We start from the raw sequence: 51,778 nt of genomic DNA on the forward strand, positions 1-51,778 counted from the left end.
CGTCATCCTGAACTCGTTTCAGGACCTCCCTCCGCACGCGCCCTATCCAGAGCGATCCTGAACCAAGTTCAGGATGACCAACCTGTGATAACGAACCTGTGACGACGAACCTGTAATGGCGCCCCCCGCCAACCCACTATCCCGCCCGTGACCCGCCCCGGTGCCACGGCAAAGATTCCCAAATCCGAACCTGTCAGAATGCCCAATTGGAAGAATTGGAGGCATGTTTCCCGCGAATGGGCAGACGCATCCGCGAGGAGGGGCGGGATTGTCTTTGGCGTGGGTGTTGCCGGCCGGAAGGTGGGGCAAAATTGTGCCAAATTTCGGCGGAAAATGCGCGAGGCGTGACGGGTTTATGACCAAAATGGCGAATATATGACGGGAAATGGCGATTTTTGACGTGCCGGTCAGGGCGCATTTGATTCCGTCTCCGCAGCGCTAACAAGATGGGAGTGCTGCGTCCGAATGGCACTATGACGCCGTAGACCTTGCCGAGGGTGCTTGGTGTTATTGGGGGGACACTGTCGATTAGTGGGTGAGGGTCGAAAATAAAGTGCACTGTTATCGTAATTCCATGTGTCGGCTAGAAGGCGATCTAAATGTTTGCTTCAGATTTGCGGATTCTTACACCCACTTCACCATCGTCATTCTATTTTTATTGATTCGAATGTTAGAAAAGTTCACATTCTACCATTGGAGGGGCGAAAAATGAAATTGAGTGCATTTGAAGTCAATGAGTTCCGGAGCGTCTGGAATTCAAATCTTTGCGAAACCGAAGATATCACTTGTTTAGTCGGTAAAAACGAAGCTGGTAAAACAACTTTGTTGAAGGCTCTTTACAACCTTTCTCCAATTCTCACCAATAATGGTTCATTTGATCCGGTTAATGATTACCCCCGACGAGAGGCTAGCGAATATCAAGACGCGGTGGAGCAAGGATCAAGACGCCCGGCTGAAGTTGTGAAAGGTTACTACAAGCTCGAAGATGACGATATTGCGGTTGTGGCAAGGGTCTTTGGCAATGTAGCTCTGACATCAGATGTTCTCACGCTGACCAAATATTACGATAATTCAATGACCTATACACTCTCATTTGATGAGGGAGCCGCACGAAAGTATGTAATTGAAAGTTGTAATTTGACCGACACGGTCAAGGCCGATCTGACGGAAGCGGCTAGTTGGGATGATTTAAACAAAAAACTCGCTGGGCTGGAGCAGACGGATGAAGTGGCTGGGTTACAAGAACTTGTTGAGTCAATAATACCCCAAACTGCGGGTTATTACGCTTTCAACTCACTTCTCGATAGTCGTGTCCCCAAGTTTCTTTATTTTGACGAGTACTATCAAATGAGGGGGCACGAAAATATTCAAGCATTGATTAAACGGCGTGACAGCGGCGATCTTTTGCCTTTCGATCATCCTCTTTTGGGTTTGATTAACCTCGCACGATTAAACCTCGATGATCTGCTAAATGCTCAACGCACTATTGAACTCGTGAATAGGCTTGAGGGTGCCAGCAATATTCTAACACGGCAGATATTGAAATATTGGTCTCAAAATAAGCATTTGCAGATGAAGTTTGATATTCGTGATGCCAGGCCGGAAGACCCCGAAGGAATGCAAAGCGGTCACAATATTTGGGGGCGCGTTTATGATCAGGTGCATTGGGCAACAACTGAGTTGGGGTCGCGTTCTAAGGGGTTTGTTTGGTTCTTTTCGTTTTGGCATGGTATGAAGACGTCAAGCGTGACAACGCAAATGTGATTCTGCTTTTGGATGAACCGGGGCTTTCATTGCATGGCAGAGCGCAAGCTGATCTTCTCAGCTACATTGAGCAGGAATTGAAGCCTAATCACCAAGTTATTTACACAACCCATTCACCATTCATGGTTGACCCGGACAACTTTGATCGTGTGCGGATTGTTCAAGATGCCGGTATAGATTCTGATGATCCGTTGCCAAAAGAAAGTGACGGGACAAAGGTCCTAACAGATATATTTGATGCGTCAGACGACAGTCTTTTCCCATTACAGGGTGCCTTGGGTTATGACATCCATCAAACATTATTCGTTGGACCAAATTGCCTCATTGTTGAGGGGGCTGCGGACCTATTGTTTTTGCAAGCGATGAGTAGCATTTTAGAGAAAGAAGGTCGAACGGGGCTGGACGAGAATTGGACAATAACCCCCGTAGGAGGGAGTGGAAAAGTTTCTACTTTTGTCTCCCTGCTGGGGCAGCAAAAGGGACTAAAAATTGCGACGCTGCTCGACATTGCCAGTTCAGATCGTGAGACAGTGGAATCGCTATATAAAAGGAAGCTGTTGGAGAAAAACGGGTTTTAACTTATGCCGACTTTGTCGATGAAGATGAGGCGGATGTCGAAGATATGTTTGAAGTGTCGTTTTACATTGGATTAGTGAATGCAGAGTTTAGCGATCAGCTTAGCACCAAAATCACTAAGGCAAAGCTTAACCAAAAACTTCCTCGAATTTTGAAAGCCATTGAAGAGTTTTTGAAGGATGAACCGCTGTCTTTTGGCAAATTTGGTCACTTTAGGCCTGCCCGCTATTTCAATGAAAACTTAGGGAAATTGGAATCAAAGCTGTCCGATGATACGAAAAATCGGTTTGAAGAAGCGTTTAAGCGACTTAACTCCCTTATTTGACTTTATGATGGAAGTTGCCAACCCTCCCGTCCAACTATTGACGAAACTCCGAATCCCGTCTAAGGGCCGCGCTTCCGCTTCTTCGGGCTCCGCTCGACGCCGCAGAAAACTTACATAGGCAAAACACTTGCCGCCACATTGGGCGGTGAGAGTAACCCCTGCATCATGCAGGACCATTTCTACTATAAGGTGAAGACTTTATGCCAACGATTAACCAGCTCGTCCGTAAAGGGCGGGTGCCCCAGAAGACGAAGTCCAAGGTGCCGGCCATGGAAGCCAACCCACAGAAACGTGGCGTTTGCACCCGTGTCTACACAACGACTCCAAAGAAACCAAACTCCGCTCTGCGTAAGGTTGCCAAGGTTCGCCTGACCAACCAGCGCGAGGTCATCAGCTATATTCCCGGTGAAGGTCATAACCTTCAGGAACATAGTGTTGTCCTGATCCGCGGCGGTCGTGTTCGCGACCTTCCCGGTGTGCGTTATCACGTACTGCGCGGCGTTCTCGATACCCAGGGTGTCAAGGACCGGAAGCAGAGCCGTTCGAAATATGGTGCCAAGCGTCCTAAATAAGTTTAGTTTCGGAGTTATAAGATATGTCACGTCGTCGTCGTCCCGAAAAACGGGTTATCCTGCCCGATCCGAAATTCAAGGATCTGGTGCTTTCGAAATTCATGAACAACCTGATGATGGATGGTAAGAAATCCACCGCAGAACGGATTGTTTATGGTGCATTTGACAGCGTTGAAGCCAAGGCCAAGAAAGACCCGCTTCAACTGTTCCATGATGCGCTCAACAACATCAAGCCGGGTATCGAAGTCCGCAGCCGCCGTGTCGGTGGTGCGACTTATCAGGTTCCCGTCGAAGTGCGTCCCGAACGTGCTCAGGCTCTGGCTATCCGCTGGATGATCTCTGCCGCTCGCGGCCGCAGCGAAACCACAATGGCAGCGCGTCTGTCGGGTGAAATTCTGGACGCTTCCAACAATCGCGGCAACGCGGTGAAGAAGCGCGAAGATGCGCACAAGATGGCGGAAGCCAACCGTGCCTTTGCTCACTACCGCTGGTAGTATAAGTTTAGACCGTTCGTCCTGAGCCTGTCGAAGGGCGCTTCTCGTCAGGGAAGCATATTCTCGATCGAGGCACTTCGGCAAGCTCAGTGCGAACGGACTTTATATCAAGATTTTGATAATCACAGGGCTGGCATTGTTCAGCCCATTTCACTATAGGGCGGCCAGAATTTGGTTCCCCACATACTGGAGTAAAGACTATGGCACGCAGCCATCCGCTCGAACGATATCGCAATATCGGCATTATGGCCCATATTGACGCTGGTAAAACAACGACCACCGAACGTATTCTTTATTATACGGGCAAGTCCTACAAGATCGGCGAAGTGCATGATGGCGCGGCGACGATGGACTGGATGGAGCAAGAGCAGGAACGTGGTATTACCATCACTTCCGCTGCGACCACCTGTTTCTGGAACGCCGAAGACCGCAAGGGTCCTGAGCACCGGATCAACATCATCGACACCCCGGGCCACGTTGACTTCACCATTGAAGTCGAGCGTTCGCTGCGTGTGCTCGATGGCGCGGTTGCCTGCTTTGACGGCGTTGCCGGCGTGGAACCACAGTCTGAAACCGTATGGCGTCAGGCTGACAAATATAAAGTGCCGCGGATGTGCTTCATCAACAAGCTCGACCGCACCGGCGCCAATTTCAAATTCTGCGTCGATTCGATCGTAGAGCGTCTCGGCGCGACCCCGGCTGTTCTCTATCTTCCGATCGGCATGGAAGCCGATCTGGTTGGCCTGGTCGACCTCGTCAACCAGCGTTCGATCACCTGGAAGAACGAAGATCTGGGCGCTGAATATACTTATGGCGAAATTCCTGCGGACATGGTCGACGAAGCGGCTGACTATCGCGAGAAGCTCATCGAACTTGCTGTCGAGCAGGACGATGATGTCATGGAACAATATCTCGAAGGCAACGAGCCTGATGTCGCGACCCTGAAGGCGCTGATCCGCAAGGGCACGCTGAACCAGAGCTTCGTGCCTGTGCTGTGCGGCTCCGCGTTCAAGAACAAGGGCGTCCAGCCTCTGCTCGACGCGGTTGTCGACTATATGCCAAGCCCGCTCGACGTTCCTGCCATTAAGGGCGTGAAGCTTGACGGCGAGACCGAAGATACACGGCCATCGTCCGATGACGAGCCGTTCTCGGCGCTGGCGTTCAAGGTCATGAACGATCCGTTCGTGGGCACGCTGACCTTCTGCCGCATCTATTCCGGCAAGCTGGAAAAGGGCACCTTGCTGAACTCGGTCAAGGACAAGAAGGAAAAAGTCGGCCGTATCCTCGAAATGCACTCCAATGACCGCAAGGACATTGAAGAGGCGTTCGCCGGCGACATCGTCGCTCTGGCAGGCATGAAAACGACCACGACCGGTGACACGCTGTGTGACTCCGCGCATCCGATCATTCTGGAACGCATGGAATTCCCGGAACCGGTTATCGAGCTTTCGGTGGAACCAAAGACCAAGGCCGACCAGGAAAAGATGGGCGTTGCCCTGAACCGCCTGGCCGCTGAAGATCCAAGCTTCCGCGTGACGACCGATCACGAATCGGGCCAGACGATCATCAAGGGCATGGGCGAGCTTCACCTCGACATTCTCGTCGATCGCATGCGTCGCGAATTCAAGGTCGAAGCCAATGTCGGTGCGCCGCAGGTGGCCTATCGCGAATCGCTCGGCAAGGCTGTCGACATCGACTATACGCATAAGAAACAGTCCGGCGGTTCCGGCCAGTTCGCGCGTATCAAGTTCGAAGTCACTCCGGGCGAGCGCGGATCGGGCATTACCTTTGAAGACGAAATCAAGGGCGGTAATATTCCGAAAGAATATATCCCGTCGGTTGAAAAGGGCATGCGCGAAACCGCAGAAACCGGTTCGCTGATCGGCTTCCCGATCATCGACTTCAACATCCGTGTCTATGACGGCGCCTATCATGACGTCGACAGCTCGGCGCTGGCCTTTGAAATCGCAGCCCGTGCAGCAATGCGCGAAGCGGCGCAGAAGTCCGGCATCAAGCTGCTTGAACCGATCATGAAGGTTGAAGTTATCACACCGGAAGAATATCTTGGTGACGTGATCGGCGATCTCAACTCCCGCCGTGGCCAGATCCAGGGTACGGACACTCGCGGTATCGCCCAGGCTGTGGACGCATGGTGCCGCTGGCCAACATGTTCGGCTATGTGAACGAATTGCGTTCTTTCTCGCAGGGACGTGCGCAATATTCGATGCAATTCTCTCATTACGAGGAAGTGCCGAACAATGTGGCTGAAGAGATCAAGGAGAAAATGGCTTAATCGCCACTCCTTTTCGAGGTAACGCGCTTTCCTTTTGTTCAGGTCTGGCGGGAAAATCCCCGGACCGGCAAAAGGGTGTTGACAGAATAAGAGAGTCTCGCCAAAGCGCGGCGCAGACTATCAAGACGATAGAAAATCAGAGGTAATATAAAATGGCTAAAGAGAAGTTTGAGCGCAATAAGCCGCACTGCAACATCGGCACCATCGGTCACGTTGACCATGGTAAAACGACGTTGACTGCGGCGATCACCAAGGTTCTTGCTGAATCAACTGGCGGTACCGCTGTTGACTTCGCAAACATCGACAAGGCTCCTGAAGAGCGCGAGCGCGGCATCACCATTTCGACCGCACACGTCGAATATGAAACCGAAGCACGCCACTATGCGCACGTCGATTGCCCGGGCCACGCTGACTATGTGAAGAACATGATCACCGGTGCGGCGCAGATGGATGGCGCCATTCTCGTGGTTAACGCTGCCGACGGCCCGATGCCACAGACCCGTGAGCACATCCTGCTCGCTCGTCAGGTTGGCGTTCCTGCGCTTGTTGTTTTCATGAACAAGGTTGACCAGGTCGACGACGAAGAGCTGCTCGAGCTGGTTGAAATGGAAATCCGCGAGCTTCTGTCTTCCTACGACTTCGACGGCGACAATATTCCAATCGTATCCGGTTCTGCCCTGGCTGCGCTGGAAGGCCGCGACGACGAAATCGGCAAGAACAAGATTCTTGAGCTGATGAAAGCTGTCGACGAAGCCATTCCTCAGCCAGAGCGTCCAGTCGACCAGGCATTCCTGATGCCGATCGAAGACGTGTTCTCGATTTCCGGTCGTGGTACGGTTGTTACCGGCCGTGTTGAAACCGGCGTTGTGAATGTTGGTGACGAGTGCGAAATCGTCGGTATCAAGGATACCACGAAGACCACCGTTACCGGCGTTGAAATGTTCCGCAAGCTGCTCGACTCCGGTCAGGCTGGCGACAACATCGGTGCCCTGATCCGTGGCGTTGACCGTGATTCGGTTGAGCGCGGCCAGGTTCTCTGCAAGCCAGGTTCGATCACCCCGCACACCGAATTCTCGGCTGAAGTTTACGTGCTGTCGAAAGACGAAGGTGGCCGTCATACGCCATTCTTCGCCAACTATCGTCCGCAGTTCTACTTCCGCACGACCGACGTGACCGGCGAAGTGATCCTTCCTGAAGGCACCGAAATGGTCATGCCTGGTGATAACGTCACCATCGGCGTGAAACTGATTGCTCCGATCGCTATGGATCCGGGTCTCCGCTTCGCTATTCGCGAAGGTGGACGTACCGTTGGATCAGGGGTTGTCAGCAACGTAACAAAGTAATATAGGAACGCCTCGCTGCCCGGATCGGTGATTCGGGCAGCCAGTTTTTTCGCCGCTCCGGCCTTTTTCGTTAGAAAATCGGGGCGGTTTATTTTTGGCTCTTTGACATTGGTAACAGGTACATGGAAACGCAAAATATTCGCATTCGCTTGAAGGCATTCGATCATCGGGTTCTCGATCAAGCGACCGGCGATATCGCTGACACCGCACGCCGCACTGGCGCGCTCATCCGTGGACCGATACCTTTGCCAACGCACATTGAAAAATTCACCGTTAACCGCGGACCGCACGTAGACAAAAAGTCTCGTGAGCAGTTCGAGGTGCGGACCTATAAAAGGCTGCTCGATATCGTGCAGCCCACGCCGCAGACTGTCGACGCTTTGATGAAGCTCGACCTAGCTGCTGGTGTAAATGTCGAGATCAAACTGGCCTGAGCCAATTGATTTGAGATCCCCGCCCAGGCGGAGATCGGACAAACGACAGGATACCGCCGGATTTAACCGGGCAGCGTCCTCCGTCTCGTTCCGGACTTTCCGGAACAATTACAGCCCGGACGGGGTGACGCATGACAATTTGGGCTGGCAAGCCGGACGAAATGGTTCGTTCGGCCTCTGTGAAGGAGATTGATCGTGCGTACAGGCGTGATCGCGAAGAAAATGGGGATGACCCGCTTGTTTCAGGAAGACGGACGGCATGTACCGGTTACCGTTCTTTCCCTGGAAGAATGTCAGGTTGTTGGAGCCCGCAATCAGGAACGTGATGGCTATTATGCCGTTCAGCTTGGTGCAGGTGCCCGTAAAGCGAAAAATGTTAACAAGCCGCAGCGTGAAGCTTTTGCCAAGGCAGAAGTTGAACCAAAAGCACGGGTTGCCGAATTCCGGGTCGACAGCGAAGATGCTTTGCTCCCCATCGGTGCTACCGTAACTGCTGACCATTTCATTGCCGGCCAGATGGTCGATATCCAGGGTGTTACCCAGGGTAAGGGTTTTGCCGGTGCGATGAAGCGCTGGGGTTTCGGCGGTATGCGCGCAACCCACGGTGTTTCCATCTCTCACCGTGCCCACGGTTCTACTGGTCAAAACCAGGATCCGGGCAAGGTGTTCAAGGGCAAGAAGATGGCCGGTCACATGGGCGCGCGCAATCGCACCCAGCAAAATCTGGAAATCGTCCGTACAGACGCCGCTCGCGGCCTGATCTTCGTGCGCGGCAGCGTTCCCGGTTCCAAGGGTGGCTGGCTTCTGGTTAAAGACGCCGTCAAGGTTGCTCTTCCCGAAGGCGTTCCATTCCCCGGTGCCATGCGCCGCAACGCGGATGAAACGGCGACCGAAGATGCGCCGGCAGGCATGATCGAAGCGGATGCAGCGATCGAAGCGCCAGTCGGTCCAACCGATGCAGAAGTAGCGGCAGCAGCCGACGCTCCCGCAGAAAAGCCGGCTGACGAGAAATCTGATGCTGCAGATGACGCAGGGAAGGAGGGCTAAGCCATGAAATTGAAAGTGATAACCCTCGACGCGAAAGCCAAGGGCGACATCGAATTGAACGATGACGTGTTCGGCATCGAAGCGCGTGCAGATATTCTTCACCGTGTCGTCAACTGGCAGCGCGAAAAGGCACGCGGAACGGCTCGTCCGACCCGCGAGCGTTCGGACGTTGCCCGGACCGGCAAGAAGTTCGGCAATCAGAAGGGCGGCGGTACAGCTCGTCATGGCGATCGTCGTGCTCCTATCTTCATCGGCGGTGGTAAGGCCCACGGTGCCCGCAAGCGTGATTTCAACCCGTCGCTGAACAAGAAGGTTCGTGCTCTGGGTCTGAAAATGGCGCTCAGCGACAAGCTGAAGAACGACAATTTGATCGTGCTTGAAAATATTGAACTGAAGGAAGCCAAAACACAGGCACTTCTGGCCAATATCGCAAAGCTCGGTTTCGGCAAATCGGCCCTGATCATGGACGGTGACTCTGTTAACGACGCTTTCTCGAAGGCTTCGAACAACATTCCCCGTGTCAATGTGATGCCAGCTGCCGGTGCCAATGTTTATGACATTCTGAACCATGAAACCCTGGTGCTGACGCGCGCAGCGGTAGAAAAGCTGGAGGCGCGCTTCAATGGCTAAAAAGAAGCTGTCGATATTCGTCATTATGACGTAATTGTCGGCCCGCACATCACTGAGAAATCGACCTTGCTCAGCGAACATAATGCTGTGGTATTCAAGGTTGCGAACACCGCGACCAAGCCGCAGATCAAGGCAGCCATCGAGGCGTTGTTTGATGTCAAAGTCAAAAACGTCAACACGTTGGTGCAAAAGGGCAAGACCAAGAAGTGGAAGGGTCGTCCCTACACTCGCAATGACATCAAGAAGGCTGTTGTCACGTTGGCCGAAGGCCAGACCATTGACATCACCACGGGAGTTTAAGGGCACATGGCATTAAAATCCTATAAACCGACAAGCCCCGCCCGGCGTGGTCTTATCCTGGTCGACAAAAGCGGCCTGTGGAAAGGCAAGCCCGTCAAGAAGCTTGTCGAAGGCAAGAACAAGACGGGTGGCCGGAACAACAAGGGTCATGTCACTTCGCGTGGCATCGCCGGCGGTCACAAGCAGAAATATCGTCTCGTCGATTTCAAGCGGCGCAAATGGGATATGGCTGCTACGGTTGAACGGCTCGAATATGATCCGAACCGCACCGCCTTTATCGCGCTGATCAAATATGAAGACGGCGAGCTGGCTTACATTCTTGCGCCACAGCGTCTCGACGTTGGCGACAGCGTGATTGCCGGCAAGAAGACCGACGTGAAGCCCGGCAACGCCATGTTGCTGTCGCAGATGCCGGTTGGCACGATCGTCCACAATGTCGAAATGAAGCCAGGCAAGGGCGGCCAGATCGCCCGTTCGGCCGGTGCTTATGTCCAGATCGTCGGTCGTGACCGCGGCATGGTCATTGTTCGCCTGAAAAGCGGTGAGCAGCGCTATCTTCGTTCCGATTGTATGGCGACCGTTGGCGCGGTTTCCAACCCGGACAATTCGAACCAGAATTTCGGCAAGGCAGGCCGCACCCGCTGGAAGGGACGTCGTCCTCTTACCCGCGGTGTTGCGAAGAACCCAGTCGATCACCCGCATGGTGGTGGTGAAGGCCGGACTTCCGGTGGTCGTCATCCGGTTACCCCATGGGGCAAGCCGACCAAGGGTGCTCGTACCCGTAGCAACAAATCGACTGACAAGATGATCATCCGGTCGCGTCACGCGAAGAAGAAGAGGTAAGCATGGCTCGTTCCATCAAAAAAGGTCCATTTGTTGACCTCCACCTGCTGAAAAAGCGCAGACTGCGCAGGAAAACAATGCACGTGCGCCGATCAAGACCTGGTCGCGTCGTTCTACCGTTTTGCCTGATTTCGTCGGCCTGACCTTCAGCGTTTACAACGGTCAGAAATTCATTCCGGTTTCCGTGAATGAAGACATGGTCGGTCACAAGCTTGGCGAGTTCGCACCAACGCGTAACTTCTATGGCCATGGCGCTGACAAAAAGGCAAGAAATAATGGGTAAGGCATCATCACCCCGCCGTGTTGGCGACAATGAAGCTTTGGCTGTAGGCAATTCCATCCGTGGTTCTGCCCAGAAGCTCAACTTGGTTGCGCAGCTGATCCGTGGCAAGAAAGCGGAAGACGCTCTGAACATCCTGTCCTTCTCGAAGAAGTCTATGGCCAAGGATGTCAGCAAGGTTCTCGCTTCAGCTATCGCCAATGCCGAGAATAATCACAATCTGGATGTTGACGCATTGATCGTTCACGAAGCGAGCGTCGGCAAGTCAATCACGATGAAGCGCTGGAAGGCGCGTGCGCGTGGTCGTTCAGCCAAGATTATCAAGCCATTTAGCCGCGTCCGCATCGTCGTGCGCGAGCATGAAGAGGAAGAGGCGTAACCATGGGTCAAAAGAGTAATCCTATCGGGCTTCGCCTGCAGATCAACCGGACCTGGGACAGCCGCTGGTATGCGGAAGGTTCCAACTATGGCGATCTCTTGATGGAAGACATCAAGATGCGCAAATATATCTTTGAAAACCTGCCACAGGCAGCGATTTCGAAGGTTGTGATCGAGCGTCCGGCCAAGACCTGCCGCGTTTCCATCTATGCTGCTCGCCCCGGTGTGATCATCGGCAAGAAAGGCGCGGATATCGAAAAGCTGCGTCGCAAGCTGAGCGACATGTCGTCCGGTGACGTTTCACTGAACATCGTCGAGATCCGCAAGCCGGAAGTCGATGCGAAGCTGGTAGCGCAGGGCATTGGTGATCAGCTGATCCGCCGCGTTGCTTTCCGTCGTGCCATGAAGCGTGCGGTTCAGTCCGCTCTGCGTCTCGGTGCCGAAGGCATCAAGATTGTTTGCGGTGGCCGTCTGGGCGGAGCAGAAATTGCCCGCGTTGAATGGTATCGTGAAGGCCGCGTTCCGTTGCACACGCTGCGCGCCAATATCGATTATGCCGAATATGAAGCGCTGACCGCTTACGGCATCATCGGTATCAAGGTATGGATTTTTAAAGGCGAGATATTGGGTCACGACCCGATGGCTCAGGATCGGTTGAATGTCGAAGCGCAGACTTCCGGCGTCCGTCCGCAGCACCAACGTTGATTTTTGAGGAATAGGTAGAGCATCATGCTGCAACCCAAGAAACATAAATTCCGCAAGGCTTTCAAAGGCCGGATTAAAGGCAAAGCGCCAGGTGGCTCTACCCTGAATTTCGGTAGCTATGGCCTGAAAGCCATGGAACCTGACCGGATTACCGCGCGTCAGATCGAGGCGGCTCGCCGTGCGATTACGCGTCACATCAAGCGTCAGGGCCGGCTGTGGATCCGGATTTTCCCGGATGTGCCAGTATCCAAGAAGCCTGCCGAAGTTCGTCAGGGTAAGGGTAAGGGCTCGGTAGAATATTGGGCTGCGCGGGTAAAACCGGGCCGGATTCTGTTCGAACTGGACGGTGTTCCCGGACCGATTGCAGCGATCGCTTTCGAGCGGGCAGCGATGAAGCTCCCGATCAAGACAAAGGTTGTGGCCCGCCTCGGCGATACGTCACATCTGGAAGGTTAAGCTAGATGAGCATGAAAACTGAAGATTTGCGGACCAAAACCGACGATCAGCTCGAGACCGAACTGGGCGAACTGAAGCGCGAGGCATTTAACCTGCGTTTCCAGGCTGCGACCAATCAGCTCGAAAAACCAAGCCGGACGCGGGAAGTGCGTCGCACGATCGCCCGGATCAAAACATTGCAGGCCGAGCGTGCAAGCGCCGCTCCCGCAGAAGCTAAGGCGTAAGGAACCGATATGCCAAAACGTATTCTCACCGGCACGGTCGTGTCAGACAAGGGCGACAAGACTGTTGTCGTCAATGTCGAACGCAAGGTGAAGCACCCGCTTTACGGAAAAATCATCCGGCGCTCGAAAAATATCATGCGCATGATGAGAAGAACGAAATCAGCCTCGGCGAAACCGTACGGATTGAAGAAACCCGTCCGATTTCCAAGCTGAAGACCTGGAAAGTTCTGGAGCGGGTCGGCGCAGCAGCCGGTGTTGCGACACCGACGGTCAGCGAGATTACGGCCAGCGATCCGAAGGACGAAAAGGTCAAGGCGCCAGTGAAGCCAGCGGCAGAAGAAAAAGCCGAAGCATCGCCAGCCGCCGAATAGTTTAGAATATCCCGGGTCTGCCGGGGTGACGAAGTAGGAACGTCCGGCTCGCCGGGTATATGAAGAAGGAATTGGATCCATGATCCAGATGCAATCGAACCTGGAGGTCGCTGACAATAGCGGCGCCAAACGCGTGCAGTGCATCAAGGTGCTGGGCGGCTCGAAGCGTCGCTTTGCCGGCGTCGGCGACATCATTGTCGTGTCGATCAAGGAAGCAGCGCCGCGCGGCAAGGTCAAGAAGGGCGACGTTCACCGTGCGGTGATCGTTCGTACCAAGAAGGACATTCGTCGCAAGGACGGATCGGTCATTCGGTTCGACAGCAATGCTGCGGTTTGGTGAACAACAACCAGGAGCCAATCGGCACCCGTATTTTTGGCCCCGTGGTTCGTGAACTGCGTGCGAAAAAGCATATGAAAATCATCAGCCTAGCGCCGGAGGTGCTCTAAAATGGCCAATGCAAAGATCAAAAAAGGCGATACCGTCGTGATCCTGTCCGGCAAGGACAAGGGCAAGTCGGGTGAAGTCACCAAGGTGATGCCGAAAGATGACAAGGTCATCGTTTCCGGCGTGAACATTGCTGTGCGCCACCGCAAGCCGACCCAGGCCAATCCCCAGGGTGGTCTCGAGCGGCGCGAAGCGGCGATGCACATCAGCAAAGTCGCTGTGGCGGATCCGAAAGACGGCAAGCCGACACGCGTCAGATTTGAAAAGACAGAAGACGGAAAGATGCAGCGGATCGCTGTAAAGTCCGGGGAGAAAGTCGATGGCTGATAAAAATATATCCCTCGCATGCGCAAGAAATATGACGATGAAATCGTCAAGGCGATGCAGGAAAAGTTCAACTACAGCAACGCCATGGAAGTTCCTCGGATCACCATGGTTACCATCAACATGGGTGTTGGCGAAGGTAGTCAGGACAAGAAGAAAGTTGCGACCGCTGCAGCCGAAATGGAATTGATTGCCGGCCAGAAGCCAGTGATCACCAAGGCGAAAAACTCGATCGCGACGTTCAAATTGCGTGAAGGCATGCCGATTGGTTGCAAGGTCAATCTGCGCCGGGAACGGATGTACGAATTTATCGATCGTCTGGTTACCGTTGCCATGCCTCGTATCCGGGATTTCAGGGGTCTGAATCCGAAAAGCTTTGACGGACGCGGCAATTTTGCCATGGGCCTGAAAGAGCAGATCATTTTCCCCGAGATCGCCTATGACAACATCGATGTTGTCCGCGGCATGGACGTGATTGTGACGACTACAGCAAAAACAGACGACGAGGCGCGTGCGCTTCTGGCATTGTTCGGTTTCCCGTTCCCCAAAGAGGAACAATCGGAAGAAAAAGAAGCCGCGTAAGCGCGCTTCATTATACGGAAGGACGAGAACTTAAGTCATGGCGAAACTGAGTTCCATTAACAGAAACGAAAAACGCAAGCGGATGGTGAAGAAATACGCCGGCCGTTATGCGAAACTGAAGGCGATGGCATCGGATCAGTCTCTCGACGAGACCGAGCGTTTGATGGCGCGCCTGAAAATGGCGGAAATACCGCGCAACGCGAATCCAACCCGCGTGCGCAACCGCTGTGAAACCACAGGACGTCCGCGCGGCTATTACCGCAAGTTCCGCCTGTGCCGTATCGAGCTGAGAGACATGGCCAATAAAGGTCTGATTCCCGGCGTAACGAAATCAAGCTGGTAAGGGAGAGATAATATGGCTTTTACCGATCCCTTGGGTGACATGCTCACCCGTATCCGTAACGGACAACAGGCACGCAAGGACAGCGTCGTAACGCCTGCGTCCAAATTGCGTGGTGCCGTCCTCGAAGTGTTGCAGCGCGAAGGTTATATTCGTGGCTACAGCGAAGAAGAGGTCAACAAGCACCCCGGTCTGCGGATTGAACTGAAATATTTTGAAGGTCAGCCGGCAATTCGCCACGTGGCCCGTGTTTCAAAACCTGGTCGTCGCGTCTATAGCGGTTCGGAAGATCTGCCACGGGTTCGCAACGGCTTGGGTATAACAATCGTATCGACGCCACAAGGTGTTCTCTCTGACGCGGAAGCGCGTCAGGCGAAGGTCGGCGGCGAAGTACTGGCTGAGGTATTCTAATCATGTCCCGTATTGGCAAAAATCTGTGGCTATTCCGGACGGCGTCACCGCTGTGATGGAAGATGGTCTGGTCAAGGTCAAAGGACCAAAGGGCGAGCTTTCGACCCCTATGGTTGACGACCTGACTTACGAACTGGGCGACGGTGGATTGCTGGTCAAGCCAGCAAACAAGTCGAAAACCGCTCGTGCATTCTGGGGAATGCAGCGCACGCTGGTCCAGAATCTGGTCGACGGTGTAACCTCCGGCTTCACCAAGGTTCTGGAAATCAACGGCGTTGGTTATCGTGCGGCGGCTCAGGGCAAGAACCTGAACCTGCAACTCGGTTACAGCCATGACGTGAATTTCGCGATCCCGGACGGCATCGAGATCAAGACGCCTGACCAGACGACGATCGAAATCACCGGCATGGACAAACAGCAAGTTGGCCAGGTCGCTGCCGAAATCCGGCGCTGGCGCAAGCCCGAGCCGTATAAGGGCAAGGGCATCAAATATCGCGGCGAATATATTTTCCGCAAAGAAGGGAAGAAGAAATAAGCCATGGCGAATATTTCTCAGTTCAAACGGCGCCAGCAACGCGTACGCAGCAAATTGCGGAAGCGCGGGCTCTCAAAGCCTCGTTTGTCCGTGCATCGCACGAGCCGGCACATCTATGCCCAGGTTATCGATGATGCCGAGGGCAAAACGCTGGCTTCCGCTTCGACCATCGACAAAGCGTCCAAAGTCAAAACCGGTGCGGATAGCAAAGCCGCGGCCGATGTCGGCAAGCGCGTTGCCGAAGCTGCCAAGAAGGCGGGCGTTAAAGAAGTAATTTTTGACCGTGGCGGGTTCCTGTTTCACGGACGTGTGAAGGCTCTGGCCGACGCAGCACGTGAAGGCGGATTGGAGTTTTAATATGGCTGATGAAAAAACAACACCAGAAGGCGCGGCACAGCCGGGTACAACTGGCGAAGGCAATCAGCCTGAAGCAGCTGTAGCACCCGAAGCCAAAACCGGTGGTCCGGAGCGTCAGTCGCGCGGTGGAAACCGTGGCGGTGGCAATCGTGACAACCGCGGTGGCGGTCGTGACAATCGTGGCGGCGGACGCAACAATCGCGGCGGCCGTGGCAACAATAATGACGGCGGCGAAGAGCTGATCGAGAAACTGGTTCACATCAACCGCGTTTCCAAGACTGTTAAGGGCGGTAAGCGCTTCGGTTTCGCAGCATTGGTTGTTGTCGGCGACGGCAAGGGCCGGGCCGGCTTCGGCAAGGGCAAGGCGCGCGAAGTGCCGGAAGCTATTACCAAGGCAACCGCTGCTGCAAAGAAATCGATGGTTCGTGTACCGCTTCGCGAAGGCCGCACGCTGCATCATGATGGCACTGGCCACTTCGGCGCGGGTAACGTGACCGTACGTTCGGCGCCTCCGGGTACCGGTATCATTGCCGGTGGTCCAATGCGTGCCGTTTTCGAAAGCCTCGGCGTTTCCGACGTTGTGACCAAGTCGAATGGTACAGCCAATCCCTACAACATGATCCGCGCAACTTTTGCCGCACTGGCCGATCAGTCTAGCCCGAAGGCCGTGTCCCAGCGTCGCGGCAAGAAAGTGACCGACCTGCTTGCACGTGCCGGTGGTTCGGCTGCTGAAGTGGCAGCAGATGCCGCGGCAGTTACGGAGTAATTTTGATGGCGAAAATTAAGATCAAGCAGATCGGTTCACCGATCCGTCGTCCGGAATCGCAGCGCAAGACGCTGATCGGTCTCGGCCTCAACAAGATGCACCGTGTTTCCGAACTGGAAGATACCGCTGAAGTCCGCGGCATGATCGGCAAGGTACATCATCTGGTGGAAGTTCTCGAAGGATAATATCCCGGACTTCCGTGCGAATAAAAGCGAAAGCGAGTACAAGACATGAAACTGAACGAACTTAAAGACAATGAAGGCGCGCGCAAGTCGCGCATGCGTATTGGCCGCGGCATTGGCTCGGGCAAAGGCAAGACCGGCGGACGTGGCCAAAAGGGCCAGAAATCCCGTTCCGGTGTTTCGATCAATGGATTTGAAGGCGGCCAGATGCCGCTCCACATGCGTCTTCCGAAGCGTGGTTTTAACAACCCGTTCGGTACCGACTATGCGGAAGTGAACCTGGGCATGATCCAGAAGTTCCTCGACAGCAAAAGCCTCGACGGAAAAGGTACGATCGATCACGCAACCCTGAAGGCTGCTGGTCTCGCTCGTGGCGGCAAGGACGGCGTTCGTCTGCTTGCCAAGGGTGAACTGAAGTCCAAAATCACGATCGCCGTTGCCGGTGCTTCGAAAGCCGCTGTTGCAGCGGTCGAAAAAGCGGGCGGCAAGGTCGAAATTCTTCCAGCGGGTGGCGAGCGCCGGCCCAAGGGCGAGAAAAAGGCTGTAGCTTCCAAGCCAGCGCGCGAGAAAAAAGCCGCTAACAAGGCGAAAAAGAACGATTGATCTTCGAGAGGCGCTAGTTTTAGCGCCTCTTTTTCTGGCCCCTTGTTTTTGATGCATTAACATCCGATATGGGGCGGGTTGCATAGTTGCACACGCAGCTATTCATCTCCGGAGATTGCAACAAGTCGCAATAGTTGGAGATGGGCCTCTGCCTCCGCAGGGGCGCGTTGCAAACTAATAGTGGGCAGGGAAGTCAAGCATGGCATCAAGAGCCGATCAGGTCGCAGCGAATCTCAACCTGGCAAAATTTGGCGAAGCGACCGAATTGCGGAAACGCATCTGGTTTACGCTTGGCGCGCTCGTTATTTTCCGTCTGCTCAGCTTTGTTCCGCTGCCTGGCGTGGATCCGGTTGTTCTGGCTGATCTCTACGATCAGACCCGCGGCGGCGTTCTCGACATTTTCAATACATTTTCCGGCGGTTCGCTGGAACGGATGAGCCTGATCGCGCTGGGCGTCATGCCCTATATTACCGCTTCGATCGTCGTCCAGCTTGCGGCGGCGCTGTCGCCGACTCTGGCCGCGGTCAAGAAAGAAGGCGAATCCGGTCGCAAGAAGCTCAATCAATATACCCGCTACGGCACGGTTGGCCTGACCGCCGTCCAGGGCTATTTCATTGCCGTAGGTCTGGAAAGCTTCGCTTCCCAATCCGGCCTGCAGGCTGTGGTCGAGCCCGGCTATATGTTCCGTATCGGCGCCGTTATCAGCCTGGTCGGCGGCACATTGTTCCTGATGTGGCTGGGTGAGCAGATCACCAGCCGCGGTATCGGTAACGGTATCTCGCTGATCATCATGGCCGGTATTGTCGCGCAGATGCCGACTTTTGTCGCCAACCTCATGGAAGGCAGCCGCACCGGCTCGATCAGCGCACTGACGATTGTTGGGCTGATCGCGATGGTCGCCGGACTGGTGCTGTTCATCAGCTTCATGGAACGCGCCCAGCGACGGGTGCTGATCCAATATCCGAAACGCGCCACCCAGCATGGTGTCATGCAGGCCGACCGCAGCCATTTGCCGCTCAAGGTGAATACCGCAGGCGTGATCCCGCCGATCTTCGCATCCTCGCTCTTGTTGATGCCGCTGACGGTCAGCCAGTTTGCCGGCAATGCGACCGCCGGCGAAACATGGTTTGGCGATTTTGTCATCTCCTTGAACCAGTATCTGGCCCATGGCCAGCCGCTCTACATGGCGCTCTATGCCGCCGGTATCATCTTCTTCTGCTTCTTCTACACCGCGGTTGTCTTCAACCCGGAAGAGACGGCAGAGAATCTCAAGAAGAACGGCGGATTTGTTCCGGGTATCCGTCCGGGCAAGAATACTGCTGATTATCTTGATTATGTTCTGACCCGCATCACCGTGGTCGGCGCGGCCTATCTGGCCTTTGTCTGTGTTCTGCCGGAATATGTCATGGCCCAGACCAGTCTGCCGATCTTCTTCCTCGGCGGCACAAGCCTGTTGATCGTCGTCAATGTCACCGTCGACACGGTCACACAGATTCAGAGCCATTTGCTGGCGTTGCAATATGGCGATCTGCTCAAGAAAGCCAAACTCAAGGGTGGTCGGCGTAAACGCTAGATAGCCAGCAGTTCAGACTCATCATAATTTTCAGGGGACAATCATGGACATTATTTTGTTGGGACCGCCGGGTGCCGGGAAGGGTACCCAGGCCAGTCGTCTCGAAGATGAACATGGCATGGTCCAACTGTCAACGGGTGACATGTTGCGTGCAGCGGTAAAGGCCGGCACCGAAGTCGGCAAAAAGCCAAGGCGCTGATGGATGCCGGGGCGCTGGTTCCCGATGAAGTGGTTTCCGGAATAATCGGCGACAAGCTGGACGAGCTTGGTTCGGAAAAGGGCGTTATTTTTGATGGCTATCCCCGGACCGCCGCGCAGGCTGAATCGCTGGACGAAATATTGGCCGAAAGAGGCCGTACTTTGTCCCATGTTATCGAGCTGGTTGTCAACGAAGACGCGCTGGTCGAACGTATCGTCGGGCGCTTCACCTGCGGGAAATGCGGCGAAGGCTATCACGAAATCTTCAAGAAGCCAGCGGTTGAAGGCGTCTGCGACGTTTGTGGCTCCAGCGAATTCAAGCGGCGCCCCGACGACAATGAAGAAACCGTGCGCACCCGCATGCAGGAATATCGCGCGAAGACGGCACCGATCTTGCCGATCTACGAAAAACGCGGCATCGTCCGCAAGGTTGACGGCATGGGCAGCATGGCGGAAGTCAACGAAGCAATCGAGACGGCGCTGTCGCTTTGAAGTAATCCGAGGGGGGACAGGGTCATGGCCAAGCCGGCATTTCACGCAATTTGGGGAATGGCGGCGCTTTGCAGCATGACCGCCGCGCAGGCCGAGGTGACAAACACGGCCGACAATGGCTTCACCGTCCAGCACCAGAGGGTGATAGCCGGCGACAGCGAATCTGTCTGGAAGGCGATGATCGCGCCATCCCGTTACTGGAATCCCGATCACAGCTGGTCCGGCGATGCCGCGAATTTCTATCTCGTGCCCCAGGCCGGCGGTTGCTTTTGCGAGCTGATCCGGACGACCTCGGACGACAATATCAAGAGCTCCGAGGGCAGCGTCCAGCACATGCGCGTGATCTATGCGCGCAACCACAAAATGCTGCGGCTATCGGGGGCGCTAGGCCCGCTGCAGGGTGAAGCGGTAACCGGCACGCTGACCATGTTGCTGCAGCCGCAGGCGGACAAGACCGTGGTCCGGTTCACCTATAAAGTGGGTGGCTATATGGAGTTTCCCGTCGACCAGATCGCTCCTGCGGTGGACGGCGTGATCGGTGAACAGTTGCAGCGGCTGTCGGCATTATTCGGCGAACCGGAGGACACCGGGGAAGAGGCTCCGGCGGATTCCACTGCTCCAGTCGATGAAGAGACCGAAGATACGCCCTGATTTCGGCTCAATATCAACACTTTACCTAGCCCGACTAATAGTTCTATTGTGTATTCCTCCTGTTGGCGACTCGAATGCGTCGTCCACGGGGAAACGGGTCGTACCGATATTGAATATAAGAGGGGGTAGACGATGGCCGTTTCCGATCATGTAGATTTTCCGACTTTCATGGAGGGCGTCAAGAAACGCAATCCGGGCCAACCTGAATTTTGTCAGGCGGTGCAGGAAGTCGCGATGGATATTTTCGATTTCATCGAGGACAAGGAAGCCTATCACAGCGCACAGATTTTGCGGCGGATAGCCGAACCTGACCGGGTCGTATCCTTTCGCGTCTGCTGGGAAGATGACAATCACTGCATCCGGGTTCAGCGCGGTTTCCGCGTCCAGAACAACAATGCCATTGGCCCCTATAAGGGCGGCATCCGTTTCCATCCCAGCGTCACCGAAAGCGTGCTGAAATTTCTCGCCTTCGAGCAGACGTTCAAAAATGCGCTGACCGGACTGCCGATGGGTGGCGGCAAGGGCGGTGCAAATTTCAACCCCAAGGGCAAGTCTGACGCCGAAGTCATGCGCTTCTGCCAGTCGTTCATGACCGAGCTCTATCGCCATATCGGACCGGACACGGATGTCCCTGCCGGCGACATCGGCGTGGGCGGCCGCGAAATCGGTTATATGTTCGGCCAGTACAAGCGTATCACCAATCGCTGGGAAGGCGTGCTGACCGGCAAGGGCATCGAATATGGCGGCTCGCAGATGCGGCCCGAAGCGACCGGCTATGGCGCAGTCTATTTTATGGAAAATATGCTGAAGCACCGCAATGACGCGATCGCGGGCAAGACAGCAGTGATCTCCGGTTCGGGCAATGTCGCGACCCATGCCGCCGAACAAATTACCAAACAGGGCGGCAAGGTCCTGACGCTGTCGGACAGCGGCGGCTTCATCCATGATCCCGATGGCATCGACCAGGAGAAGATCGACTGGGTCAAGCACCACAAGACCCATACGCGGGGCCGGATCAGCGACTATACCGATCATTTCACCGGCGCATCCTATCATGAAGGCAAGCGCCCCTGGAGCGTGCCCTGCGACCTGGCCTTGCCCTGCGCGACGCAAAATGAACTCAACGAAGAGGAAGCCAGGGAATTGGTCGCCAATGGCGTGGTCGCCGTATCGGAAGGCGCGAACATGCCGACCACGCTGGACGGTGTCCATGTCTTCCACGATGCGAAGATCATGTACGGACCGGGCAAGGCGGCCAATGCCGGCGGCGTCGCGGTCTCCGGCCTCGAAATGAGCCAGAATGCCGAGCGGATCAGCTGGAACCACGAGCGGCTCGGCGAGATGCTGACCGAACTGATGCAGGGGATCCACGGCAAATGCGTCGAATATGGCGATCAGGGCGACGGCTATGTCGACTATGTGAAGGGCGCCAATATCGCCGGCTTCAAGAAAGTCGCCGACGCCATGCTCGCTTACGGCGTCGTCTAGACTATAATTATCTTGCGCAAGATTGCGCCATCGGCCAGATATCCGGTCGATGGCGCAAGCAAATATCCCGAAGGTGAAACCGCTCCCGAAAAACTCAGGGAGCCGTGCGAAATCGGGTGGTGCGAGCTGATTGACATCCCCGGCCTCGGGGTCAGAAATCTCCACGCCAAGGTCGACACCGGCGCAGCGACCTCCTCGCTCCACGCCACTCATATCAAGCCGTTTGAGAAAGACGGGCAGCCCTATGTCCGTTTCACCATTCCGATGGGTGCGGGCACTGCCGACTATCATTGCGAAGCTCTGGTTTACGGCCAGCGCAGAATAAAGAGTAGCAATGGTGTCATGCAAACCCGTTATGTGATAGAAACGGTCATGAAGCTCGGACCACTGGAGTGGGTCGGGCATATGACTCTTGCCAATCGGCAATCAATGATATTCCCGGTCCTGATAGGACGCCGGGCGCTCAAGCGGGGTTTCCTCGTCAACAGCGCCAAGCGCTGGATGCTGGGCCGGCACCAGGAAAGATAATTTATGAAAATCGCCATGCTCGCCCGTAATCCGAACCTTTACTCGCACAAGAGGTTTGTTGCGGCAGCGGAAGAGCGTGGCCACACGCTCGACATATTGAACACAACCCGTTGCACGGTGAACATCGCCAGCCATCGGCCGACGATCACCTATGACGGGGCAACGCTGGAAGGCTATGAGGCCGTGATCCCGCGGATCGGCGCGTCTATCACCAACTATGGCACCGCCGTGGTTCGGCAGTTCGAGATGGCCGGGGTCTGGCCGCTGAACGAAAGCGTGGCGATCGGCCGTAGCCGGGACAAGCTGCGGTCGATGCAGATCCTGGCCAAATACGGGCTCGGCTTGCCGCTGACCGCTTATGCCAATGATCCGAAGCAGGCCGAGGAAATTATCAAGGCCGTCAACGGCCCGCCGGTGGTCATCAAATTGCTCGAAGGCACCCAGGGCATCGGTGTGGTGCTCGCCGAGACCATGTCGAGCGCCAAGTCTGTGATCGAGGCTTTCCGCGGCGCCAACGTGAACATCCTGGTGCAGGAATTCATCAAGGAAGCCGGCGGCACCGACATCCGCGCGCTGGTCGTGGGCGGCAAAGTGGTCGCCGCCATGAAGCGTACCGGTGCACCGGACGATTTCCGCTCCAACCTGCATCGCGGCGGCAGCGCCCAGATCGTGAAGATTACGCCGGAAGAACGTTCGACCGCGGTCCGTGCGGCCAAGCATATGGGGCTGAATGTCTGCGGCGTCGACATGTTGCGCTCCAACCATGGTCCGGTGATCATGGAAGTGAACAGCTCGCCCGGGCTCGAAGGCATTGAAAACGCCACCGGCAAGGATGTAGCGGGCCTGATCATCGAATTTATCGAGAAAAATGCCAAGCCCGGGAAGACCAAGACGCGCGGCAAGGGCTAGGCCTGACGCCGCCGTCGATCGGTCCGCCGGAGCCAAGGCAAGACCCGGCGCGCCAACGAACGCCAAGCTTCCGCCTGCCTAAATAACCTCATCCTCGTCGAGCAACTGGTTGCTGGTGATCTCGCCCTCGATCCGCTCCAGCCTTTCGCTTACCGTATCGAATATCCGCACTTCAGCGATATGGAGCAGCGCGTCGCCCTGGTTGACCACCGGCAGATTGCTGTGGCCGATGACGATGCCGTCGACCGGGGAGAGGATCGCCTCTTCGCCGTCGCCGAATATATCGCTGATCGAGGCGACGGTGTCGCCCTTGTGGACCTTGCTGCCGGATGGCGAGATCAGTCGGCAAATCCCGCCCCGGGTAGAGCGCAGCCAGACCGTGCGGGTTGTCTGGGCAGGGGGCGCGCCGCGCTTGCCTAGCCGCTTGGTGTCGATCATCTCCAGTTTCTTGAGTACCCGCAAGATGCCGTTAACCCCGGTAAGCACTGAAAATTCGTCGAAGCGCAGGGCTTCTCCGGCTTCCATGAGCAGCATGTCGACGCCGGCTTCCCGGGCCAGCGCGCGCAGCGAACCGGGGCGCAATTCCGCCTCGATGACAACCGGCGGCCCGAATTCGAGCGCCAGTTCCTTGAGAACGGGATTGCCTGAAGCAATCCGGATCTGCGGCAGATTATAACGATGTTGCGCGGCGCTATGGATGTCGATGCCCAGCGAACAGCGATCGATAACCTCGGTCGAGAAAATATTCGCCAGCTGCGATGCCAGCGAGCCTTTTTCGGTGCCCGGAAAAGACCGGTTGAGATCGCGGCGGTCGGGCAGGTAGCGGCTGTGGTTGATGAAACCGAACATGTTGACCACTGGCACGAAGATAACCGTTCCCGCCATGCGGGAGGGGTGGAGTTTCTTCATCACCCGGCGGATGATTTCGGTGCCGATGATCTCGTCGCCGTGGATCGCCGCGCTGACAAAGATGGTCGGTCCGGCGCGTTTGCCGTGAAATACCCGCACTTCCATATTGGCCTGCATGCCGGCAGAGAGATCGCTGATCGGAATGGCAATATTGCCAGTCTTCCCCGGTTCAATCGTCTGCCCCGCTATTTCAAACAGGTCATATTTGTTTCTGTTGGTCATTCAATCCCCCGATCTATCCGGCTCTATGGCGCGGGAGTTTTGTGAATCGCAAGGCAAATCATACCTACGCCGCGCCGCCGGAGGCAGGGCAGTCAAATTTGCTATTTCGTTAGGGCTGGCGCCAGCAATGCTCAGACCGCCAGCCAGCCGCCATCCACAGGAAGCGTGGCGCCGCTGATATAGGCCGCATCATTGCTGCTCAGCCAGAGCACCGTCCGCGCGATGTCCTCGACCTGACCGATTTTCGCCAGAGGAACGTCATTGATAATCGGCGGGGGCCAGCCTTCGCCCGCGGAACTGCGCAACATCGGTGTGTCGATGGGGCCGGGAGCCAGGCCGACAACGCGGATGCCATATTGTCCATTTTCGATGGCAGCCGATTTCGTCAGCGACACCAGCGCCGCTTTCGATGCCGCGTAAAATGCCGCGCCTGCATAGGCCACTCGAAAACCCTGAACCGAGGCGATATTGACGATTACGCCCGATTTGCGGGGGATCATATATTGCAGGGCGTGCTTCATGCCGAATATCGCGCCTTTGACATTCACGCCGAATACCCGATCCAGATTTTCGCTTGTCTGTTCTGCAATCGGGACCCACTCGCCGAGCATGGCTGCATTATTGACCAATATGTCGATCGCTCCGGTCTTGTCCGCGGCCTGACCGACAAGGTCGGCGACGGCCTGTTCATTTCGCACGTCGCAGTTTCGGGTCACCAGCGTGCCGGCCCCGTCCGGGTACAAGGCGCGGGTTTCGGCCAGGCCGTCGTCATTGACGTCCGCAGCGATGACGGACGCACCCGCCGCTGCATAGGCGAGCGCAATCGCCCCGCCCATCCCGCCGGCGCGCCGGTAACCACTACGGATTTTCCTTCATGGGCGAGATCAGTCATCTTCCTTCACTCCTCGAAAATGGCGTGCCGGCAGCATGCGTCCGGCGAGAAACCCGAACACCATGCCGGGGGCGATGGTGCCGCCAGGACCGCCGTAGGTCATGCCCATTGCTGAGGCCATGACATTGCCCGCAGCATAAAGCCCGTCGATGACCTTGCCATCAACGTCCAGCACCTGTGCATTGCGGTTGGTTTGCGGGCCGCCCTTGGTGCCGAGCGCGCCGCTCTTGACCTCGATGGCAAAAACGGCCCCTCGGTTATCGGTCCGAGAGTGGCGGCGGGACTGTTGCGGTGGCTCGGATCGCCCCACCAAATATCATGAGCCGCTTCGCCGCGCCCGAAATCTTCGTCGCAACCATCCTCGGCCATCCGGTTCCATTTTTCCACCGTCGTTTCGAGCGCGCCTTCCGGCAAGTCGAGATTTTTGGCCAGCCCGGCCAGCGTCTCTGCGCGCATCACCCATTGCGGCGGCATTTCGCCGGGCAGGCCGCCCATCATGCCAAAGCCATAGGCATCGATATAGCCCTTGTCGAAAATCAGCCAGCAGGGCAGGTTGGCATAATCGAAGGCCGACACGTCCTGCTCGTGGAAGGCGGCGCCAAAGGCGTTGTAGTTCGCGGCCTCATTGACGAACCGCTGGCCCTTTTTATTGACCATGATCGACCGGGGAAGCGAGCGTTGCCCGGCCACCAGAGTCACTCCTGTCGATACGATCTCGCGGGGGACTTCGTGAACGGGCATCCACCATGCTTCGCGCATATTGCCAAGCTTTGCGCCGACCCGCATGGCCATTTTCAGCCCGTCACCGGTATTGGTCTGGATGGAGACGGGATGGGTCATCGGACCGCGCAGGAATGCCCGTTTCAAATCTTCATCCCACTCGAAGCCGCCGGTTGCCAAAATGACGGAGTTTGCGAATTCATCCCGCCTCCTGCCGTCTTTCTCTACGCTCACCCCTGTCACCCGGCCATCCTGGCGGATCAGTTCGATGGCCCTGGTTCCGGTCTCGGGCTCGATTCCCCGATCCAGACATGCCCTGAGCAAGCGCCCCATCAGGGCCTGTCCGCTGCCGCGTTCATCACGGCTGGCCCTTCGATCCAGTTCCTCCTCGCTCAACGGTTCCGGCTGGGCCTGTCCAAGCGGTGAATCAAAAATCGAATAGCGGGGGTCGGGATAATAAGGCGAGGGGGTTATCCGATCGGCCCATTCCCCCAGTTCGTCGAAAGGGTAAAGCGGGCAGTCGACGGAGCGGCCTCCGTGGACCATGCCGCCCGGATGTTCGGCATGATAGTCGGGGAATTCCGGTATCGGCCGGAAAATTACCGGGCTGTTTTCCTCCAGATGCTTCATCATCGCCGGTCCCGCATCAAGAAAGGCCTCGGCCAGATCTTGCGGGATCATGTCATGGGACAGGGACATCAGATATTTCAGCGCATTTTCGCGACTGTCTTCGACGCCCAGTCCGTCTTCATGATGGTTGTTGGGAATCCACAGCATGCCACCAGACCAGGCCGTCGTACCGCCAATCTGGTCGTGTTTTCGAAACCCGAACCTCGGCGCCAGCATCATGGGCTGCAACGGCAGCAGTCAGGCCGGAGCCGCCCGTTCCCAATATTATCACACGGCTTGCCATAATCGATCCTCCGGTCGAATTTGCGATTCTATCCCTTGATCGGCGAGCCTCAACCCGGCAACCACTATCAATAGTGCCAAATCACCGGAATCCGAGCGCTGACAAACGATCGCAGGCAGGATTTGCATAGGGGCGAAAATCTGCTTATCGGTTGCGGACTTTGTCTCAGAATCTGTTGGCAAACCGCATTCTTCCGCGCTTGACACTGCAGCCAACACAAACTAAATAAAGCGCATTCGAAACCAATTTGAACCGGCAACACCCTTCGTGGTGCGCGCTGGTTTTGTGCGTTTCGGGTGTGTTTTTAACGACTTAGCGATGAGATAGGGTCCGGCGAATCGGAGCCTGTGGAGCATGGAGAAATATATTGGCACGTATTGCTGGGGTAAATATCCCCACTAACAAGCGCGTAATCATTGCGCTTACCTACATTCACGGTATCGGACGCACGGCTGCGGCTGAAATTGTTGAAAAACTGAAGATTGATCCGACCCGCCGGGTTCAGGATCTCACCGATCAGGAAATTTTGCACATTCGTGAAACGATCGACGCCGAACATACGGTCGAAGGCGATCTGCGTCGTGAAGTTGCAATGAACATCAAGCGTTTGATGGATCTGGCCTGCTATCGCGGCCTGCGTCACCGTAAGGGCCTTCCCGTTCGCGGACAGCGTACGCATACCAATGCGCGCACCCGTAAAGGCAAGCCCAAGGCGATTGCTGGCAAAAAGAAATAAGACTTGTCTTCTGGCAAGTATCTTCAAGATATTAGGTAGGAATTGATCACATGGCACGCGAACCGCAGCGCATAAAGAAAAGTGCGCGCAAAAACATTTCGGCAGGCGTAGCGCACGTCAACGCCACTTTCAACAATACGATGGTCACCATCACCGATGCCCAGGGCAACGCGATAAGCTGGTCCTCGGCCGGCATGATGGGTTTCAAGGGCTCTCGCAAGTCGACACCTTATGCCGCTCAGGTTGCAGCAGAAGACGCTGGCAAGAAAGCCGCAGACCATGGTGTGCGGACTCTCGAAGTCGAAGTGAAAGGTCCCGGCTCCGGTCGTGAATCCGCTCTTCGTGCACTTCAGGCTGTTGGTTTCACGATCACCTCGATCCGTGACGTCACGCCGATCCCGCACAATGGTGTTCGCCCATCGAAACGGCGCCGCGTCTAAAACCGCTTGCGTTTCTGGGACAGGCCGGTGGGCCGGTCCCGATTTTTAAAATTCAGAGCGGTAATGACGTCCACACCCGCTCTTTGAACCACTAGGGGAAGTCCATGACTGTCAATATGAAGAACTGGCAAGAACTGAAGAAGCCCAACGTCCTCGACATCAAGCCCGGTGCAGACCCGAAGCGCAAGGCGACATTCATCGCTGAACCTCTGGAACGCGGTTTCGGCCTGACCATGGGCAACGCGCTGCGCCGCGTGCTTCTGTCCTCGCTTCAGGGTGCGGCAGTTACCTCGATCAAGATCGAAAACGCCCTGCACGAGTTTTCCTCGCTGCCCGGCGTGCGTGAAGATGTGACCGACATTGTTCTCAACGTCAAGCAGATCGCGCTGAAAATGGAAAGCGAAGACGCCAAGCGTCTGCAGCTCTCCGCAACCGGCCCTGCCGAAGTCAAGGCGGGCGACATTGCCGTCTCCGGTGACATCGAGATCATGAACCCCGATCTGGTAATTTGCCATCTCGACGAAGGCGCTTCGCTGAACATGGAACTGACCGTCAATGTCGGCAAGGGCTATGTTCCTGCGGTTGCCAACCGTCCGGCCGACGCGCCGATCGGTCTGATCCCGATCGACTCGCTCTACTCGCCGGTCCGTCAGGTTTCCTACAAGGTGGACAATGCCCGCGTTGGTCAGGAACTCGACTTTGACAAGCTGAACCTCACCATCGAAACCGATGGCACGGTTACCCCGGAAGATGCGATTGCCTATGCCGCCCGCATCTTGCAGGACCAGCTGCAGCTTTTCGTCCATTTCGAAGAAGCGCTGGAACAGGTGTCCTCGCCAATCGGCATGGCCGCCCAGCAGAGCCAGGCAGAAAGCGATGCCAACCAGCTCAACCGCTATCTTCTCAAGAAGGTCGACGAACTGGAACTCAGCGTCCGCTCCGCCAACTGCCTCAAGAACGACAATATCATCTATATTGGCGACCTTGTGCAGAAGACCGAAGCCGAAATGCTGCGCACCCCGAACTTTGGCCGCAAGTCCTTGAACGAAATCAAGGAAGTGCTCTCCAGCATGGGTCTGCGTCTCGGCATGGATATCCCTGGCTGGCCGCCTGAAAATATCGAGGAAATGGCCAAGAAGCTGGAACAAGAGCTGCTCGGTTAATTTTCTGTCGTTCCGGCTCAGGCCGGAATGACAACAGGGGCCTGTTGGTGATGCCCCGTTAAAATCACCTGCTGCGGGGTACCTCATACGGCCCCTTAACGAACGAAGGAAATATCTATGCGTCATAGAATGAAGGGCCGCCGGATGCAGCGGACCGGTGCTCACCGTCAGGCTCTGCTGAAGAACCTCGCGGCTGCACTGATCAAGCACGAGCAGATCATGACGACTCTGCCGAAAGCCAAAGAATTGCGTCCCTATGTTGAAAAGCTGATCACGCTCGGCAAACGGGGTGGCCTGTCCAACCGTCGTCTCGCGCACGCGCGCCTGATGGACGAAACGCAGGAAAAGAAGCTTTTTGAAGTGATTGCGGACCGTTATGCGGAACGCAGCGGCGGTTACACCCGTATCGTTCGCGCCGGCTTCCGTGCTTCGGACGCCGCGCCGATGGCGATCATCGAGCTGGTTGACCGGGACGTTGACGCGAAGGGTCAGGACAGCGGTCCGGACCAGAGCGCACAGGATGAATACGAAGACGCTTAAGTCCTTCATCCGGGATACAGTTTCAATTGATATGAGAGGCCGTGAGCGATAAGCTTGCGGCCTCTTTCTTTTGCCCGGGGTGATTATGCGTAGACTGACAATTTGGACATTGGCCATGGGATTGGCCGCGACTTCTCCCGCGCTGGCCGCACAGCAAGAAAACAAGGAAAATTCCCTGACCTACCCGGACACCAGGACCGTTGACATCGTCGAAGAGCAATTTGGCGAATATATTTCCGATCCCTATCGCTGGCTGGAAAATGACGTCCGCGAGGATGTCGAGGTGGCCGACTGGGTGAAGGCACAAAATGCCGTCACCGACGCCTATCTGGAAACGCTTGACGGCCGGAAAGCCCTGGCAAAGTCGATGGAAGCATTGTTCGATTTCGACGATCTCGGCATTCCGGTCGAGGCGGGTGGCAAATATTTCTACGAACGCAAGAGCGGCGGCCAGAATCAGGCTGTGCTCTATGTCCGCGACGGAGCGGATGGCGAAGAGCGTGTGCTGATCGACCCGGCAGGTTGGTCGGACGATGGCGCGACCGCCCTGGCCGGCTGGAAACCGTCCGGCGACGGCAGCCTGCTGGTATATGCGGTGCAGGATGGCGGGTCCGACTGGCGGACGCTGAAAGTCGTCGATGTGGCAACGGGCGAGGTGAAGCCGGACACGGTGGAATGGGCGAAGTTCACCAATCTGGCTTGGCTGCCGGATAATGTCGGCTTTCTCTATTCCCGTTTTCCCGAGCCGGAAGAAGGAGCGGCCTTTCAGTCGCTGAACGCGGACCATGCCGTCTATCTGCACAGCATCGGCAAGGACCAGACCAAGGATGCAAAAGTCTATGCCACGCCCGACCAGCCCGAACTCAACCATTTTGCGGAGCTGACATCGGACAAGGAGTGGGTGGTGATCACCTCCTCCTCCGGTACCGATGACCGCTATGAAATCACATTGATCAAGGTCGATGCGCCGGAACTGGAAACGCGCAAGCTGGTCCGCGGTTTCGAACATGACTGGCGGCTGATCGACGGCGTTGGCGATACGCTCTATTTCGTGACCAACAAGGATGCGCCGCGTCTGCGCGTGGTGAAAGCCAGCCTGACCGATGACGAACCGGAATTCACCGAGCTGGTCGCCGAAAGCGATGCGGTCGTGGACGGGGCGATGATCGTCAACGACCGTCTCGTTGTCAGCTATCTGGTCGATGCCAAGAGCAGGCTTTCGGTTTTCGACCTTGATGGCGAAGCGCTCGGCTCGCTTGATTTGCCCGGACCGGGGCAGGTGACTGGCCTCAGCGGTTCGATGAAGAGTGATGAAGGCTTCTTCACTTTCGGGAGCTTCAACCGGCCGACCACCGTTTTCCGCTATGAGCCGTCATCCGCTCCGACCATCTGGGCGGAACCGTCGCTGCCATTTGATCCCGCATCGGTGGAAGTGACGCAGCGCTTTTACGCAAGCAAAGACGGCACCAAAATCCCGATGTTTCTGGTGCATATGAAGGGGCAGGATCTGTCAAAGGGCGCGCCGACTTTGCTTTATGGCTATGGCGGGTTCAATATTTCGGTCTTGCCGCAATATAAGCCGGCCTGGATGGCGTGGATCAAGGCGGGCGGCGTGTTCGCCTCGGCCAATCTGCGCGGCGGCGGCGAATATGGCAAGGAATGGCACGATGGCGGCCGGCTGCAGAACAAACAGAATGTCTTTGATGATTTTATCGCCGCCGGAGAATATCTGATCGGCGAAGGCATTACGCCCGAAGACGGTCTGGCGATCGAAGGCCGCTCCAATGGCGGCTTGCTGGTCGGCGCCGTCATGAACCAGCGGCCCGATCTGTTCACCGCCGGTCATGCCGCGGTCGGCGTTATGGACATGCTCCGCTTTGACCGGTTCACTGCCGGACGCTATTGGGTTGATGATTATGGCTATCCGGACAAGGAACAGGATTTCAAAACCCTGCTTACCTATTCACCCTATCGCAATATCAGAAACGGGGTCGATTACCCGGCGCTGATCGTCTCGACCGCTGATACCGATGACCGCGTCGTACCCGGCCATAGTTTCAAATATACAGCGCGGCTTCAGGCTCTGGAAACAGGAGATGCTCCGCATTTGATCCGGATCGAGACCCGGGCCGGCCACGGCAGCGGCAAGCCGACCGACAAGGTGATCGAGGAATATTCGGATATTTACGCGTTTCTCGCGCACGCGATCGGGCTTGATCTGACAAAATAGGCTGCGACTGGCGCACGAATTTCGGTTTGAAAGCAGGGGCTCGGTCATTTGGCAGGGCTGCATGGCGCGTTTTTCCGCTATGTGCTCTCAAGCCCGCAGCGCATGAGTCAGATCGGCTTTCTGCTCTTCGTCATGGCAACCTGGTGGATGGCGTGGCGGGGTGTTCGTAGGGTCAACATTTTACCGGTAAACTGGTTAAGTTGAAGCGCCGCCAGTGGGCGCTGTTAGGAGACCAGAGGTTCTGGAGTTGAGTGGGTAGCAGATTTTGAGCGTTGCTCAAGCCGATGCCTGCGTGTTCCCGAAAGCGGACGTTAGCCTGCGTTTCAAAGAACTATCACAATGGGTGTAGAGGCGGACTTTGCAGCAAATCAATTTCAGGAGACGAAGCGAGCAATCTCTTTCAGACATTGGCCTTCGTCATTCACGGGCGACAAACAAGTCTTCCATTCCTGGGAAGAAAGCGTGACAGAGGTTGACTTGCACCTCCCGACAAAACCGACTGAGGGCAGCACACAGCGCCCCAATAGCGGGCTGTCGCTCTGACCCATCTCAGCCTTCATACTTCCGATGAACGTGTCTCCGTCCGCATATTGAATTATCCCTTCACCACCGTCAGCGGTTGGACCGTCGTATCTGACAACGCTGTGATAATAATCTCCGTCGATGCGCCGCCGCGTCATTACAGTGCCAAAGCCAATGAACTGGCGACTTTCAAATCGACCGCCGACCATTTCAGTCGAGTCTTCGCCCTCGGCCACTCTGCGATGCCGTGTAGCCACTCCCTGCCGCATGGTACCTTTAACAAATGAACCTTGCTCCTTCTCCGACTCAACACCGCCATCGTTGTAGGTCTTGGTGTTGACACGTTCACCGTCTCCGGAGAATTTCCCATTTTCCCAACCACCAGAGTAAGTCGTGGTTGCTCCCTTGAAACTGCCGTCCAGAAATTCGCTCTCTTCACGTCCGTGCCGTAGCCCTCACGCGCGCCGTCAACCCATGTGCCCTTACTGACTTTCCGATGGATAACATTTGAATATCTGTTTGTTTGCGTCCAGACGCCCTCGCCATTGAGTTTACCGCCTGAAAGCGTTCCTCTGAATTCTATGGTCGCTCCGCTGGCGGCTGCTGGCGTTTCGTCCGTCCAATCTATTTTACCGGGACCGTTAGCCCGGCCATTTACGCAAGCCCCATCCCAAGCGAGAGTACCAACTGGGTCTGAGCCAGTCCCCGCCCACCAAATTTCGCAATCGGTGTTTGCGGCCGAAAACCAGCTTCCAATTAGCCTGCCGCGATCCCAGAGGCCTTCAACAATTTTGCCATCTTGTCCCGTATAGCGTCCAATTCCGTCACGATATCCTTCGTTCCAGTTTCCAGAGTAGGCCTCGCCCCAGCTTGCTTGACGCGTTCCAAAGCCGTGATATTCGCCATCCTTGAGCGAACCGCTATATTTCGCGCCAGAGCTGTAAGTTATCTCAACTTCACCCTGAGGAATGCCCCCGTCAAAATGCCCCTCAATGGTTGCAAAAATTCCGTCCTCGTAGGTGGCGATGCCTTTGCCCTCAGCCTGACCGAGAAAACAAGGTCCAGTCCATTCTGCCCAGCCTTCTTCGGTCATGCAATTGCCCAGCGCAGGAACTACATCTGGAGCAGCACTTCCACAGCCAGCTATGAGCAACGCAGGTGCGATGACTGGGGCGTGCCGGTGCCAAAATTTCAAGTCAACCCTCCCTAGACAACCAGAGACTAGTGCAACAGTTCAATTGTCACTGCGAAATATATCGCACGGGATCGCTGTGTCCGCAACTGGATCGAAAGGGGTTTTGATTTTCCGAGATATCATTTTGCACCGGGGCGGTTGGGCCTCGCGGGGGCGGCACTCGATGCTTCTTATTCGCACCAGCCCGAAGAACGATTTCCAGTGCTTTATATCCTTTTGTCCTTCACTCTAGTAGCTCCTGTCCCGCTACATACGGGAAAGAGCCATATATTGCTCGCATTTCTCCCATGCGTTCATAAAAATAGCCTTTAACATGAACAAATCCTGTCAGGCCAGTTCAGCCTTCACTCAAGCCGACTCCCCTAAAAGGGCTTTGCAAGCTCGGGAAAAGGTTTCGGGCAGTGTGAAAGGAAAGTGGACATGAACAAGTTGAACAAGGCTCTTGTCGGAACCGCTGCTGCTGCTGCAATGGCCGTTTCTGCTACCCCCGCAATGGCAAAGGATGGCCGCAATGGCGGACCGAGCGCTGGCGAAGTAATCGCCGGTGTGGCGATCATCGGCGCAATTGCCGCGATTGCCAGTTCGAACAGCAAGGACCGGGGATATCATGATGCCGATTATCGCGGTGACCGTTACCGCAATGACCGATATGCCAATAATCGCTATCGCCAGATCGATCAGCGGAGCGCGGTAAACCGCTGCGTTCGGGCCGCTGAACAGGGTGCCACCTATCGTGGCCGGGCGTCGGTTACCGACATCCGCGATATCGACCGGACCCGCAACGGTTACCGGATCAAGGGCAATATCCTGGTCGAACAGAATCGCGGCCGGTACAACCGGAACAGCTATTCCGACAAAGGCAAGTTCACTTGCTATGTCGATGGCAACCGGGTGAGCGACGTGCAATTCAGCGGGCTCAAATATGCCCGCCGCTAGAAGCGCTCTGCATTTCCAGAGGTAAAATGATGGTTCAGCCTGGTGACAGGCTGGGCCATCTATATATGATGGCATGGCAGGTCTCCGGGTGCGGGACCGGCACTCAACGGGGTGATGACATGACCAAAATGACCAGATTTTCCGCCATTGCAGCCTCCACTGCTATGATTTTTACCGGGTTCTCGCCAGCCATGGCTGCGCCGATGCCCGGCGCTGTTGCCATTGCAACGCCGATCGACAGCAGCGCGCTCGGCTGGAGCGCCGAAAATGACACGGTGGAAGGATGGCGCAGCTATCGCGGCTATCGTGGCTATCGCGGCCATCGTCGTCATCGCGGCGGGATTGACGGTGGTGATGTCCTGGCCGGTATATTGGTGATCGGCGGGATTGCCGCGATTGCCAGCGCGGCTTCCAAGAACAACCGCGACCGGCGCTATGAAGATCGTGACTATCGCGACGATGCCCCGCGCTACGACGACCGGCGTTCGAACAATGGATATTATAGCAGCACCGGCGACATGGACCTGGCGATCAATGTCTGTTCCGATGCAGCGGAAAGACAAGCGGGCCGTGATGCGCGGGTGTCGACAATCCAGTCGGTGTCGCGTGATGGAGCCGGCTGGCGGGTTGAAGGTTCATTGTCGAACAGCGACCAGCGCTCGTTCCTGTGCGGAGCCAGCCAGGGGCGCGTCGACTTCGTACAGCTCGGAAACGGCGATCTCGCTTTTGCGAACTAGTCCTCGATTTTAAACGGCCGTCCTGCCAAATTCCTGGCGGGTGACCGGGTGCGAAGCGCTTAGTCCGCCGTCGACCGCAATCGCCTGTCCATTGACATAGGATGACCGGTCGGAGGCCAGAAAAAGTGCCACTTCCGCCATCTCCGAAGGCGCAGCGCCGCGGCGTAGCGGATTGAGATAGCCTAGCCGGTCTTCCTTGCCTTTTCGCGGGCCTTGTCGTAGATGAACTGGGTCATGCCGGTTTCGGTAATGCCGGGACAAATGGCGTTGCAGCGGACATTGGATGTCGCGAATTGCTGTGAGGCGACTTTTACCAGATTGATAACGCCGGCCTTGGAAGCGGAATAGGCCGGACCACCGGCGCCCGACCGGATGCCGGCGACGCTGGCGGTGCAGATGATGGAGCCGCCGTGCTTGCTTTCTGCGATCACCTTACCGGCATATTTGCAGGCAAGAAATGGCCCGATCAGATTGACGCGGAGCACTTCCTGCCATTCGGCAACGCTGCTGTCGAAAATCCCTTCAAAGCCGCCACCGATACCGGCGTTGGCGAAAAAGACATGCAGGTCGCCAAAGCGCTGTTCAGCGGCTTCCACCAGCATTTCGACATCGCCTTCCGATCCGGCATCGGCCTTGATCGCGATGATATTGCCTTCGGAGCCCTTGGCGGTGTCTTCCACCGCATCGGTGACATCGCTGGCGATGACCTTGGCGCCATGTTCGGCAAAGAGCAGGGCAGAGGCCCGTCCGATGCCGCTACCGGCACCCGTGATGATCGCAACTTTGCCTTTGAGGTCCATTTTATGCTCCTGCGCGTTTTGCGACTTCCCATCCGGCTTGTGCCAAGGGTGTCACCCGGTCCGACATTTCGGCCGCGGCGGCGCTATTGGCGGTGCCATCGGCAACCCGCTTCTGAATGCCTTGCAGAATAGCAGCAATCCGGAACAAATTATAGGCCAGATACCAGTCCATCGGCGGCAGTTCGGCCATGCCCGATTTTTCGCAGTAGCGCGCAATAGCTTCTTCGCGGGAAGGGATGCCGAGGGCGGCCAGATCGATACCTTTGAGACCGCTGCGGCCTTCCGGCTCCATCTCATAGGCCATCAGCCAATAGGCGAAATCGGCAATCGGATCTCCGAGGGTTGAAAGCTCCCAGTCGAGAACCGCGATGACCTTGGGCTCGTCATGGGCAAAAATCATATTGTCGAGCCGGTAATCGCCATGGACGATGCCAAAGCCTTTCTGTTCCGGGATGGTTCTGGACAGCCACTCGATCAACTTGTCCATTTCCGGAATTTCCTGCAGCTCGGACAGGCGATATTGCTGGGTCCAGCGCGAAATCTGGCGCTCGCAATAATTGCCGGGTTTGCCGTGCTTTTCCAGGCCCAGTTCGGTCGGGTCATAGCTGTGCAGCTTGGCCAGCGTATCGATCATTTCGTGATAGATGGCCGTGCGTTCGGCGGGATCGCTGTCCGGCAAAGTGCCGTCCCACAGCGTCCGGCCGTCTGCCATGCCCATGATGTAGAACATCGTGCCGAGCACGCTGTCATCTTCGCACAGACCATAAGGTTTGGCGACCGGGAAGCCGGCTGGATAGAGACCCGCAATCACCCGGAATTCGCGGTCCACCGCATGGGCCGAGGGCAGGAGCTTGCCGAACGGCTTCTTGCGCAAGACATAGGAGGTTGTCGGCGTGTCTATCTTGTAGGTCGGATTGGACTGGCCGCCCTTGAACTTGGTCAGGGTCAGCGGACCGGCATAGCCTTCAACATTGGCTTCCATCCAGCGGGCCAGGCTCGCTTCGTCCAGTTTGTCCTTCTCGGGCACTTCCATTGTGCCAGTCATGTCTTCCTGTGGATTCATGGAAGTTCCTCTTTTAGCTAAAGACGATCACGGACCGTGCCGCATCGCCTTTTTTCATTTTGTCAAAACCGTCGTTGATTTGCTCTAGCGGAATGGTTTCGGCGACAATGCTATCCAAATCGAGCATTCCGCGCAGGTAGAAATCCACCAGCCGCGGGATGTCCACGGGGAAGCGGTTCTCGCCCATCAGCACGCCCTGCAATTTCTTGCCGGACAGCAGATCCATCGCGCTCAGGCCGACCTTATGGTCAAGCGGCATCATGCCGAGAATGGTCGCGGTGCCGCCGCGTTTCAGCGAACCGACCGCGAGATCGCCCGAGGCCGGACGACCGACCGCTTCGATCGCGTGATCGACGCCGCCCTTGGTCATTTCGACAATCTGTCCGGCGGCATCGTCGGCCATCGCGTCGACCACGTCGGTCGCGCCCAGCTTGACCGCCAGATCGCGCTTTTCCTTGATCGGATCGGCGGCAATGATCCGGCCCGCGCCAGCAATTTTCGCGGCGTTGATGGTGGCAAGGCCAACCCCGCCGCAACCGACGACCGCCACGGTTTCGCCTGGCGTGACCTTACACGCATTGAAGATCGTGCCCGCGCCGGTGGTTACCGCGCAGCCAATGACGGCAGCACGGTCCAGCGGCATGTCGGGATCGATCCGCACGCAGGCATGTTCGTGGATCAGCATCTGCTCGGCAAAGGCCGAAAGATTGAGCATCTGGCCCACGGTCGAGCCATCGGGCCGGGTGATCCGCGGTGCTTCATCCGGACCCCGCCGTGTGTCCGCGCCGAGACACAGGGACATGCGGCCGGTCACGCAAAACTCGCAATGACCGCAATAGGCGGAGAGGCAGGACACCACGGCATCGCCGACGGCGACGGTGCGAACTTCGCTGCCGATCGCCTCGACAATGCCCGCTGCCTCATGGCCCGGGATAGCGGGCAGGGGATGCGGATAGGCGCCGTCGATAAAATGCAGATCCGAATGGCAAAGCCCGCAGGCCGCCGTCCGGATCAGCACTTCATGCGGTCCCGGTTTGGAAATTACGACATCCTCTATGACGAGCGGTTTGCCCGCTTCGACCAGTACTGCTGCCTTCATTACAATATCCTAACGGGTTGCGCCCATGTCGCCGGACGAGAAGCTTTCCTGCATCTTGCTGCCATCGGCGGTTTCGGCATATTTGCCATATTCCATCTTGGCGATCGTGCGATTGTGCACTTCGTCCGGACCATCGGCGAGCCGCAGGGTCCGCTGATGGGCATAGGCGCTGGCGAGACCATAATCGTCGGAAACGCCGCCGCCACCATGGGCCTGGATCGCATCATCAATGATCTTCAGCGCCATATTCGGAGCCTGAACCTTGATCATGGCGATTTCCGCCTTGGCATATTTGTTGCCGACCTTGTCCATCATGTCGGCTGCTTTCAGGCAGAGCAGACGGCTCATGTCGATGTCGATCCGGGCACGGGCAACGCGCTCGTCCCAGACGCTATGTTCGGAAATGCGCTTGCCGAACGCGATACGCGACTGCAGGCGCTTGACCATTTTCTCGAGCGCTTCTTCGGCGACACCGATGGTCCGCATGCAGTGATGGATACGACCGGGGCCGAGGCGACCCTGGGCAATTTCAAAGCCGCGCCCTTCGCCAAGGATGATGTTCGATGCGGGAACGCGAACGTCCTTCATCTCGACTTCCATATGGCCGTGCGGCGCATCGTCATAGCCGAAGACCGGCAGGTGACGGATGATGTTCACGCCCGGTGCGTCGGTCGGCATCAGGATCTGGGACTGCTGCGTATAGCGGCTGCCCTCGAAGGTGGTCTTGCCCATGACAATCGCGATTTTGCAACGCGGATCGCCGAGGCCCGAGGACCACCATTTGCGGCCGTTGATGACATATTCGTCGCCGTCGCGGACAATCGCGGTTTCGATATTGGTCGCGTCGGACGATGCAACGGCTGGCTCGGTCATCAGGAAGGCCGAGCGGATTTCACCGTTCATCAAGGGACGCAGATATTGTTCTTTCTGCTCCAGCGTGCCGTAGCGGTGGAACACTTCCATATTGCCGGTATCGGGAGCCGAGCAGTTGAACACTTCGGAAGAAAAGCCAACGCGGCCCATTTCTTCGGCGCACAGCGCATATTCGAGATTGGTCAGGCCGGGGCCTTCAAATTCAAATACATCGTCAATATGCGTCAGATTGGGATTGGCTGGCGGCATGAAGAGGTTCCAGATGCCGGCTTCCTTGGCCTTTTTCTTCTCTTCTTCGACGACCTGGAGAACTTTCCAGCGCTCGCCGGTGGATTCTTCCTTGTGAAAGTCGGCCATGCGGGGACGGAGGTGAGTCTCGATATGGTCGCGGACCCGGTTGCGCCAATATTCCTGCTTTTCCGTGAGATCAAAATCCATGCCCAAATCCTTTTCTTTTTTAACTATGCAATTAACTTATCAGAGGCCGTCTGGCTTTGCCACAGCGAAAACGACTAGCCGGAGCAGTTTTATTCCGATTGCCTCATTTCACCTTCGGCATGCTCGCCGACAGCTTCGCGATGCGGTCGCTATGGTCCTGCTCGCCGAGCGGGAACAGGGTATAGGCCCAGGTCCCGGCGATACCGATCGCTGTCACCATGCTTACGAAAATCAGCGCCAGATTGTCGACAATGGCGCGATCCACCGTCCCGGGCACCGCTTGCGCGGGCAGCTGGATGAAGGAAATGATCAGCCCGGACAGCAATATGCCCATGCCGCCGACCATTTTCTGCATGAACCACATGCCGGAGGAGAACAGGCCTTCCGTCCGCTTGCCAACTTCAAAGGCGTAAGCATCGGTGACATCGGCCATCATCGACATGGTCAGGATCATCGCCGAAATGCCCGCCGCTATGTTGATGACGAGAAAGGTGAACAGGACCGGGATCAGATTCGGCGAGCCGGGCGCCGGGAACAGATCGACCATCCGCAGCCAGTAAGGCGCCGTACCGACGATCACGGCAAAGGCCGTCAGCAGGGCGGCGCCCTTCGGCTTTCCGGTGCGCTTGGAGATCGGGGTGACCAGCAGAAACGCCAATATGACGCCGATGAACAGGACCGCCGAATAGAGGGTCATTTCTGCCGAGCCAAATTCCCAGACATGCGTCAGCAGATAAGGGGTCATGGCGAATAGCAGGCCCTGATTGGTGAAGGCGAAGACGCCCGCAAACATCAGCAGCAGAAAGGGCGAGAACCGAAATGCAGAGAGCATTTCACCAAAGCCTTCCGCCGTCTTTGGCGGGCTGCTTTCGGCCTTGTAGCGGCCGACCATGCGCTTGTGGGTGCTCATCGCCGAAACCAGAACGGCAAAGGCCATGATACAGGCGCCGACGATGGCGAGAGTCGAATAGCCGTCGACGTTGAGCATGCCGACGGGATATTTCTCGCTCGGTACCAGCAGCACGCCATAAGCGAAGACCATGATGCCAAGACCGCTCGCCCAGCCGAACAGGGTGCGATAGCGCAAGGTGCTGGTGCGGTCATGATAGTCGCGGCTGAGTTCCGGCAGCAGCGCGAGCGAAGGGACCTCGTAGGCGGACAAGGTGATCCGGACGAGCATCGCCATGGTCAGCAGATAGAAGAATTGCAGCGTGGCGCTGGTCTCCGGCGGGTGCCATAATAGCAGCCAGGCAATCGCGATGGGAAAAGCGGCGCCATAGAGCCACGGGTGACGACGCCGATCGGGGTTCGGGTCCGGTCGGTCATCTGGCCGATCAGCGGATCGATAAACGCATCGACAAACAGCGCAATGGCGATCGCCAGACTGACTACATCGGCGCGCATGCCGACGACCTGATTATAATAATAGAGCAGGAAGACGGAAAAGCCGTTGTCCTTGATCCCGTAGGCGGAGGCGCCGAACCCGTATAGAATCTTGGTCGGGAGGGGAAGCTTGTCGGACGCCTCTGTCAACGCAAATGCTCCGGCAAAATGGCATCCAGCATGCCCGGCACTTCCGGATCCCAGCTGCCCTGGGTGCCGACCAGCATGCCGCCGTCGACCAATATATGCGTGCCGGTGACAAAGCCGGCGGCATCCGACGCGAGATAGGCTGCCGCTTCGGCGATGTCAGCGGGGACGCCGGGACGGGCAACCGGCTGCGCGCTGGCAGCGGCCTGGCCGAGAACCGTATTGATTGCCTGTGTCTCCTCCTTGTTCGCGCCGACAGTGGAGGCGAAAATATTGGTCTGGATAAAGCCCGGGCAGATTGCGTTTACCCGGATCTTATATTGTGCGAGCTCGGCCGCGGCGACCTTGGTCAGGTGCAGCACACCGGCCTTGGCGGTGGAATAGGCAATCGGGCCATAGCCTGCCTGAAAGGAACAGATAGAGGCGGTATTGACGATCGCTCCGCCGCCGCGTGCCTTGAGATGCGGCGCGGCATGGCGAATGCCCATCGCGACCGATTTCAGCAGCAGCGCCATGGCAAAGTCCCAGTCATCGCCGCTGATCTCGTCGATTGGATCGCGCGGCCCACCGGCACCGGCATTGTTGAAGACGATATCGATGCCGCCGGTCTCTTCGGCGGCATAGTCCATCAGCGCCTTGATCTCGGCTTCCTGCGTAACGTCGCATGCCTTGAACAGAAAATTTTCGCCCATCGCCGACATCATCGCGGTGCCTTCCGCTTCGTCGATATCGCCCATCACGACGGTCGCACCCTCGCGGAGGAACAGTTCGACGCTGCCGCGTCCTATGCCCGATGATCCGCCGGTAATCACGGCGGTTTTGCCTTTAAATCTCATCCTCTTGCGCTCCCGTTTTTTCCGGCAGTAAAGCGATGAAGCCCGTGAGCGTCAATCGCTTGTGCCGCCGGCCCTCGTTTCCGTTACGGAAATCTCAAGGCCGGATGATGGTGAACCAGTCCTGCGTCCGATCCTCCGATTTTTTCGCCGTCAGGCCAAGGGAATCATTGAATCGATCAACGCAATTATGATAGTCCAACTTTAATTGCTCAATTAAAAGGAAAATCGTGATGTCCGATCTGGAAACATTCCGCGCGGAGACCGCTGCATGGCTCGAAGCCAATTGCCCGCCGGAGATGCGCGAGCCGATGACCGGCGAAGAAGATGCCGTCTGGGGCGGACGCAATGCGACCTTCAAGCCGGGCCAGAAAGAATGGCTGGATATCATGGCGGCCAAGGGCTGGACGGTTCCCGACTGGCCGAAAGAATATGGCGGTGGCGGATTGTCACGGGCCGAAGCCAAAATCCTCGGCCAGGAAATGGCCCGGCTCAAATGCCGGTCGCCTCTGTCGAGCTTCGGCATCTGGATGCTTGGCCCCGCACTGCTGCATTTCGGTACCGAAGCGCAGAAGAAACATTTCCTGCCGCCGATTGCGCGCGGTGAAATCCGCTGGTGTCAGGGTTATTCCGAGCCGGGCTCCGGTTCCGATCTGGCCTCGCTGCAAACCAGCGCGGTCGACAAGGGCGATCATTTCCTGATCAACGGCCAGAAAATCTGGACCAGCTATGCCGACAAGGCTGACTGGATCTTTTGTCTGACGCGGACTGACAAGAATGAAAAGCACAAGGGCATTTCCTTCATGCTGTTCGACATGACCAGCGAAGGCGTCAGCACCAAGCCGATCGTTCTGATCTCCGGCCAGTCGGCCTTCTGCGAGACATTTTTCGATGATGTCAAAGTGCCGAAAGAATATGGCGAGGGCGTTTCCTCTGTCGTCTATGAAGTCAACAAGGGCTGGGACGTTGCCAAATATCTGCTGGGCCACGAGCGCAGCATGATTTCCGGCGGCGGTTCGGAAGGCGCGACATCGCTGGGCGCCAAATTTGCCGACCAGGTCGGACGCGATGAAATGGGCCGTCTCGACGATCCGATGCTACGCGCGCAAATGGCCGAAATGGATATCGAAGTCCTGGCATTCCGCGCCATGGCCGAGCGCTTTGGCGATACGTTCAAGGCGGGGCTTTGCCACCCGGCACAGCCCAATATGATGAAATATGCCGGCACCGAAATCAACAAGCGCCGCCACGAGCTGATCATGTCGGCCGGTGGCAGCGAAGTGCTTGAATGGGAGAGCGACGCGACCAACGGCGGGATGACCGCCCGCAGCTGGCTGCGGACCAAGGCGAACAGTATCGAAGGCGGCACCAGCGAAGTGATGCTGAACGTCATATCCAAGCAGATATTGCGACTGCCCGGCGCCTGACAGGCCATATCCCATTGCCATGATGGCGGGACCGGCTCGTGCCCGAACCCGCCGCGCACAATTTCAGACAAGGACTAGAACATGCCGCTTTATTTGAACGACGACCAGCAGATGCTCCACGACAGTGCAGCCGAGTTTATGAAGGGCGAGGCGCCGGTAGCGCATCTCCGTGAATTTCGGGACAAGCAATGCAAGGACGGATTCTCCCACGCTCTGTGGAAGCAGTTCGCGGAAATGGGTTTCACCGGCATAATGATCGGCGAAGACGAGGGCGGCCTGGGTCTCGGCCATATCGAGGCCGGCGTGGTGCTCGAGGAAATCGGTCGCAACCTGACGCCGTCGCCCTTTTTGACGACGGCAGTAGCGGGTGTGGAAGCGCTCAATGCCGGCGGCAAGGCGCTGCGCGACAAATATTTCCCGGGCATTCTGGCCGGCGAGACTGTTCTCGGTCTGGCGATTGACGAAGGCGCGAAACATCGCCCCGACCAGATCGGCATGGCCGCAACCCGCGAAGGCAATGGTTTCAAACTGGACGGCAAAAAGCAATTTGTCGTGCAGGGCGGCTCGGCCGATATGTTGATCGTTGCTGCGCGGACCAGCGGTGCGGCTGGCGATGACAAAGGCCTAACCCTGTTCGCCGTCGATGCCAATGCGGCGGGCGTTTCGCGGGACAGCGCGCGGCTGGTCGACAGCGCGATGGCGGCCCATGTCCAATTTGACGGCGTCACGGTCGATGCCGACGCGGTGATCGGCGAGGTGGACGATGGCGACACCGTGCTGCGCCGCTTGCTGAACGCTGGCCGCGCCGGCGCGGCTGCCGAAACGCTCGGCGTGGGCGCGGGCTCGATGGATATCACCGTCGACTATATCAAGGGCCGGAGCCAGTTCGGCGAACTGATCGGCTCGTTCCAGGCCTTGCAGCACCGCATCTCCCATCTCTACAGCGAAATGGAAATTGCCCGTGCTGCCGTTCTGAAAGCGCAGCAAATGCTCGACGAAGGCTCGTCCAAGGCGGATCTGATGGTTTCGGTTGCCAAGGCCAAGGCGGGCAAGGCCACGTCACTCTCGGTCAAGGAAGGCGTTCAGATGCACGGCGGCGTTGGTATGACCGACGAATATGACATCGGCCTCTATATGAAGCGCGACCGCGCGCTGCAGGAATTCATGGGCGATGTGAACTATCACACCAATCTCGTCGCCGAAATGCACGGCTATTAAAGGATAATGACGATGGATTTTAACAAACTTTTCTCGCTCGAAGGCCGTGTGGCGCTCGTCACCGGCGGCCAGCGTGGCATCGGCGCGATGATCACCGAAGGATTTCTCGCGCAGGGCGCAAAAGTCTATATTTCCGGCCGCAAGGCGGATCAGGGCGAAGCGGCGGCTGCCGAATTCGGCGAGAATTGCACCTATATCCAGGGCGATATTTCGACCTATGAAGGCTGCAAGGCGCTGGCAGCAGAAATTGCATCGCGCGAAGAGAAGCTCGACATTCTCGTCAACAATGCCGGCGTCGCCTGGGGCGCGGAATATGTCGATTTCCCCGAATCCGGCTGGGACAAGGTCATGGACACCAATGTCAAAGGCCTGTTCTTTCTGACCCAGGCGCTGCACCCGCAGCTGAAGGCAGCCGCCAGTTTCGAACGTCCGGCCAAGGTCATCAATATCGCGTCGGTTGACGGTATGAAGGTCAACCCGTGGGAGACCTACAGCTATCAGGCATCGAAAGCGGCGGTCATTCATCTGACCCGCAAAATGGCTTCGAAGCTGGTGCAGGAAGATATTATCATGACCGGCATAGCGCCGGGTGCCTTTGCCTCGACCATGAACAAGGCGGCCCGCGACCACGAAGATGCGGTCGAGAAAGGCATTCCGGCGAAACGCATCGGCCGGCCCGAGGACATGGCCTCCACCGCCGTGTTCCTGGCAAGCTCGGCCGGTGACTATGTCATCGGCACGACCATCCCCGTCGATGGCGGAATCGTCAATGCTGCCAATCCCGGAGCGTCGATAGACGGCTGATCCGGCTTTGCCGCTTGACCAATTTAGCTCCAGACTGTATTAATACAACAATACAGTCTGGAGAAATACCCATGTCGAACAAATATCTGATCTTATTGGCCGCCTTGCCGTTGGGCCTGTCCGCTTGCAGCAAGGCTGACGACGGCGACGGTTCCGGCGTTTCCATCGATTTCAGCGATGACAGCCAATCTGATGACGAGAAAGTCAGAATCGGTGGTGACGGGGAAGACAGCAAATTCTCGATCAAGGCCGATGGTTTCTCGATGGAAATCGACTTGCCATCGATCACGCTCGACAGCGACGATTTCGATATGAACGATGTCGACCTCTATCCCGGTAGCCAAGTCACGAGTTTCGATATCGAGGACAAGGACGGGCAGGGCGGCAAGGTCCGCATCGGTTTCAAGGCGCCCATCAGCGCGGACGAACTGGCCGACTGGTATGAAAAGCAATTGACCGGCAATGATTTCAAGGTGGCACGCGAGGGAACCAGCCTGTCGGGGCAGACCGATGAAGGTGATCCGTTCGCGCTGGCGCTCACCGGACTGTCGGCCAACGAGACCAAGGGCGTTCTGGAGTTTTCCGAACGGAAATAGGCCGGCGCGCAGCCGCATATTTGCATGATTTTACCAGGCGTCCTGATTGTTCAGGGGCTGGCCACCGGAATATGCTATGATCGCCTGACATAAACAGGAGAAACGGTCATGCGTCACGGAACAACCTCTGCAAGAATCCTTGCCTCGCTCGCTCTGGCGGCAGCGCCGGTGGCAATGGTCTCTTTCGCCGCGACACCGGCGGTGGCGCAATCCACCGGCGTGAAAAGCATATTGGGCGATGCCTCCGACAACGCGCTCGACAAGCTGTCCCAGCCCGGTGCTTTCTATGCCGACGAAGCGGTGCGGATTCTGCTGCCCGGTCCGCTGGAGAAGGCCACGAGCATCCTGCGCTTCACCAGCAAGGCGGGCCTGACCAAGGATATTACCAAAACCCTCAACGACGCTGCCGGACGGGCGGCGCTCGAAGCCAAACCCGTGTTCCGCTCGGCGATTGACGGCCTCACCCTGCAGGACGGGGTCGGAATCGTAACCGGCGGCAATAAAGCCGGTTCAGACTATCTGCGGCGGACCTCCGGCGAAGAGCTCGCGGCGAAGGTCCGTCCGCTGGTTGAAAAAGCCCTGACCGAACTGGGCGCCTACCAGCAGGTCGAAAAGCTCGGATCGGTTTCTTCGCTGGCCCGGCTGGGCGGTGCAGATCTCTCTCGCGACGGCCTGACGGATAGCGTCACCGACCAGACGATGGATGGCATCTTCGCCTATATTGCGAATGAGGAAGCCAAGTTCCGCAGCGACCCGCTCGACAAGGGAAAGAAGCTGCTGAAGGACCTGTTTTAGCAAATACAACAGGTTAGGTTTCAATCGGCACCGGTGAAACGGAATTCCCGGTTGCAAAACACGCAACAGTTAATTCTCCATTTTCAATTGAAACCTAATGACCATGCGACCATCTGCAGCCTGTAAGTTACGCAGGAAAAGAGATGTTTGACAGGCGTTTGTAAATAAGGAGAAAATCCATGAAAACGCTTTTCAATATTGTCGCCGCCCTCTCCGCCAGCAGCATCGTGCTGTTCTCGACGGTCCAGGTCTGAGGCAAGAAGTTACAATCCCGGCAGCCTCCTCCTCCTCCTCCCGAACGAGGCGCCGGGATTGGTCCAAAGGTCCGGTTCTTTATTCATCCCCTCCCTTGAAAAGAGCCGGACCAGCGGACAAATCCCCTAAAATCCGCCGGTCATCCCGAATCCCAAGCTTATCCACCGTATCGGCAGGAGTTTTCCACCGCTAACTGGATAGCCTGTGGATAACTTCCGTTTTTCTCCTAGGAGCGACTCGGCATCGGGGAGCATATATAGGTCATCGGAAGGGAAACGGACGAACCAGCGACCAGTCAGCAATGACCCGCAGGACAGCCCGGGAACCGGAAGATGGTCGAGACGACCAGTTTGTTTTCGCAAGAAAAGGAAAATGATCTCTCGGTCGGTGATCGGAGAAAGTCCGAAAAGGGAAGGCGCAAGCCGGAACGGATCAGACGGACAAGGATCATCAGGTGACTGGACCAATTGCGGGTCGGCAACCGAAGCGAAGAAGCGCAAGCGGACACGTGGATAACAACCGACCATCAACGCACTGGACCGGAAACCCGACGCCGAACAAGCGGCCACCGGAATCGCAAGAGGATGGTTGCCCCAACAGAGGCGCAGCGGGAGCTTATCTTCGGGTAAGCTCCCGTTTTTTTGCCGCCACCGCCTGCCGCCTCTGCGTGCCCGCACCGCCGGGACCTGTCCCGACATACCCCTGTTCTGCCGCATCATTACTGCTAGTTTGATTATGGCGACTCATCTCGCATGGTCACCATAACCAGAAAATAGGACAGGATGATATGGACACCAGCAAACTCATGTTCCGCGACGGCCTGATGAAGGGCGAACGCATTCTCGTAACCGGCGGCGGCACCGGTCTTGGCAAGGAAATGGCCGAAGGCCTGCTCAAACTGGGCGCGGAGGTGCATATCTGCGGCCGGCGCGGCGATGTGTGCAAGGCAACGGCCGAGGAACTGGTCGAAAAACATGGCGGAAAAGTCGTTCCGCATCCCTGCGATATCCGCAGCGCCGAGATGATCAGCGAGATGAACGACATCATCTGGCAGCAACATGGTCCGCTCACGGGCCTGATCAACAATGCCGCCGGCAATTTCATTTCCCGCACCGAAGATCTCTCGATCCGGGGTTTCGACGCGATTGCCAATATCGTCTTCCGCGGCACATTCTATATGACCCACGATATCGGCAAGCGCTGGATCGAGGGCGGGACCCGCGGCAATGTCGTGTCGATCCTGACCACCTGGGTGTGGAACGGCAGCGCCTTCACCGTGCCGAGCGCGATGTCCAAGGCCGGGATCAACGTGATGACCCAGAGCCTTGCGGTGGAATGGGCGCGTCACAATATCCGCCTCAACGCCATCGCGCCAGGCCTGTTCCCGACCGAGGGCATGTCCGCCCGCCTGAACCCGACCGGCAGCGACGAGGACCGCAAACGCAGCGGTGCACCGATCAACCGCCCGGGCGAAATGCACGAACTGGCCAATCTCGCAACCTTCCTGCTCGGCCCCGGTGTCGAATATCTCACCGGCCAGACCATCGCCATTGACGGTGGCAGCTATCTTGCGAGCGGCGGCAATTTCTCGCAGCTGCTCGGCTGGGGTGACGAGGAATGGAACGCGGCAAAGGACGCAATTCAGGGCCAAAACCAGAAAGACCGGGCCAAACGTACGGTGTAACCCGGTCGTGGCGGTCGCTGTGTCGCCGGAAATCTGACCGCGCCGATTTTTCTTTTGGCCAGTGATTGCGATCACAGTGCCCGCGAAGAATCGCGGTTAATAAAATCCTGCGGCATCGATCTGATGAAACATTTCACTCGATACAATCCTGATGTCGCATCTTGCCCTTCAAGGGCATTCAGGAGAAGTCCGGCGGTTTAGCGACCCGGCCGCCGGGCTTCTTTCTTGTGTTCGGAGAGGACGCATGTTCCGTGTCTTTCAAGACCGCTTCCCGCGCTGCGCAGAACGCCGCAGCCTGTCTCGCCAGCCACAATTTCAACATCAGCATCATGATCGACAACTTCGATTAGTCTCAGGAAATTTACTGATTTCGACATTCATTCGACTGCGCCTAAAGTTTCTTCCGCGACAATATTCGGGACAAACAACAGGAGAGAGAGATGTTCAAATCACAGGTTTCGCTATTCGCCTTGCTGGCCGCGTCGATGACGCCGCTGGTAATGGCCAGTCCGGCCCAGGCCCAGAACACAGTGGTGCAGGATCCGCCGGGGGCCATGTCCAACAAGGACTGGTGGCCACAAAGTCTCGACCTCGCGGCGCTCCGCCAGCATGAGGCACAGTCCAATCCCTATGGCCCGGACTATGATTATGCCGCCGAGTTCGCCACGCTCGATCTCGCTGCGGTCAAGGAAGATATCCGCAAGGTTCTGACCACGTCTCAGGACTGGTGGCCGGCCGATTATGGCCATTATGGTCCGTTTTTCATCCGCATGGCCTGGCACAGCGCCGGTACCTATCGCGTCGGTGACGGTCGCGGTGGCTCCGATGGCGGCGAGCAAAGGTTCGAACCGCTTAACAGCTGGCCCGACAATGTCAGCCTCGACAAGGCGCGCCGTCTGGTCTGGCCGATCAAGCAGAAATATGGCCGGAAATTGTCCTGGGGCGACCTGATGGTGCTGACTGGCAATGTCTCGCTCGAGGATATGGGCTTCAAGACCATCGGTTTCGCCGGTGGCCGCGTGGACGCCTGGCAGCCTGATCTGGTGTTCTGGGGTCCCGAGGCCAAGATGCTGGAAGACAATCGCCGCGACGGCAAGGGCGATCTCAAGGGCTCGCTCGCCGCAACCCAGATGGGCCTGATCTACGTCAATCCGGAAGGTCCGAACGGCAATCATGATCCGATCTCGGCCGCTGCCGATATCCGGCGAGCCTTCGGCAATATGGCGATGAATGACGAGGAAACGCTGGCGCTGATCGCCGGTGGCCATACGTTCGGCAAGGCGCATGGCGCGCACAAGCCCGAAGAATGCATGGGCGACGAACCTTCCGCTGCCGGCATTGAAGCTCAGGGCATGGGCTGGGCCAACAAATGCGGCAAGGGCAATGCCGAGGACACGATTACCAGTGGTCTCGAAGGCGCGTGGTCGGCCAATCCGATTGCGTTTACCAACCAGTATCTCGACAATCTGTTCGGCTTCGAATGGGTCAAGACCAAGAGCCCTGCCGGTGCCACGCAGTGGATCCCGAGCGATCCGAATGCCGCCAACATGGTTCCCGACGCGCATATTCCGGGCAAGACCCATGCGCCGATCATGTTCACCACTGATATTGCGATCAAGGAAGATCCCGGTTTCCGCAAGATCGCCGAACATTGGCATGAGAACCCCGACGAATTCGCGGCGGCCTTCGCCCGCGCCTGGTTCAAGCTGACCCATCGCGATCTCGGTCCCTCGGCCCGCTATCTTGGTGCCGACGTGCCGAGCCAGAGCTTCATCTGGCAGGACCCCTTGCCGGCGGCTGACTATGCGATGATCGGTGACGCGGATGTGGCACAGCTCAAGTCGAAAATTCTGGCCTCTGGTCTGACGACGCCCGAGCTGGTGCGGACGGCATGGGCTTCGGCCTCGACCTTCCGGGGCAGCGATATGCGCGGCGGTGCCAATGGCGCGCGGCTGCGGCTGGACCCGCAACGCGGCTGGGCCGTCAATGACAAGGCGGAACTGACCAAGGTGCTGGGCAAGCTGGAAGCGATCCAGAAGGATTTCAACCGGAGCGCTTCGGGCGGCAAACAGGTCTCGCTCGCTGACCTGATCGTGCTGGGCGGCAATGCTGCGGTCGAACAGGCCGCCAGCAAGGCCGGCCACAAGGTCAGTCTGCCGTTCACGCCCGGACGGGTTGATGCCACGCAGGCGCAGACCGATGCGGCATCCTTCGCCTATCTCGAGCCCAAGGCCGACGGCTTCCGCAACTATTATGCGGCCGGTGCCGATCTGGCACCAGCGGCAGCGCTGGTGGACAAGGCCGACGCGCTCAACCTGACGGTTCCGGAAATGACGGTGCTGGTCGGCGGGCTGCGGACGCTGAACGCCAATGCGGGCAAGTCGTCCCACGGCATCTTCACCGATAGCCCCGGCCAGCTGAGCAACGACTTTTTCGTCAACCTGCTCGACATGAAAACCAAATGGTCGAAATCCGGCAAAAATCCCGGACTGTACGAGGGTCGCGACCGCGAGACGGACAAATTGGTCTGGACCGCGACGCCGGTGGATCTGATTTTCGGATCCAATTCGGAATTGCGCGCGGTTGCCGAGGTCTATGCAGCGGATGATGCGGATCAGCAATTTGTCGAGGATTTTGCGGCGGCCTGGACCAAGGTGATGAACGCCGACCGTTTCTAGGTCACGTTTGATTTAGGGAAAGCCCGGTGGCCGCGTGATCCGTAGCCGCCGGGCTTTTCTTTTGGAGCGCTTCGATCGTTTGGGAGCATCGTCATCCTGAACTCGTTTCAG

Annotated in this window: 52 protein-coding genes and 8 pseudogenes; 49 read left to right on the forward strand and 11 right to left on the reverse strand. The window is 57.0% G+C overall.

The features are described 5' to 3' along the window. The first annotated feature begins 708 nt into the window (after positions 1-708). From C8024_RS20430 to rimK, 34 genes and pseudogenes are all read left to right on the forward strand, one after another. A complete protein-coding gene (locus C8024_RS20430; RefSeq protein ID WP_217272240.1) occupies positions 709-1,764 on the forward strand; it encodes an AAA family ATPase in 1,056 nt (351 codons plus the stop codon). Further along, positions 1,761-2,342 (forward strand): ATP-dependent endonuclease, encoded by a 582-nt coding sequence (locus C8024_RS20435; protein ID WP_367947375.1) that lies wholly within the window; start codon positions 1,761-1,763, stop codon positions 2,340-2,342. The genes C8024_RS20430 and C8024_RS20435 overlap by 4 nt, the downstream gene beginning before the upstream one ends. Positions 2,343-2,386: 44 nt before the next feature. Beyond that, positions 2,387-2,665, forward strand: a complete 279-nt coding sequence (locus tag C8024_RS20440) for a hypothetical protein (RefSeq protein ID WP_217272242.1) — start codon at positions 2,387-2,389, stop codon at positions 2,663-2,665. Between the two features lie 200 nt (positions 2,666-2,865). Continuing rightward, positions 2,866-3,237: a 30S ribosomal protein S12 gene (gene rpsL, locus C8024_RS14980; protein WP_067198316.1), complete on the forward strand. Its 372-nt coding sequence runs from the start codon at positions 2,866-2,868 to the stop codon at positions 3,235-3,237. Positions 3,238-3,260: 23 nt separating this feature from the next. Then, on the forward strand, positions 3,261-3,731 hold the full coding sequence (gene rpsG, locus C8024_RS14985) for a 30S ribosomal protein S7 (RefSeq protein ID WP_100092391.1): 471 nt from the start codon (positions 3,261-3,263) through the stop codon (positions 3,729-3,731). Between the two features lie 200 nt (positions 3,732-3,931). Further along, positions 3,932-6,024, forward strand: a pseudogene (gene fusA / locus C8024_RS14990) (elongation factor G). Between the two features lie 152 nt (positions 6,025-6,176). Next, positions 6,177-7,367, forward strand: coding sequence for an elongation factor Tu (tuf, locus tag C8024_RS14995; RefSeq protein WP_173206638.1), 1,191 nt, complete (start codon positions 6,177-6,179; stop codon positions 7,365-7,367). Positions 7,368-7,489: 122 nt separating this feature from the next. Then, complete coding sequence (rpsJ, locus tag C8024_RS15000; protein ID WP_066744965.1) at positions 7,490-7,801, forward strand: 30S ribosomal protein S10; 312 nt, start codon at positions 7,490-7,492, stop codon at positions 7,799-7,801. A gap of 195 nt (positions 7,802-7,996) precedes the next feature. Then, positions 7,997-8,848, forward strand: a complete 852-nt coding sequence (gene rplC / locus C8024_RS15005) for a 50S ribosomal protein L3 (RefSeq protein WP_173206641.1) — start codon at positions 7,997-7,999, stop codon at positions 8,846-8,848. A gap of 3 nt (positions 8,849-8,851) precedes the next feature. Beyond that, a complete protein-coding gene (rplD, locus tag C8024_RS15010; RefSeq protein ID WP_100092387.1) occupies positions 8,852-9,478 on the forward strand; it encodes a 50S ribosomal protein L4 in 627 nt (208 codons plus the stop codon). Positions 9,479-9,493: 15 nt separating this feature from the next. Then, entirely contained in the window at positions 9,494-9,778 is a 285-nt protein-coding gene (locus C8024_RS15015) for a 50S ribosomal protein L23 (protein WP_173206688.1), read from the forward strand. A gap of 6 nt (positions 9,779-9,784) precedes the next feature. Further along, positions 9,785-10,621: a 50S ribosomal protein L2 gene (gene rplB / locus C8024_RS15020; protein ID WP_100092386.1), complete on the forward strand. Its 837-nt coding sequence runs from the start codon at positions 9,785-9,787 to the stop codon at positions 10,619-10,621. A 2-nt stretch (positions 10,622-10,623) separates the two neighbouring features. After that, positions 10,624-10,904 (forward strand): annotated as a pseudogene (gene rpsS, locus C8024_RS15025) (30S ribosomal protein S19). Beyond that, positions 10,897-11,280 carry a 50S ribosomal protein L22 gene (gene rplV, locus C8024_RS15030; protein ID WP_100092384.1) on the forward strand — a complete coding sequence of 128 codons (384 nt, stop codon included), beginning with the start codon at positions 10,897-10,899 and terminating at the stop codon, positions 11,278-11,280. The pseudogene rpsS and the gene rplV overlap by 8 nt, the downstream one beginning before the upstream one ends. 2 nt (positions 11,281-11,282) lie before the next feature. After that, positions 11,283-11,984, forward strand: coding sequence for a 30S ribosomal protein S3 (gene rpsC / locus C8024_RS15035; protein WP_067198331.1), 702 nt, complete (start codon positions 11,283-11,285; stop codon positions 11,982-11,984). A gap of 24 nt (positions 11,985-12,008) precedes the next feature. Then, the gene (rplP, locus tag C8024_RS15040) at positions 12,009-12,440 is read left to right on the forward strand and encodes a 50S ribosomal protein L16 (RefSeq protein WP_100092383.1); all 432 of its coding nucleotides are present in this window, start codon (positions 12,009-12,011) and stop codon (positions 12,438-12,440) included. Positions 12,441-12,445: 5 nt separating this feature from the next. Then, positions 12,446-12,664: a 50S ribosomal protein L29 gene (gene rpmC, locus C8024_RS15045; protein ID WP_067198335.1), complete on the forward strand. Its 219-nt coding sequence runs from the start codon at positions 12,446-12,448 to the stop codon at positions 12,662-12,664. A 9-nt stretch (positions 12,665-12,673) separates the two neighbouring features. After that, positions 12,674-12,903, forward strand: a pseudogene (gene rpsQ, locus C8024_RS22025) (30S ribosomal protein S17); the annotation flags it as partial. A 211-nt stretch (positions 12,904-13,114) separates the two neighbouring features. Next, positions 13,115-13,482: pseudogene (gene rplN, locus C8024_RS15055) on the forward strand (50S ribosomal protein L14). Position 13,483: 1 nt separating this feature from the next. Next, positions 13,484-13,807, forward strand: a complete 324-nt coding sequence (gene rplX, locus C8024_RS15060) for a 50S ribosomal protein L24 (RefSeq protein ID WP_100092382.1) — start codon at positions 13,484-13,486, stop codon at positions 13,805-13,807. 18 nt (positions 13,808-13,825) lie between these two features. Beyond that, positions 13,826-14,386, forward strand: a complete 561-nt coding sequence (rplE, locus tag C8024_RS15065; RefSeq protein ID WP_173206644.1) for a 50S ribosomal protein L5 — start codon at positions 13,826-13,828, stop codon at positions 14,384-14,386. A 37-nt stretch (positions 14,387-14,423) separates the two neighbouring features. Further along, entirely contained in the window at positions 14,424-14,729 is a 306-nt protein-coding gene (gene rpsN, locus C8024_RS15070; protein ID WP_067198343.1) for a 30S ribosomal protein S14, read from the forward strand. A 12-nt stretch (positions 14,730-14,741) separates the two neighbouring features. Then, positions 14,742-15,137: a 30S ribosomal protein S8 gene (rpsH, locus tag C8024_RS15075; protein ID WP_067198345.1), complete on the forward strand. Its 396-nt coding sequence runs from the start codon at positions 14,742-14,744 to the stop codon at positions 15,135-15,137. Between the two features lie 2 nt (positions 15,138-15,139). After that, positions 15,140-15,672 (forward strand): annotated as a pseudogene (rplF, locus tag C8024_RS15080) (50S ribosomal protein L6). 3 nt (positions 15,673-15,675) lie between these two features. Beyond that, positions 15,676-16,029: a 50S ribosomal protein L18 gene (gene rplR, locus C8024_RS15085; RefSeq protein WP_089132908.1), complete on the forward strand. Its 354-nt coding sequence runs from the start codon at positions 15,676-15,678 to the stop codon at positions 16,027-16,029. 1 nt (position 16,030) lies between these two features. Next, the gene (gene rpsE / locus C8024_RS15090; RefSeq protein WP_100092379.1) at positions 16,031-16,795 is read left to right on the forward strand and encodes a 30S ribosomal protein S5; all 765 of its coding nucleotides are present in this window, start codon (positions 16,031-16,033) and stop codon (positions 16,793-16,795) included. A gap of 5 nt (positions 16,796-16,800) precedes the next feature. Then, positions 16,801-16,980: a 50S ribosomal protein L30 gene (gene rpmD / locus C8024_RS15095; protein ID WP_067198352.1), complete on the forward strand. Its 180-nt coding sequence runs from the start codon at positions 16,801-16,803 to the stop codon at positions 16,978-16,980. Positions 16,981-17,025: 45 nt separating this feature from the next. Next, the gene (rplO, locus tag C8024_RS15100) at positions 17,026-17,580 is read left to right on the forward strand and encodes a 50S ribosomal protein L15 (RefSeq protein WP_100092378.1); all 555 of its coding nucleotides are present in this window, start codon (positions 17,026-17,028) and stop codon (positions 17,578-17,580) included. Positions 17,581-17,779: 199 nt separating this feature from the next. After that, positions 17,780-19,153, forward strand: coding sequence for a preprotein translocase subunit SecY (gene secY / locus C8024_RS15105; protein WP_100092377.1), 1,374 nt, complete (start codon positions 17,780-17,782; stop codon positions 19,151-19,153). Between the two features lie 43 nt (positions 19,154-19,196). Continuing rightward, a pseudogene (locus C8024_RS15110) lies at positions 19,197-19,843 on the forward strand (adenylate kinase). Between the two features lie 24 nt (positions 19,844-19,867). Beyond that, positions 19,868-20,494: a hypothetical protein gene (locus C8024_RS15115; RefSeq protein ID WP_173206647.1), complete on the forward strand. Its 627-nt coding sequence runs from the start codon at positions 19,868-19,870 to the stop codon at positions 20,492-20,494. Positions 20,495-20,626: 132 nt separating this feature from the next. Further along, positions 20,627-21,982, forward strand: coding sequence for an NADP-specific glutamate dehydrogenase (gdhA, locus tag C8024_RS15120; protein WP_100092375.1), 1,356 nt, complete (start codon positions 20,627-20,629; stop codon positions 21,980-21,982). A 12-nt stretch (positions 21,983-21,994) separates the two neighbouring features. Beyond that, positions 21,995-22,510: a RimK/LysX family protein gene (locus C8024_RS15125; protein ID WP_173206650.1), complete on the forward strand. Its 516-nt coding sequence runs from the start codon at positions 21,995-21,997 to the stop codon at positions 22,508-22,510. Between the two features lie 3 nt (positions 22,511-22,513). Beyond that, entirely contained in the window at positions 22,514-23,419 is a 906-nt protein-coding gene (gene rimK / locus C8024_RS15130; RefSeq protein WP_100092373.1) for a 30S ribosomal protein S6--L-glutamate ligase, read from the forward strand. 78 nt (positions 23,420-23,497) lie between these two features. Here the strand turns inward: rimK and C8024_RS15135 are convergent, their stop codons facing one another. The 4 genes from C8024_RS15135 to C8024_RS15145 form a co-directional block, all read right to left on the reverse strand. Next, a complete protein-coding gene (locus tag C8024_RS15135; RefSeq protein ID WP_173206653.1) occupies positions 23,498-24,550 on the reverse strand; it encodes a succinylglutamate desuccinylase/aspartoacylase family protein in 1,053 nt (350 codons plus the stop codon). Between the two features lie 131 nt (positions 24,551-24,681). Then, positions 24,682-25,386 (reverse strand): SDR family NAD(P)-dependent oxidoreductase, encoded by a 705-nt coding sequence (locus C8024_RS15140; RefSeq protein ID WP_173206656.1) that lies wholly within the window; start codon positions 25,384-25,386, stop codon positions 24,682-24,684. A gap of 48 nt (positions 25,387-25,434) precedes the next feature. Beyond that, on the reverse strand, positions 25,435-25,617 hold the full coding sequence (locus C8024_RS23615; RefSeq protein WP_367947376.1) for an FAD-binding protein: 183 nt from the start codon (positions 25,615-25,617) through the stop codon (positions 25,435-25,437). After that, positions 25,542-26,939 carry an FAD-binding protein gene (locus C8024_RS15145; RefSeq protein WP_367947377.1) on the reverse strand — a complete coding sequence of 466 codons (1,398 nt, stop codon included), beginning with the start codon at positions 26,937-26,939 and terminating at the stop codon, positions 25,542-25,544. The genes C8024_RS23615 and C8024_RS15145 overlap by 76 nt, the downstream gene beginning before the upstream one ends. A 503-nt stretch (positions 26,940-27,442) precedes the next feature. Between C8024_RS15145 and rpsM the strand changes: the two genes are divergently transcribed. The 5 genes from rpsM (at position 27,443) to C8024_RS15170 (ending at position 32,184) form a co-directional block, all read left to right on the forward strand. Further along, a complete protein-coding gene (gene rpsM, locus C8024_RS15150) occupies positions 27,443-27,811 on the forward strand; it encodes a 30S ribosomal protein S13 (RefSeq protein WP_089132899.1) in 369 nt (122 codons plus the stop codon). Positions 27,812-27,861: 50 nt separating this feature from the next. After that, entirely contained in the window at positions 27,862-28,251 is a 390-nt protein-coding gene (gene rpsK / locus C8024_RS15155) for a 30S ribosomal protein S11 (protein WP_067198370.1), read from the forward strand. A gap of 104 nt (positions 28,252-28,355) precedes the next feature. Beyond that, complete coding sequence (locus tag C8024_RS15160) at positions 28,356-29,414, forward strand: DNA-directed RNA polymerase subunit alpha (RefSeq protein WP_100092372.1); 1,059 nt, start codon at positions 28,356-28,358, stop codon at positions 29,412-29,414. A gap of 117 nt (positions 29,415-29,531) precedes the next feature. Next, a complete protein-coding gene (rplQ, locus tag C8024_RS15165; protein WP_100092371.1) occupies positions 29,532-29,954 on the forward strand; it encodes a 50S ribosomal protein L17 in 423 nt (140 codons plus the stop codon). Between the two features lie 85 nt (positions 29,955-30,039). Next, positions 30,040-32,184, forward strand: coding sequence for a prolyl oligopeptidase family protein (locus tag C8024_RS15170; RefSeq protein ID WP_254305987.1), 2,145 nt, complete (start codon positions 30,040-30,042; stop codon positions 32,182-32,184). Positions 32,185-32,863: 679 nt separating this feature from the next. Here C8024_RS15170 and C8024_RS15175 read toward each other — a convergent pair. After that, the gene (locus tag C8024_RS15175; RefSeq protein ID WP_173206659.1) at positions 32,864-33,799 is read right to left on the reverse strand and encodes a hypothetical protein; all 936 of its coding nucleotides are present in this window, start codon (positions 33,797-33,799) and stop codon (positions 32,864-32,866) included. A gap of 522 nt (positions 33,800-34,321) precedes the next feature. On the opposite strand from C8024_RS15175, the gene C8024_RS15180 reads away from it, so the two are divergent. Next, on the forward strand, positions 34,322-34,837 hold the full coding sequence (locus C8024_RS15180) for a hypothetical protein (RefSeq protein ID WP_173206662.1): 516 nt from the start codon (positions 34,322-34,324) through the stop codon (positions 34,835-34,837). A 128-nt stretch (positions 34,838-34,965) separates the two neighbouring features. Next, complete coding sequence (locus tag C8024_RS15185) at positions 34,966-35,574, forward strand: hypothetical protein (RefSeq protein ID WP_173206664.1); 609 nt, start codon at positions 34,966-34,968, stop codon at positions 35,572-35,574. A 9-nt stretch (positions 35,575-35,583) separates the two neighbouring features. Here the strand turns inward: C8024_RS15185 and C8024_RS15190 are convergent. From C8024_RS15190 to C8024_RS15220, 6 genes and pseudogenes are all read right to left on the reverse strand, one after another. Next, positions 35,584-36,374, reverse strand: a pseudogene (locus C8024_RS15190) (SDR family NAD(P)-dependent oxidoreductase). A gap of 1 nt (position 36,375) precedes the next feature. Next, positions 36,376-37,437 carry a phosphotransferase family protein gene (locus C8024_RS15195; RefSeq protein ID WP_254305988.1) on the reverse strand — a complete coding sequence of 354 codons (1,062 nt, stop codon included), beginning with the start codon at positions 37,435-37,437 and terminating at the stop codon, positions 36,376-36,378. Between the two features lie 13 nt (positions 37,438-37,450). After that, entirely contained in the window at positions 37,451-38,536 is a 1,086-nt protein-coding gene (locus C8024_RS15200; RefSeq protein WP_173206667.1) for a Zn-dependent alcohol dehydrogenase, read from the reverse strand. Positions 38,537-38,545: 9 nt separating this feature from the next. Further along, complete coding sequence (locus C8024_RS15205; RefSeq protein ID WP_100092365.1) at positions 38,546-39,847, reverse strand: acyl-CoA dehydrogenase family protein; 1,302 nt, start codon at positions 39,845-39,847, stop codon at positions 38,546-38,548. 103 nt (positions 39,848-39,950) lie between these two features. After that, positions 39,951-41,380: pseudogene (locus C8024_RS15210) on the reverse strand (MFS transporter). Next, positions 41,377-42,213, reverse strand: coding sequence for an SDR family NAD(P)-dependent oxidoreductase (locus C8024_RS15220; RefSeq protein ID WP_173206673.1), 837 nt, complete (start codon positions 42,211-42,213; stop codon positions 41,377-41,379). The pseudogene C8024_RS15210 and the gene C8024_RS15220 overlap by 4 nt, the downstream one beginning before the upstream one ends. Positions 42,214-42,443: 230 nt before the next feature. Between C8024_RS15220 and C8024_RS15225 the strand changes: the two genes are divergently transcribed. The 8 genes from C8024_RS15225 to katG all read left to right on the forward strand — a co-directional run bounded on the left by C8024_RS15225 (position 42,444) and on the right by katG (position 51,667). After that, positions 42,444-43,637 (forward strand): acyl-CoA dehydrogenase family protein, encoded by a 1,194-nt coding sequence (locus C8024_RS15225; RefSeq protein ID WP_100092362.1) that lies wholly within the window; start codon positions 42,444-42,446, stop codon positions 43,635-43,637. Positions 43,638-43,718: 81 nt separating this feature from the next. Beyond that, positions 43,719-44,855: an acyl-CoA dehydrogenase family protein gene (locus tag C8024_RS15230; protein WP_100092361.1), complete on the forward strand. Its 1,137-nt coding sequence runs from the start codon at positions 43,719-43,721 to the stop codon at positions 44,853-44,855. 12 nt (positions 44,856-44,867) lie between these two features. Then, complete coding sequence (locus C8024_RS15235; RefSeq protein WP_173206676.1) at positions 44,868-45,659, forward strand: SDR family oxidoreductase; 792 nt, start codon at positions 44,868-44,870, stop codon at positions 45,657-45,659. Between the two features lie 71 nt (positions 45,660-45,730). Then, the gene (locus C8024_RS15240) at positions 45,731-46,255 is read left to right on the forward strand and encodes a hypothetical protein (protein ID WP_173206679.1); all 525 of its coding nucleotides are present in this window, start codon (positions 45,731-45,733) and stop codon (positions 46,253-46,255) included. 108 nt (positions 46,256-46,363) lie between these two features. Further along, complete coding sequence (locus tag C8024_RS15245) at positions 46,364-47,050, forward strand: DUF4197 domain-containing protein (protein WP_254305989.1); 687 nt, start codon at positions 46,364-46,366, stop codon at positions 47,048-47,050. Between the two features lie 1,042 nt (positions 47,051-48,092). Beyond that, positions 48,093-48,989 carry an SDR family oxidoreductase gene (locus tag C8024_RS15250; RefSeq protein ID WP_100092358.1) on the forward strand — a complete coding sequence of 299 codons (897 nt, stop codon included), beginning with the start codon at positions 48,093-48,095 and terminating at the stop codon, positions 48,987-48,989. A 161-nt stretch (positions 48,990-49,150) separates the two neighbouring features. Next, positions 49,151-49,339, forward strand: a complete 189-nt coding sequence (locus tag C8024_RS15255) for a hypothetical protein (protein ID WP_173206682.1) — start codon at positions 49,151-49,153, stop codon at positions 49,337-49,339. 90 nt (positions 49,340-49,429) lie between these two features. After that, entirely contained in the window at positions 49,430-51,667 is a 2,238-nt protein-coding gene (gene katG, locus C8024_RS15260) for a catalase/peroxidase HPI (protein ID WP_173206685.1), read from the forward strand. The last annotated feature ends 111 nt before the right edge of the window (positions 51,668-51,778 follow it).

It is taken from the genome of Sphingopyxis sp. BSNA05, from assembly GCF_013265645.1.
Taxonomy (GTDB): Bacteria; Pseudomonadota; Alphaproteobacteria; order Sphingomonadales; family Sphingomonadaceae; genus Parasphingorhabdus.

What these genes read in the sequence shown, in the direction of transcription:
- rpsL (WP_067198316.1), top strand. Translation starts at nt 2,866, where the DNA reads ATGCCAACGATTAACCAGCTCGTCCGTAAAGGGCGGGTGCCCCAGAAG.
- C8024_RS15200 (WP_173206667.1), bottom strand. Translation starts at nt 38,536, where the DNA reads ATGAAGGCAGCAGTACTGGTCGAAGCGGGCAAACCGCTCGTCATAGAG.
- C8024_RS15205 (WP_100092365.1), bottom strand. Translation starts at nt 39,847, where the DNA reads ATGGATTTTGATCTCACGGAAAAGCAGGAATATTGGCGCAACCGGGTC.
- C8024_RS15140 (WP_173206656.1), bottom strand. Translation starts at nt 25,386, where the DNA reads ATGGGCGGGGCGATTGCGCTCGCCTATGCAGCGGCGGGTGCGTCCGTC.
- rpsJ (WP_066744965.1), top strand. Translation starts at nt 7,490, where the DNA reads ATGGAAACGCAAAATATTCGCATTCGCTTGAAGGCATTCGATCATCGG.
- rpsN (WP_067198343.1), top strand. Translation starts at nt 14,424, where the DNA reads ATGGCGAAACTGAGTTCCATTAACAGAAACGAAAAACGCAAGCGGATG.
- C8024_RS15250 (WP_100092358.1), top strand. Translation starts at nt 48,093, where the DNA reads ATGGACACCAGCAAACTCATGTTCCGCGACGGCCTGATGAAGGGCGAA.
- C8024_RS15220 (WP_173206673.1), bottom strand. Translation starts at nt 42,213, where the DNA reads ATGAGATTTAAAGGCAAAACCGCCGTGATTACCGGCGGATCATCGGGC.
- rpsG (WP_100092391.1), top strand. Translation starts at nt 3,261, where the DNA reads ATGTCACGTCGTCGTCGTCCCGAAAAACGGGTTATCCTGCCCGATCCG.
- secY (WP_100092377.1), top strand. Translation starts at nt 17,780, where the DNA reads ATGGCATCAAGAGCCGATCAGGTCGCAGCGAATCTCAACCTGGCAAAA.
- rpsK (WP_067198370.1), top strand. Translation starts at nt 27,862, where the DNA reads ATGGCACGCGAACCGCAGCGCATAAAGAAAAGTGCGCGCAAAAACATT.
- C8024_RS15175 (WP_173206659.1), bottom strand. Translation starts at nt 33,799, where the DNA reads ATGACCGAAGAAGGCTGGGCAGAATGGACTGGACCTTGTTTTCTCGGT.
- gdhA (WP_100092375.1), top strand. Translation starts at nt 20,627, where the DNA reads ATGGCCGTTTCCGATCATGTAGATTTTCCGACTTTCATGGAGGGCGTC.
- C8024_RS15145 (WP_367947377.1), bottom strand. Translation starts at nt 26,939, where the DNA reads ATGCTGTGGATTCCCAACAACCATCATGAAGACGGACTGGGCGTCGAA.
- C8024_RS20430 (WP_217272240.1), top strand. Translation starts at nt 709, where the DNA reads ATGAAATTGAGTGCATTTGAAGTCAATGAGTTCCGGAGCGTCTGGAAT.
- C8024_RS15230 (WP_100092361.1), top strand. Translation starts at nt 43,719, where the DNA reads ATGCCGCTTTATTTGAACGACGACCAGCAGATGCTCCACGACAGTGCA.
- rplD (WP_100092387.1), top strand. Translation starts at nt 8,852, where the DNA reads ATGAAATTGAAAGTGATAACCCTCGACGCGAAAGCCAAGGGCGACATC.
- C8024_RS15170 (WP_254305987.1), top strand. Translation starts at nt 30,040, where the DNA reads ATGCGTAGACTGACAATTTGGACATTGGCCATGGGATTGGCCGCGACT.
- rplV (WP_100092384.1), top strand. Translation starts at nt 10,897, where the DNA reads ATGGGTAAGGCATCATCACCCCGCCGTGTTGGCGACAATGAAGCTTTG.
- C8024_RS15180 (WP_173206662.1), top strand. Translation starts at nt 34,322, where the DNA reads ATGAACAAGTTGAACAAGGCTCTTGTCGGAACCGCTGCTGCTGCTGCA.
- rplE (WP_173206644.1), top strand. Translation starts at nt 13,826, where the DNA reads ATGCGCAAGAAATATGACGATGAAATCGTCAAGGCGATGCAGGAAAAG.
- katG (WP_173206685.1), top strand. Translation starts at nt 49,430, where the DNA reads ATGTTCAAATCACAGGTTTCGCTATTCGCCTTGCTGGCCGCGTCGATG.
- C8024_RS15115 (WP_173206647.1), top strand. Translation starts at nt 19,868, where the DNA reads ATGGCCAAGCCGGCATTTCACGCAATTTGGGGAATGGCGGCGCTTTGC.
- tuf (WP_173206638.1), top strand. Translation starts at nt 6,177, where the DNA reads ATGGCTAAAGAGAAGTTTGAGCGCAATAAGCCGCACTGCAACATCGGC.
- C8024_RS15225 (WP_100092362.1), top strand. Translation starts at nt 42,444, where the DNA reads ATGTCCGATCTGGAAACATTCCGCGCGGAGACCGCTGCATGGCTCGAA.
- rpmC (WP_067198335.1), top strand. Translation starts at nt 12,446, where the DNA reads ATGAGCATGAAAACTGAAGATTTGCGGACCAAAACCGACGATCAGCTC.
- rplR (WP_089132908.1), top strand. Translation starts at nt 15,676, where the DNA reads ATGGCGAATATTTCTCAGTTCAAACGGCGCCAGCAACGCGTACGCAGC.
- rplX (WP_100092382.1), top strand. Translation starts at nt 13,484, where the DNA reads ATGGCCAATGCAAAGATCAAAAAAGGCGATACCGTCGTGATCCTGTCC.
- rplQ (WP_100092371.1), top strand. Translation starts at nt 29,532, where the DNA reads ATGCGTCATAGAATGAAGGGCCGCCGGATGCAGCGGACCGGTGCTCAC.
- rplB (WP_100092386.1), top strand. Translation starts at nt 9,785, where the DNA reads ATGGCATTAAAATCCTATAAACCGACAAGCCCCGCCCGGCGTGGTCTT.
- C8024_RS15195 (WP_254305988.1), bottom strand. Translation starts at nt 37,437, where the DNA reads ATGAATCCACAGGAAGACATGACTGGCACAATGGAAGTGCCCGAGAAG.
- rpsH (WP_067198345.1), top strand. Translation starts at nt 14,742, where the DNA reads ATGGCTTTTACCGATCCCTTGGGTGACATGCTCACCCGTATCCGTAAC.
- rplP (WP_100092383.1), top strand. Translation starts at nt 12,009, where the DNA reads ATGCTGCAACCCAAGAAACATAAATTCCGCAAGGCTTTCAAAGGCCGG.
- C8024_RS15245 (WP_254305989.1), top strand. Translation starts at nt 46,364, where the DNA reads ATGCGTCACGGAACAACCTCTGCAAGAATCCTTGCCTCGCTCGCTCTG.
- C8024_RS15185 (WP_173206664.1), top strand. Translation starts at nt 34,966, where the DNA reads ATGACCAGATTTTCCGCCATTGCAGCCTCCACTGCTATGATTTTTACC.
- C8024_RS15235 (WP_173206676.1), top strand. Translation starts at nt 44,868, where the DNA reads ATGGATTTTAACAAACTTTTCTCGCTCGAAGGCCGTGTGGCGCTCGTC.
- C8024_RS15135 (WP_173206653.1), bottom strand. Translation starts at nt 24,550, where the DNA reads ATGACCAACAGAAACAAATATGACCTGTTTGAAATAGCGGGGCAGACG.
- C8024_RS15240 (WP_173206679.1), top strand. Translation starts at nt 45,731, where the DNA reads ATGTCGAACAAATATCTGATCTTATTGGCCGCCTTGCCGTTGGGCCTG.
- C8024_RS20440 (WP_217272242.1), top strand. Translation starts at nt 2,387, where the DNA reads ATGTTTGAAGTGTCGTTTTACATTGGATTAGTGAATGCAGAGTTTAGC.
- rpmD (WP_067198352.1), top strand. Translation starts at nt 16,801, where the DNA reads ATGGCGAAAATTAAGATCAAGCAGATCGGTTCACCGATCCGTCGTCCG.
- rpsC (WP_067198331.1), top strand. Translation starts at nt 11,283, where the DNA reads ATGGGTCAAAAGAGTAATCCTATCGGGCTTCGCCTGCAGATCAACCGG.
- C8024_RS15160 (WP_100092372.1), top strand. Translation starts at nt 28,356, where the DNA reads ATGACTGTCAATATGAAGAACTGGCAAGAACTGAAGAAGCCCAACGTC.
- rimK (WP_100092373.1), top strand. Translation starts at nt 22,514, where the DNA reads ATGAAAATCGCCATGCTCGCCCGTAATCCGAACCTTTACTCGCACAAG.
- rpsE (WP_100092379.1), top strand. Translation starts at nt 16,031, where the DNA reads ATGGCTGATGAAAAAACAACACCAGAAGGCGCGGCACAGCCGGGTACA.
- rplO (WP_100092378.1), top strand. Translation starts at nt 17,026, where the DNA reads ATGAAACTGAACGAACTTAAAGACAATGAAGGCGCGCGCAAGTCGCGC.